The sequence below is a fragment of the Pelagibius litoralis genome (assembly GCF_011683915.1).
Taxonomy (GTDB): domain Bacteria; phylum Pseudomonadota; class Alphaproteobacteria; order Kiloniellales; family Kiloniellaceae; genus Pelagibius; species Pelagibius litoralis.
The window spans coordinates 285,243-340,989 of the sequence record NZ_JAAQPH010000003.1 but is presented as its reverse complement, the minus strand read 5'-3'; the positions used below and the strand labels follow the sequence as shown (position 1 = coordinate 340,989).

Genomic DNA, 55,747 nt, shown 5'->3' with positions numbered 1-55,747 from the left:
GGTGTTTACGACCGACCAGGGAACCGAGATCCGGTTCAACGACGCGCGGCGTTTCGGTGTCATGGATCTTTTTGCCGGTGCCGAGCTGGACAGTCACCCCTTGCTCAAGGACCTGGGGCCGGAGCCGTTGGGCAACGATTTCAACGGGCCGGGCCTGGCCGCCGCCCTGAAGGGCAAGCGCTCGCCGATCAAGGCGGCCCTGCTGGACCAGCGGGTGGTCGCCGGCCTGGGCAATATATATGTCTGCGAGGCGCTTTTCCTGGCCGGCCTCTCGCCGCGGCGCCAGGCCTATACGGTTCAGGGCGGCCGCGCGGAGCGTCTGGCCGCCGCGGTCCGCCAGGTTCTGACCCGCGCCATCGAAGCCGGCGGCTCGTCGCTGCGCGATTATGTGCAGGCCGATGGGGAACTGGGCTATTTCCAGCATGAATGGGCGGTTTATGGCCGCGAGGGTGAGGCCTGTCCGGGTTGCGACTGCGATCCCGGCCGCAGCGGCGGCATTGCCCGCCTCGTGCAGAGTGGCCGCTCGACTTTTTATTGTGCCCGGCGCCAGCGCTAAGGTAGACAACCGCATGACCGGTTTTCCTCCAGCCCGCCTTTTCGCCGTTTTCCTTGTCGCCCTGACGTGGATCGGCACCGCGCTGCCGCTGGCCGCCCAGGATGCATCAGGCTTTGTCGCCGGCGTTGCCGACCTGCCGCTGATGCCGGGCCTTGAAGAGATGCCGGACAGCGGTCTGATCTTCGACAAGCCCGGGGGGCGCATCGTCGAGGCCTATGCCGCCGGCCCGGTGAGCGAAGGCCAGGTCATGTCATTTTATGACAAGACGCTTCCGGAGCTGGGTTGGCAGAGAGGCGCAGACGGCGACTACCTGCGTGAAGGCGAGCGCCTGCAACTGACGTTGACCGGGGCGTCTGGCGGCGTGACCGTGCAGTTTCGCCTGTCCCCCCAATAGCCGATCCGCCGCGGCCGGCCCGCGGCAGGCAATAATTCAAACAGTATGAAAGGACCGCGGTCGATGACCTTTGAGAACATCATCCTGGAAAAGCAAGACGGCGTCGGGGTGATCACCCTTCACAGGCCCAAGGCGTTGAACGCCCTCTGCGCGGCGCTGATCGACGAGATGGGCATCGCCCTTGATGATCTGGAAAGCGACGATGCCATCGGCTGCATCCTGGTGACCGGTTCTGAAAAAACCTTCGCTGCCGGTGCCGACATCAAGGAGATGAAGGACAAGACCTTCCAGCAGGCCTACGGCGAGGACTTCATCACGAAAGGGTGGGAACGTCTGTCGCAGACCCGCAAGCCGGTGATCGCCGCGGTGGCCGGCTATGCCCTGGGCGGCGGTTGCGAGATTGCGATGATGTGCGATTTCATCCTGGCGGCCGACACGGCCAAGTTCGGTCAGCCGGAGATTACCATCGGCACCATTCCCGGTTCCGGCGGCACCCAGCGCCTGACGCGCTTCGTCGGCAAATCCAAGGCGATGGAGCTTTGCCTGACCGGCCGCATGATGGACGCCGAAGAGGCCGAGCGCGCCGGACTGGTCGCCCGGGTGGTTCCGGCGGCGGAGCTGCAGGAGGAGGCGATGAAGACGGCGCGCAAGATCGCCGGGCTGTCGCGACCGGTCGTCCTGATGGCTAAGGAGGCCGTCAACCGGGCCTTTGAGACGACCCTGGCCGAGGGCGTTAAGTTCGAACGCCGCCTGTTCCATGCCACCTTTGCGCTGGAGGATCAGAAAGAGGGTATGGCCGCCTTTGCCGAAAAGCGGGCGCCAGCCTGGAAAAACCGCTGATTCCCAGGTCAAATAGACCTGCTGACTCGGCTTGACGAGGCGGAGGCGGGGGTCTATAACCCCGCCTTCCTCATACAGTGAGAACGTAATACAGAGCTATGGCACATCATAAGTCGGCCAAGAAGCGGATCCGCCGCAACGACCGCCGGGCGGAAATCAACCGCCGGCGGGTCAGTCGTATCCGCACCTTCGTGAAGGCAGTGGAAACGGCGATTTCCAGCGGCAACAAGGAAGCGGCCCAGAACGCCCTGCGCGAAGCGCAGCCGGAAATGCATCGCGGCGTCCGTGGCGGCGTGCTGCATAAGAATACGGTCGCCCGCAGACTTTCGCGCCTCTCCGCGCGCGTCAAAGCGATCGGCTGAACCAGCTTCGCCGCCCGGCGAAAGCCGGGACCGGAAAAAATGCCGCGCCTTCCGAATGGGGGGCGCGGTTTTCGTGTTCTCGTGCTGTCGTACATTCTGACCGCGCATCCCGACCGTTTTGAATTCCGTCGCCTGTTTTAGTTCCAGTCGCCAGCGGTGCTTTGTTGGTTCGGCAAACGGCAGCGCGTGTTTCGATGGCGATTATCGAACGAGCGTGGAACGCATGTCGTCCGGATGCGTGACGACAAGCGAGACCAATGAAACGACGTGTTCGGTTTGATGCAGTTGGCTCGGCTTGGTCGACCGACAAAGCAACAGACCTTCTTTACCGCCCTTCGCATTTGCCGCAAATGATTGGAACCTACGCTGGCATCACGCACGGTTTCCTATTGCGTAATTTTTTTTGCGAAGCGAATTTCGGATTCAAGACACCTGATCGGGATTCGAGACGCCGGGGTGTTTGCCGTTTAAGTGATTTCCGACAGAGCGCAATCGTTCTTGGTCGAAGCGATCCACAATGATCGTCCTCTAACCTGTTGAAGCGGAGCCTGATTCACTTTTCATTTTTGATTCAAATTGAAGCGAGCCCAGGCTACGCGTTGTCGCAGTGTTGCAGATGCGCCTTGGCCGTAAAAAAAGTGTCGTTCTCTATTCGATCCGCTTGTCACCTGAAGTCTATGCGCGTACATTAACTGTATCGCGCTTGGGGGTTCTGAGTAAGAAGAATTAGGAAAAAGCAAAGTAATTAGTCGCGCATAACAAGTAATTCCCACAATTGATTATTAACAAAACCGCACAAGCGGTGTGGGTGCGTGTTTCGCTGGAGCCATATTGTTTTTTTCCAACCCGCCTGGCTCTTGGGGCCCCTTTCAAGCCGATACCTTGAACAACTAAATGCAAACGAGGTTGCTAACCACGTCATGGATGATGTTTGTGCTGTCGCGCCGAATTACCTCTCGGAAGAGCGTGGTACTGATTCAAGGTCGTTGAGCAACACGCTGTTTGGGGGGAAGTTTTAGATGGGTTCTGGTGACGGCGAGGCGACTGTCATTGAACAATGGGCGCGCGTTCGCGGACGGCTGCGTTCAGAAGTCGGTGAAGCGGCGTACCGATCCTGGTTGACACCTTTGACCTTGGCCGGTGCGCGTAACGGCAAACTTCGTCTGGCCGTGCCGACGCGTTTCATGCGCGATTGGGTTGCCAGCAATTATGCGGCGCGACTCGACGTGCTCTGGTCCGAAGAGGACCCTTCAATTGCTGGAATTGAAATTGTCGTGCAGCCGCCGGCGCGTCCTTCGCCGAAACCCAGCGCCGGCGATGCCATGCTGGGCGGCTCCGGCGATGAGGCCTGTGCCACGGGCAAGACGGCCGCTTCTTTCGCGGGCAATGCGGCGCGGGCAATCAACACGGCACCCTCTGTTTCGTCGTACTCTGTTTCGCAGGATAGCGAATCCGCAGCGGCGGCGCGCGAAAGGATCTCCGCTTCATTGGATCCACGCCTGACCTTTGAGAACTTCGTCGTCGGCAAGCCGAACGAGCTTGCCTACGCGGCTGCGCGACGGATTGCCGAGGCGCCGACGGCGCCGTTCAATCCGCTGTTTCTGTATGGCGGCGTCGGGCTGGGCAAGACCCACCTGATGCATGCGATCGGTCTGCACATCAAGAAGCAGACGCCTGAGCGCAGGATCATCTATCTCTCGGCGGAGAAGTTCATGTATCAGTTCGTCCGCGCGCTGCGGACGAAAGACACCATGGCCTTCAAAGAGCAGTTCCGTTCGGTCGACGTTCTCATGATCGATGACGTTCAGTTCATCGGCGGCCGGGAAGCGACCCAGGAAGAGTTCTTCCATACCTTCAATGCCCTGGTCGATCAGAACCGCCAGGTCGTCATCTCGGCCGACAAGAGCCCCAGCGATCTTGAAGGGGTTGAGGAGCGTATGCGCTCGCGCCTCGGCTGGGGCCTGGTGGCCGACATTCACCCGACGACCTATGAGCTGCGCCTCGGCATCCTGCAGGCGCGGGCCGAACAGTCTTCGCTGGACATACCGGTCAAGGTGCTGGAGTTCCTGGCGCACAAGATTACCTCCAATGTGCGCGAGTTGGAGGGTGCCCTGAACCGTATTGTGGCGCACGGCACCCTGGTGGGGCGGCCGATCACCCTGGAGAACACCCAGGAAGTGCTGCACGACCTGTTGCGGGCAAACGACCGGCGGGTCACCATCGAAGAGATCCAAAAACGGGTTTCGGCTCATTTCAACGTCAGGGTCGCGGACATGCACTCGGCGCGGCGTGCCCGGGCCGTGGCCCGGCCGCGTCAGGTCGCCATGTATCTCTCCAAGCAGCTGACCTCCCGCTCTTTGCCGGAGATCGGGCGCAAGTTCGGGGGGCGCGACCACACCACCGTCATGCACGCGGTGCGCAAGGTTGAAGAGCTGAAAGCAACCGATTCCGGCTTTGCCGAGGACGTCGAGCTGCTGCGCCGTATGCTGGAGGCCTGACCGGCCGGGCTGGCGGCGTGTTTTCACGGTAGAAAAGCCAGCCAAATGAGTCGCTTAGCGGCTGTCTTTACGGTTCCCGGGGCTGTCGCCGGCCGGGCCCGGCCAACCGTGCTTAAAGCTTACGTTTTCTGCCTTCCATGCTATACTCCGCGACCGCACTGCGGGGACGCTTTTCGGTGTGCCTGCGGGCGGTGCTGATGGGTCCGGACTGTTCCTGCCATGATCTGGCGCGAGGCAGGGCGGAAGGGCCGCGCGAGCGTCGATCCAAGAGCTCCACATCGAAGGCTGAAAAGCACCAAGAAGCTGCACCGAGATTATGATCACCACCAACGCCTGAAGGCTTAGCATCGCACCATGAAGCTGACCATAGAACGCGCCGCGCTCCTCAAATCGCTGACCCACGTGCAAAGCGTTGTCGAGCGCCGCAACACCATTCCCATCCTCTCCAACGTCCTGATCGAAGCGGAGGGGGCTGCGCTCTCGCTGACCGCCACCGATATGGACCTGACGGTGGTCGATAAGCTGGCGGCGGAAGTCGGCCAGCCGGGCGCCACCACGGCGCCGGCCCATACGCTCTATGACATCGTCCGCAAACTGCCTGAAGGTGCGCAGGTCTCGATCGAGACGGCGGGCGACGACTCGCGTCTGACGCTACAGGCCGGGCGCTCGGTCTTCACCCTGGCGACCCTGCCGCGCGAAGACTTCCCCGCCACCTCCGGCGACGACCTGCCGCAGGGCTTTACCCTGCAGGCGAGCGAGTTGAAGACCCTCATCGACCGGACGCGCTTTGCCATCTCGACCGAGGAGACGCGCTACTACCTGAACGGGATCTACCTGCATGCCGCCGCCAGCAACGAGCTGTCGGTGCTGCGCGCCGTTGCGACCGACGGCCATCGCCTGGCGCGGGTCGAGATGCCTCTGCCGGATGCCGCCAAGGACATGCCGGGGGTTATCGTGCCGCGCAAGACCGTGGGCGAGCTGAGGCGCCTGGTCGAGGGTATGGACGATCCGGTGGAAATTGCGCTTTCGGACACCAAGATCCGTTTCGCTTTCGCCTCGACGGTGTTGACCTCCAAGTTGATCGACGGGACCTTCCCGGACTACGAGCGGGTGATTCCCGCGGGCAACGACAAGGTTCTGGAAGTCGACTGCAAGAGCTTTGCCGAGGCGGTGGACCGGGTTTCGACCATCTCGACGGAAAAGAGCCGGGCGGTAAAGATGGCCGTCGACAAGGGGGCCCTGACCCTCTCGGCCAACAGTCCCGAAAACGGTACGGCGGTGGAAGAGCTGGAAATCGACTACGACGGCTCAGGCATCGAGATCGGTTTCAATTCCCGCTACCTCCTGGATATCGCACAGCAGATCGAGGGCGATGCGGCGCAGTTCACCATGGCCGATGCGGCCTCGCCGACCATCGTGCGCGAGGTTGCCGACCCCAGCGCGCTCTATGTGCTGATGCCGATGAGGGTGTGATGGCGCGTCGCTTGAACGGACTTGCCCGGCGTCGCCCCTGCTTCGTGCGCCCTTGTTGAGCTCTGCCGCCTTTGGCGATGCGGAGCCCGCAGCCGTGTTGCCGGACCGATCTGAGGCGGGCGTGTGGATTCATCGGCTTCTGGTGCATGAATTCCGCAGCTACCAGTCTGCCGAGCTGGAGATTGCCGCGGCGCCTGTCGTGCTGACCGGGGCCAACGGTGCCGGCAAGACCAATCTTCTGGAAGCAATCTCGTTCCTGTCGCCGGGTCGCGGCCTGCGCGGCGCCAAGCTGAGCGAAGTCGACCGCATCGCGCCGGCAGATGAAGCCGGCGGTGCGGCGACGGCCTGGGCAGTTGCCGCCGGCGTGACGACCCCGGAGGGACCGCGCGACCTCGGCAGCGGCCGCGACCCGGGCAACGGCGAGGGCGCTTCCGGGCGCGAACGCCGGCTGGTGAAGATCGACGGCGCGGTGGCGCGGGGCCAGCAGGCCCTGGCCGAGGTTCTTTCGATGGTCTGGCTGACGCCGCAGATGGATGGCCTGTTCCGCGACAGCGCCGGCGGCCGGCGGCGTTTTCTGGACCGCCTGGTCTACGGCTTCGACCCGGAGCACTCGGCGCGCAGCAACGCCTATGAGCACGCCCTGCGGGAACGGGCGCGTCTGTTGAAGAGCGGACGTGGCGACAAAGTCTGGTTCGATGCGCTGGAGGACAGCATGGCCCGCCACGGGGTCGCCATTGCGGACGCCCGCCTGACCATGGTGGAGCGGCTGCAGCACGCCTGCGATGCGGCTGACGGCCCTTTCCCCAAAGCCCGGCTGGCGCTGGAAGGCACGGTCGAGCAGTGGCTCGGCGAAGGCCACCCGGCCCTGACGGTCGAAGACCTGATGCGTGAGCGTCTGGCGGAGAGCCGTAGGCAGGATGCGGAGGCCGGCGGCGCCGCGGTCGGGCCGCACCGCAGCGATCTTGCGGCGCAACATGCCGCCAAGGGTGTCGCCGCCGCCCTTTGCTCGACCGGCGAACAGAAGGCCCTGCTGATCGCCATTCTGCTGGCCCATGCGCGCCTTCAGGCCCTGGAGCGCGGCTCGCCGCCCCTGCTGCTGCTCGACGAGGTGGCGGCGCATCTGGATGCCGAGCGCCGCGCGGCGCTGTATCGGGAGATCCTGGATATGCGGGCCCAGGCCTGGCTGACCGGCACCGATGCCGCGGATTTCAAAAGCCTTGAGGGCGAAGCGCAGTTTTTCACCATTCAGGACGGCGGCATCCGGCCGCGCCAGGCAGGGTCACAATGATCTTTAGCGCGCAAGCCGGCCGACCCGCCGTTCGACACATTGAGAATTAGAGTCCCATGAGCACAAGCGACGAAACCTCGACAGTCCATAATCCGCAGCAGGACGATGCCGACTACGGTGCGGAATCGATCAAGGTGTTGCGCGGCCTGGAGGCCGTACGCAAACGGCCGGGCATGTACATCGGCGACACCGACGACGGCTCGGGCCTGCACCACATGGTCTACGAGGTGGTCGACAACGCGATCGACGAAGCCCTGGCGGGATATTGCGATACCGTGGCGGTCACCCTGAACGGCGACGGTTCGGTTACCGTCTCCGACAACGGGCGCGGCATTCCCGTCGACATCCACACGGAAGAAGGCGTTTCCGCCGCCGAGGTCATCATGACCCAGCTGCATGCCGGTGGAAAATTCGACCAGAACTCCTACAAGGTTTCCGGCGGTCTGCACGGCGTCGGCGTTTCGGTGGTGAACGCGCTCAGCCAGTGGCTGCAGCTCACCATCCGGCGCAGCGGGCGCGAACATACCATGCGCTTTGTCCACGGCGAGGCGGAAGCGCCGCTGGCCGATGTCGGCGATGCCGGCGACCGTACGGGTACGGAGATCACCTTCCTGCCGTCGACCGGCACCTTCACGATGACGGAGTACGACGCGGCGACGCTGGAACACCGCCTGCGGGAGCTGGCTTTCCTGAACTCCGGTGTACGTCTCACGCTGACCGATGCGCGCAGCGCCGAGGCCAAGGAGATCGAGCTGCATTACGAAGGTGGCCTGCTTGCCTTTGTCGACTATCTCGACCGCACGAAAACCGCGCTCTTCGAGCCGCCGGTCAGTGTGTCGGCGGAGCGTGACGGCGTATCCGTCGAAGTCGCGATGCAGTGGACCGACAGCTATCACGAGACCGTGCTCTGCTTCACCAACAACATTCCCCAGCGCGACGGCGGCACCCATCTGGCCGGTTTCCGGGCCGCCCTGACCCGCCAGATCAACGCCTATGCCACCTCTTCAGGCCTGATGAAGAAGGAAAAAGTCTCGCTGACCGGCGACGATGCGCGCGAGGGGCTGACCTGTGTGCTTTCGGTGAAGGTGCCGGATCCGAAATTCTCCAGTCAGACCAAGGACAAGCTGGTCTCCTCTGAGGTGCGGCCCATTGTCGAATCGGTGGTGAACGAGCGGCTCGGCCAGTTCTTCGAGGAGCATCCGCAGGAGGCGCGGCGCATCGTCGGTAAGGTTGTCGAGGCCGCCGCCGCCCGCGAAGCGGCGCGCAAGGCGCGCGAGCTGACGCGGCGCAAGGGCGCGCTGGACATCAGCTCCCTGCCCGGCAAGCTGGCCGACTGCCAGGAGCGCGATCCCGCGCTTTCCGAACTTTTCATCGTCGAGGGCGATTCGGCCGGCGGCTCCGCCAAGCAGGGGCGCGAACGGCGCAACCAGGCCATTCTTCCCCTGCGCGGCAAGATCCTGAACGTGGAACGGGCGCGTTTCGACAAGATGCTGTCCTCCCAGGAAATCGGCACCCTGATCACGGCGCTCGGCACCGGGATCGGGCGTGACGAGTTCAACATCGAAAAGCTGCGTTACCACAAGATCATCATCATGACCGACGCCGATGTCGACGGCAGTCACATCCGCACCCTGCTGCTCACGTTCTTTTTTCGGCAGATGCCGGAGCTTGTGGCGCGCGGCCATCTCTATATCGCCCAGCCGCCGCTCTATCGCGCCAAGCGCGGCGATTCCATGCGCTATCTGAAAGACGACCGCGAGATGGAGGCCTACCTGATCGGCAACGGGGTGAAGGATTCAGTGCTTGGTCTGCCCAACGAGGGACAGATGGCTGGCGCCGACCTTTCCAGGCTGGTGGAAGTGGCGGTCCGCGCCAAGCACCTGATGGATCCCCTGATCCGCAGGGTCGGCAACGCGAACCTGATCGAACAGGTCGCCATTGCCGGCGTGCTGAACCCGGACATTCTGACGGATGCTGTTCAGGCGGAGCAGGCTGCGGGATACATCGCAACCCGGCTGGACGCCCTGGCGCCGGACCATGAAAAGGGCTGGCGGGGCCAGGCGAGCGAGGAAGCCCTCACCTTTACCCGTGTCCTGCGCGGCGTTACCGAGCAGCGGGTGATCGACGGGCCGCTGCTGCGTTCCAGCGAGGCCCGGCGGCTCGATGAGATGGCGGCAGAGCTGCAGGACGCCTTTGCCCTCCACTCTACGCTGACGGCAAAAGACAAATCTTTCCGGATCACCGGGCCGATCAGCCTGGTCAACGCCATCTTCGAACTGGGCCGCAAGGGCGTCAGCCTTGCCCGCTATAAGGGCCTGGGCGAGATGAACCCGGAACAGCTTTGGGAAACCACGCTCGACCCCAATGTGCGGGCCCTTCTGCAGGTGCGGGTCGCCCATACCGACCAGGCGGAAGACGTCTTCTCGACGCTGATGGGAGATGTGGTGGAACCGCGCCGCGAGTTCATACAACAGCATGCGCTGGAAGTGGCGAACCTTGACGTTTGAGTGAGGATTTCCGCGGCTATCCCCGGGAAAAGCCGGCCTTTGCGGCGGAATGGAGGCGGCTTGGCCGCAAGATTGCCCCTAATGAACTGCGCCGTGGCGGTGGTGGAACGCCCGCTCTTTCTCTATTTATAGGGCCATGGCCGAAGGGAATCGTAAGGGCGCAGGGCGCCCGGCGGGGAAAGCCGGCAGCGCCAAGGGCCGCAGCCGCAAGACCACCGTTTCCAGCCGTTCCACCCGGAAGAATGGAACGCGCGGCAAGCGCGCGCTTCGTGCCGCCGGCATTCTGCGCCGCGTGGCGACCTGGTCGCTGGTGGCGACCATCTGGGTTGCGGTTCTGGGGACCGGCGTTCTGGCCTGGTATGCCTACGACCTGCCCGAAGTGGGCGAGATCGAGCAGCTTACCCGGCGCCCGAACATCACCTTGCTGGCCGCGGACGGCAGCCGGCTTGCCTCTTTCGGCGACCGCTTTGGGGCGACCCGCGCCCTGCATGAACTGCCCCCCCATCTGCCCCGGGCCGTCATCGCTGTAGAGGACCGGCGCTTCTACGATCACGGCGGGATCGACTTTCGCGGCCTGCTGCGGGCGGTGTTCGTCAATATCCGTGACCTCCGCCTCTCCCAGGGCGGCTCAACCCTGACCCAGCAGCTTGCCAAGAACCTCTTCCTGACCTCGGAGCGCACCTTCAAGCGCAAAATCCAGGAAGTGATGCTGGCGTTCTGGCTGGAGCGCCGCTTCACCAAGGACCAGATCCTCACCATTTATCTGAACCGCGTCTATCTGGGCGCCGGCACCTACGGCGTCGATGCGGCCGCGCGTCACTATTTCGGCAAGCCGGCGACCGAGGCGACGCTTTACGAATCCGCCCTGCTGGCGGGGCTTCTGAAGGCGCCTTCGCGGCTGAACCCGACCCGCGACCCGGCCGGCGCCGACCAACGCGCCGGTCTGGTGTTGCAGACCATGATCGAGAGCGGCTTCATCAACCGGGCCGCCGCCGAAGCGGCGCTGGCGGAGAAAACCCCGACCCGCGTGGCCAACGACAATATGGCCCCGCATTTCGCCGACTGGATACTGGCCCAGGCGCGGGCCTATCTCGGCGGCATCGACAGCGACATCCGGATAGTGACCACCATCGATCCCAAGCTGCAGCGGATCGCGCGGGACGAACTGACGGGGCTGCTGAACGAACAGGCCGCGGCGCGCCAGGCCGGGCAAGCGGCGCTGGTCAGCCTGTCGCCGGACGGCGCGGTGCGCGCCATGGTCGGCGGGCGCGACTATGGCGTCAGCCAGTTCAATCGCGCGACCCAGGCACTGCGCCAGCCCGGCTCGGCCTTCAAGACCTTCGTCTACCTGGCGGGCCTGGAAGCGGGTCTGAACCCGGACAGCGAGGTCCAGGACGCCCCGGTGCGGTTTGGCAAGTGGACTCCCAAGAACTACGGCGGGCGCTACTACGGCAAGGTCACCCTGCGCGAATCCTTCGCCCGCTCGATGAACTCCGTTGCGGTCCGCATCACCCAGAAGGTCGGCCCGAAGAAGGTTGTCGAGGCGGCGCGGCGCCTGGGCATCACCAGCGAGCTGCGCCCCAACGGCGGTATCTCGCTGGGCGCTTCGGAAGTGACCTTGCTGGAATTGACCGGGGCCTATGCGGTCTTTGCCAACCAGGGCCGCATCGCCGGCCCCCACGGCATCACGGAAATCCGCGATGCCCGCGGCAAGCTGCTGTTCCGCCGCGAAGCCTCGGCCGGCGAAACCGTCGTCTCGGCCGGCAACATCGCCAAGATGTCCAATATGATGTCGGCGACGGTGGTCTGGGGCACCGGCAAGGCGGCCCAGCCGGGCCGGGCGGCTGCGGGCAAGACCGGCACCAGCCAGGACTTCCGCGATGCCTGGTTCATCGGCTACACCGCGGAACTGGTGACCGGCGTCTGGTTCGGCAACGATGACGGCGCGCCGATGGACAAGGTCACCGGCGGCAATCTGCCGGCCCAGCTCTGGGGCCGCACCATGACCCGGGCCCTGGACGGCCAGCCGCAACGGTCCCTGCCCGGTGGCGGCGACCTCATCGCCCAGAACGCGGACGACAGCATCGGCGGTTTCATCGGCCGTATCCTCAAAGGCCTGACCGGTGACGAGCCGGCTGCGGCGCCGCGGCCGGCGAGCCAGAAACGCGCGCCGAGCCAGCAGGACGACAAGCCGTTCTGGAAGCGCGAAAGCCAGCGCGACTGAACGCTATAGCGTTTTCGACTTACGTCGGATCGGTTCCAGCCCGCAACCCCTCCCGGCCACCCCCAAAATATCCCATAGGCGATTATCCTGGTGGGTGGCCGGGAGGGGGTGCGGGCCGGTGCCGTCAGTCTATCCTGCCGTCGCGTCAATCGGCTTGCGCGGCCAGTGGCGGCGCCAGGCGCACCACCAGCCAATAAGCCAGGATGGCGCCCAGGGAAACCAGGGCGATGGCGGCCATCATCGGCAGGGCGGAGGTGCCGCTGCCATGGCCCACGGCGATCCCGACCAGCGCCGCGAAGCCCATCTGGAAGAACCCCATCAGCGCCGAGGCGGAACCGGCGATCCGCGGGAAGGGGCCGAGGGCGCCGGCCTGGGCGTTGGGCAGCACAAGGCCACAGCCGATCATGAAGACGGCCACCGGGCCGACGACGGAGACGACGGTCACCATGCCGCCGAGGACAAGCAGCAGGCCCAGAAGGCCGCCGAAGCCCTGCACCAGGCTGCCGAGCTGGATCATGCGCTCCAGGCCCAGGCGCTTTGTCAGGCGGCCGGAAAGGAAAGTGCCGATCATGTAGCCGACCACGATGGCGGCGAAGCAAAAGCCGTAGAGATCTGGGCTCAGGCCGAGCAGGCCGATCAGCACGAAGGCAGACCCGGAGATGAAGGAAAAAATGCCGGCGTAGGAAAACGCGATGATCATCGCATAGCCCAGATAGCTGCGGTGGCGCAGCAGCGTCAGGTAGTTGGCGGCCAGGCGCGCCGGTTGGGTCGCCGCCGGGTCCATCCATTTATTGGTCTCCGGCAGGATCGCCAGGATGGCGATGAGGGCGAGGGAGGCGAAGGCCGTCAGCAGCAGGAAGTTGGCCTGCCAGCCGAACCAGACCTCCAGGTAGCCGCCGACGATCGGCCCGATGGCGGGGGCCAGCGCCATGGCCATGGCCATGTAGGACAGAACCTGCGCGGCGCCTTCGCGGCCATAGACGTCGCGCACCACGGCGCGGCCGAGGACCGGCCCGACGCAGGCTCCCAGAGCCTGAAGGAAACGCGCCAGGATCAGCACCTCGATATCCGGGGCGACGACGCAGAGCAGGCTCGCCAGAAGATAGAGCGCAAGACCGCCCAGGATGATCGGGCGGCGTCCGAAGCGGTCGGACAGCGGGCCGCAGATCAACTGGCCGCAGGCAAAACCGGCGAGAAAGACCGAGAGGGTGAGCTGCACGGCGGCGGCATCCACCGCGAAAGCCGTCCCGATGGCCGGCAGCGACGGCAGATAGAGGTCGGTGGAAATCGGGCCGAGCGCCACCAGCACGGTCAGAAGAACGGTGACGCTCAGGCTGTTGGCACGGGCCATCTGGACTCCTTAGATCGGATCATGTTTTGACGGAACCACTTCGTGGTTTCGACAAAACATGTGAATCCGATCGATATCAAACAGTTAGAGCAGATTCACCGGGTTGGATGGATCGCCTTCAGCGATTCCATCCAACCCGGTTCTGCTCTAGGAATTGGACAAGTGGACTTACCGCCGGCGGCCGGGCCGCCCTATAGTCATCGCAGGGCTTTAGAACACAAGAGGGTTTCGCGATGGCGGCAGATGACGGGGCAGCGGATCAGGGCGGCGGTTTCATGTCGGCGGACGCCTATGGGCGCTCTCTGACGGGTTTCGGCGTCAACATGCTGGTGCGCGATATGGCACGCAGCCTGGCCTTTCTCTCAGAGGTGCTGCAGATCGAAACGGTTTACAGCGACCGCGATTTCGCGGTCTGCCGCTACCGGGGTCAGGAATGGATGTTGCATTCCGACGCCAGCTATCACAGCAACCCGCTGCTTTCCCTCACCGGCGACGGGGCGATCCGCGGCGCCGGTCTGGAACTGCGGCTTTACGGGATCGATCCGGATGCCGCCGCGGCGCGGGCCGAAGCGGGCGGGCACCATCTGCTGCAGGCCCCTGCCGACAAGCCCCATGGCCTGCGCGAGGCCTTCATCGTCGATCCCGACGGCTATGTCTGGGTGCCCTCGGCGGCGAAGGCGGGTTAGTTTTCGGTTTGCGCCGAGGCGGTTCTCCCCTTTTCTGTCATCCCGGACTTGATCCGATCTAGCCGTAGCGATGAACCCGGGCGCCCTCGTGGCTGAGCCAGGTTTTGGCCCGTTCCATCTCGGCGGTCAGGCTGCCCGCGACTTTCCAGAAGCGCTGGGAATGGTTCAGCTCCGCCAGGTGCGCGACCTCGTGGGCCACCACATAGTCGAGCACGAAGTCCGGGGTGAGTATCAGCCGCCAGGAAAAATTCATGTTGCCCTTGCTGGAACAACTGCCCCAGCGGCTGCGCGTATCGCGCAGGCTGATGCGGCCGATGCGGCGGTCGATCTGCGCGGCCTTTTCGCGGGCGCGGCGGGTGATCTCGGCGCGGGCTTCGCGCTTCAGGAAGTCGCCCAACCGGCGCGGCAGATGCTCGGCCTGGCCGGAAACGACGATGCGCTCCTCGCCGCGCCAGACGCCCCGCCGCGCGGCAGCGTCGTGCACCACCAGATGGTCGACACCCAGCAGCGGGATCACCACACCGGGCACAAAGGGTATGCGCGGGGGCAGGGCTTCCAGGTGTTTGAGAATCCAGCCGCTGTTGCGTTCGGCAAAATCCATCGCTTCGCGGATCGGCGTGCGGCGCGGCAGGACCATGACGATGCCGTCGCCGGTCTTGCTGATCCGAAGGCTGATGCGCCGGGCCCGTGGATGGCGCTGCAGTTCCACCGGTACGTCCCGCTCGGCCAGATCCAGGCTGCCCGGTTGCAGGGCCTGAAGCTGGATGCTGCGGGGGGCGTCGCTTCGCGTCGGCATGACTCTCTATAGCCCCCGGCGCCGGATTCCGGCAAGGCCGGCTTGCCGGGGCGCAGAGGATCATGGGGAGTATTGTGTAGAGCGCTATTGCGAATAATTGATTTTTGTCAGTAAGTTATCTGAATGGACAGCCTGCTGCGCCCCCATAGCCTGCGCCTGGAAGAGGTCGGCATCGGCCACAATGCCGGACCGCCGCTGGTGCAGTCCGGGTGGCACCTCTATGCCTGGAAGCGAGCCAGGAAAGAAGCCTGGAAAAGCCCGCCGATCGAGGTGGTGCGGCAGCGCGCCAGGCGCGCCCGCGAACTGGGCATGACCTACCAGCAGTACACGCTTGAGATCCTGGAGCGCGGGCGCTTTCTCTGACTCTGGCGAGCGAGTGGGCGCGACCCTTCGAGACGCGGCCCTGCGGGCCGCTCCTCAGGGTGGGGTCATTTGTTGAACCTCATGCTGAGGAGGGCCGCAGGCCCGTCTCGAAGCATGGCGGCCAGACTCTTTGACGGTTTTACGGCACCGGCCCGGAACCGCTTCGACGTAAGTCGAAAACGCTCTACTCCGCGCGTTCGGCTTCGCTGGTCAGCAGGACCGCCTTGCGGTCCAGGCCCCAGCGATAGCCGCCCAGCTCGCCGTTTTCGCGCAGTGCCCGGTGACAGGGGATAACCAGGGAAACCGGGTTGGTGGCGCAGGCGCGGCCGACGGCGCGCTGGCCTTTCGACACCCCCAGGCTTTCGGCGATCTCCGAGTAGCTGCGGGTCTCGCCACAGGGAATGGCGATCAGCTCCTGCCAGACCCGGCGCTGAAAGGCGGTGGCCTGGACGTCCAGCGGCAGATCCGCGTTGGGGGTCTCCCCCTCCAGAAAGGCGATCACCACGGCCACCGACTGGGCGATGGAGTGCCGGTCGCGGGTGATGCGCTCGGCCTTCGGAAATTCCTGCTCCAATTGCGCGACCAGCGCCGCGTCGTCGCTGCCGAGACTGAGGAAGCAGAGCCCCTTGGCGGTGGCGGCCACCAGCAGGCGGCCGAGCGGCGAGTCCACCACGTCGTAGGCGATGTCCGCGCCCTTGCCGCCCTTGGCATAGGATGCCGGGGTCATGCCCAGCAGGCGCTCGGCCCGCTCGTAGATGCGGCTGGAAGAGCCGTAACCGGCCCCATAGGTCGCCTGGGCGATGGATTCGCCCTGTTTCAGCTGTTCGCGGAAGGCGGCGCCGCGGCGGGCATCGCCGTAATCCCGGGGGCTGACCCCCATGATCCGTTTGAAAAGCCGCTGCAGGTGCCAGGGGCTGACCGCCAGGGCCTCGGCAATCTCCGCCAGGGTCAGGCGCTCGCCCTCATTCCGGTCGATCATGGCACAGGCATCGCGCACCAGCGCGATCTGGCGCGTGCCGGCGCCTCCTTTTGCGTTCACCGCCTGTTTCGCCCTCTCAATGTCCATCTGCCGGTCTCCCGTCTGAAAATAGCGTGCTATGAGGGTTTTTAGCCAGAATCACGGCGCCCCTCTATCCGAAGCTTGTGCGCAAAAAGAGGGATCGATGCCTAATCATCTTGCTCAGGCGCCGTCATGGGCACACAATCGGGCTGTCATAAAACAGTAATAAAGATGTCAAAAGAGCATCGCGGCTCATGGCTAGCTTCAGCGCCCAGTTGGAACTATCCGAGCCGAAATCAGCTTAGTCGCCTTAACAGGGAGGGAATCCTCATGCGTCTGAACCGCAAAGCCATAACCCTGGCTGCCGCCGCCGCCTTTGCCGGCAGCCTGCCGAGCGCTGCCTTGGCAGCCACCGAGATCAACTGGTGGCACGCCATGGGCGGCAAGCTGGGTGAGAAAGTCAACGAGATCGCCGAGGGCTTCAACGCCTCCCAGAGCGACTACAAACTGATCCCGATCTACAAGGGCAACTATACCGAGACCATGACGTCGGCCGTCGCGGCCTTCCGCGCCAAGCAGCAGCCGCATATCGTTCAGGTCTTCGAGGTTGGCACCGCCTCCATGATGGGCGCCAAGGGCGCCATCAAGCCGGTCTACCAGTTGATGACCGAAGCCGGCGAGCCTTTCGACCCCAGCGCCTATCTGGCCTCGGTCACCGGCTACTATACCGACACCGACGGCAACATGCTGTCCATGCCGTTCAACAGCTCCACCCCGGTGCTCTATTACAATAAGGACGCCTTCGCCAAAGCCGGCCTCGATCCCGATGCGGCCCCGGCGACCTGGCCCGAGGTCGAGGCCGCGGCGCGCAAGCTGCAGGCCGCCGGCTATGCCTGCGGTTTCACCACCGGCTGGCAGTCCTGGGTGCAGCTGGAAAACTTCAGCGCCTGGCACAACGTGCCTTTCGCCACCAAGGCCAACGGCTTTGCCGGTGTCGATACCGAGCTCTCCTTCAACTCGCCGCTGCACGTGAAGCATGTCGGCACCATGGCCAACTGGCAGAAGGAAAAGATCTTCGACTACGGCGGCCGGCGTTCCGATTCAGCGCCGAAGTTCTATAACCAGGAATGCGGCATGTACATGAACTCCTCGGCGGCCTATGCCGGGGTCAAGGCCAATGCCAAAGACTTCGAATTCGGCGTCGGTGCCCTGCCCTATTGGCCGGATGCCGGCGAGCCGCAGAACTCCATCATTGGTGGTGCCACCCTCTGGGTGCTGACCGGTCATGAGGACGCGGAGTACAAGGGCGTCGCCAAGTTCTTCTCCTACCTCGCCTCGGCTGAGGTGCAGGCCGACTGGCATCAGTTCACCGGCTACCTGCCAATCACCCATGCCGCGGCCAAGCTGACCAAGGAACAGGGTTTCTATGCCGAGAACCCCGGCACCGACGTGGCGATCATGCAGATGACCGGCAACGCGCCGACCGAGAACTCCAAGGGCCTGCGTCTCGGCAACTTCGTGCAGATCCGCGACGTGATCAACGAAGAGCTGGAAGCCATCTGGAACGGCGACAAGACCGCCCAGCAAGGCCTCGACGATGCCGTCAACCGCGGCAACACCTTGCTGCGTAAGTTCGAAAAGACCGTCAACTAGGCACCTGCCCTCTATGGGCGGCGGCGGTCCGGTATGCCCGCTGCGCCGCCGCCCCGGGGGCCTGGTTGATTTCTTATGCAGCACAAACGGGTCATCTTCCAGGGGCGCGCCCTGCCCTATTTCCTGGTCCTGCCCCAGCTCGCCATCACGCTTGTTTTTTTCATCTGGCCGGCGACCCAGGCGCTCTATCAATCGGTTCTGATCGAGGATCCCTTCGGTCTCGGCTCCAGCTTTGTCTGGTTTGAGAATTTTGAGGATCTCTTCGCCGATCCGGCCTATCTCGGCTCCTTCCGCACGACGATTATCTTCAGCCTTGGGGTCACGACGCTGTCGATGGTCACCGCCCTGGTGCTGGCCGCCATGGCCGACCGGGTGGTGCGTGGCGCCACTACTTACAAGACGCTGTTGATCTGGCCCTATGCCGTGGCGCCGGCCGTCGCCGGCATCCTCTGGTGGTTCATGTTCAATCCCTCCATCGGGGTTCTGGCCTACGTCCTGCAACAGCTCGGCTACGATTGGAACCACTATCTCAGCGGTGGGGATGCCATGACCCTGGTGGTCATCGCCGCTTCCTGGAAACAAGTCAGCTACAATTTCCTGTTCTTCCTGGCCGGCCTGCAGGCGATTCCCAAGTCGCTGATCGAGGCGGCGGCCATCGACGGCGCCGGCCCGGTCAAGCGCTTCTGGACCATCATCTTTCCGCTGCTTTCGCCCACCACCTTTTTCCTGCTGGTGGTGAATGTGGTCTATGCCTTTTTCGATACCTTCGGGATCATCCATGCCACCACCTCCGGCGGCCCGGCCCAGGCGACGACGATCCTGGTCTTCAAGGTCTACAACGACGGTTTCGTGGGTCTCGATCTCGGCGGCTCGGCGGCGCAGTCGGTCATCCTCATGGCCATCGTGGTCGCGCTGACCGTGGTGCAGTTCCGCTACATCGAGCGCAAGGTCGAGTACTGAGCGAGATGATCGAGAACCGCCCCATCTTCACCGCCGTGACCCACATCGTGCTGATTCTGGGCGCGCTGATGGTCGCCTTTCCGATCTGGCTCGCCTTCGTCGCTTCGACCTATCCGGCGGAGGATCTGGTCTCCGGCGTGCTGCCGCTCTGGCCGGGTGACCGTTTCCTCGAAAACTACAGCTCTGCGCTCACCGGCGGGGTTGAGGCCGCGGGCAGCCCGCCGGTGCTGCTGATGATGGTGAACAGTCTGGTCATGGCCTTCGCCATCGCCTTGGGCAAGATCGCCATCTCGATCATCTCCGCCTTTGCCATCGTCTACTTCAGCTTCCCGTTCCGCACCACGGCCTTCTGGGTCATCTTCATGACCCTCATGCTGCCGGTCGAGGTGCGCATCCTGCCGACCTACGAGGTGGTGGCGCAGCTCGGCATGTTGGACAGCTATGCCGGCCTGTCGGTGCCCTTGATCGCCTCGGCGACGGCGACCTTTCTGTTCCGCCAGTTCTTCCTGACCATCCCCGATGAAATGCTCGAAGCAGCGCGCATCGACGGCGCGGGCCCCTTGCGCTTCTTCTGGGACATTCTGCTGCCCTTGTCGCGCACCAATATCGCCGCGCTTTTCGTCATCCTCTTCATCTTCGGCTGGAATCAGTATCTCTGGCCGCTGCTGGTTACGACCGACGAATCCTACTACACCATCGTGATGGGCATTCAGCGCATGGTGGCGGTGCCTGATTCCGAACCGCTCTGGCATCTCATCATGGCGACGGCGATCCTGGCGATGATCCCGCCGGTTTTCGTGGTGGTCGCCATGCAGCGGCTCTTCGTCAAAGGCCTGGTGGAGACCGAAAAATGAAGTACGGGAAATAGGAAACGCCATGGCAGACATCTCCATCCGCTCCGTGAAAAAGAGCTACGGCGACACCAAGGTGATCCATGGTGTTTCCGTCGATATCCGCGACGGCGAGTTTGCCGTCATCGTCGGACCCTCGGGCTGCGGCAAGTCGACCCTGCTGCGCATGATCGCCGGGCTGGAGCGCATCACCGAAGGGGAGATTTCGATCGGCGGGCGGGTGGTCAACAACCTGGAGCCCAAGGACCGCGACATCGCCATGGTGTTCCAGAACTATGCGCTCTATCCGCATATGACGGTCTACGACAACATGGCCTACGGCCTGAAGATCGCCGGTACCCCGCGCGCGGAGATCGATGAGCGGGTCGCCGAAGCAGCCGGCATTCTAGAGCTGAAGGAACTGCTGACCCGCAAGCCGCGACAGCTTTCCGGCGGCCAGCGCCAGCGTGTCGCCATGGGCCGTGCCATCGTGCGCAAGCCCGCCGCCTTTCTGTTCGATGAGCCGCTGTCGAACCTGGATGCCAAGCTGCGTGTGCAGATGCGCCTGGAGATCAAGCGCCTGCAGCGCCGTCTCGGCACCACGTCGGTCTATGTCACCCACGACCAGGTGGAGGCCATGACCATGGCCGACAAGCTGATCGTGATGAACGGCGGCCATGCCGAACAGATCGACAGCCCGTTGGAGATCTACGAGCGGCCAGCCAGTCTTTTCGTGGCCGGCTTCATCGGCTCCCCGGCGATGAACTTTCTGCCCGCCGAAGTGGCCGGCGACGGCGGCAGCCTGACGGTCAGCCAGGGCACGGCAATCCGGCTTTCCAACGGCATGGGCGCGCAGGCCGGGCGGCGTCTGACCCTGGGGGTTCGCCCGGAGCATCTGCACGCGGCCAGCGCCGGCGATGCCGCTTTCACCCTGCAGGTTCAGATGGTGGAAACCCTGGGCGCCGACACCCTGGCGCACGGCGTTCTTGCTGGACAGAGCGACAGCCTGACCCTCAGGGTGCCGGGCACCATGAAGATGACAGAGGGCGACAGCCTGCCTCTGGTCGCCGATCCCGGCGCCCTGCACCTCTTCGATCCGGAAAGCGGCCAGCGTATCGCCGATATCTGACTGGCTGTACGCCGCCTGAGGTTCTTCAGCTGCCGGCGGTCTGTGCCGGGTCGACCTGCTGGGCCAGGCCCTCGGCAATTTCCTCTGCCGTCGTGGCGTGGGTGAAGTGGCTCAGATAGCTGCCGTCCGGCGCCATCAGGTAGATGATCGAGGAGTGATCCATCAGATAATCGCTGGCGTCGGCCTGTTCGACTTTTTTGTAAAAGACGCGATAGGCCTTGGCGGTCTGGGCGACTTCTGCCTCGCTGCCGGTCATGCCGAGCATGGAGGGGTGAAAGTGGCTTACGTAGTCCGCCAGGGCCTCGATCGTATCGCGGGCCGGGTCCACGGAAACGAAAATAGGCGTTACCGCGGCCGCTTTGGCTTCACTGCTCTCGGCCAGGATGTCCAGGCCCTGGGTGATGGTGGAGAGGCTCGTCGGGCAGATATCCGGGCAGTAGGTGTAGCCGAAGAAAATCAGCGAATAGCGGCCCTGAAGGTCGGCTTCGCTGCGCCGGGCGCCGGTATGGTCGGTCAGGCTGAAGGGGCCGCCGATCAGCGCGGTGCCGCTGCTGCGCGTTTCGCTGGAAACGATCCCTGTCGGTTTTGGCGGCTGGAGCGAGAGCCAGGTGCCGAAGCCGACGGCCAGCAGCAGCAGACCCAGGGCCGATATCAGCAGAATTCTCAGATTTTTCGACATCGGTGTGGATCTCCTGTTTTGGGGCCCCGGCCCCGGCGGTTTCGCTCAGGGCGGCAGCCTCTCAGATAGAGGTAACGGCGGCGCCCTGCAATGCGGCGCGCTGTCGCGTCTGTGCCTCTGTTTTTGGTCTAAGGCAAGGCTTCGCGCAGCTTGTCGGAATGGCCGTTGCTGAATTTGCGGTCGATCACGATGCTCCGCCCCGTCGCCCCGTTTCCGTAATAGGAGGTGTTCAGGGAAACGCGCTCGAAGATTTTCGCGCCCTCCAGGGCGCCGCCGCCGAAGAGCCCGACGGATTTTGAGAAGGCATAGATGTCCGAGGTAAAGTCCGTGGACCGGGAAGCCTCCACCCCGCGGCCGATGGGGCCGACGGAGATACTGGCATCGGCGCCCAGCTTGAACTCGCTGGACAGCATGGCATCGACGGCCTTGTCGCTCATCAGCACAAAGACCACTTCCTTCACCTCGCCGCCGATCTGCAGGCCGATGGAGCCCGCGGCCAGGGTATAGAAAGCCGGGGAAGACCAGCTGCCGTCGGTGCCGCGGGACATGAACACGCCCGATCCGCCTTCGGCGCCGATGATAAAGCCGCCCTTCACCAACTGCGGGACGATGTAGATGCCCTTGGCGTTCTTGACGAAATTCGTCAGCTGGAAGAAATCCTTGTCGGCTAACAGACGCTCGACGCTCAAGCGGGATTCGGTGACCAGGGCTTCCGATTCGGTTTCCGCTGCGGCGATGGTGCTGCCGAAAGACAGCATGAAGAGCGCGGCGGCGGCCCCTCGCAGGCCGCGCTGGATCGCTGAACCAATCATGAAACAACCTTCCTGAAATTTGATGCCTGCGGACAATACCATGACCCTCGCCCTCTTCGGGAGGGGCATTGCTACGTCCAGAAGGGGTGTGCCTGTGACCATTTCGGCCGGATTCTCGCCTTTTTTGGATGACGCAGCGGCCCGGCTCCCTATGCCGGGGCCTCTACATCTGGGGCATATGGGGCCGGCCGTTGACCAGCGCAACGCGCCAGCTGCCGCTGCCGCCGTCGTTCCCGGCGAAGTGATCGAGCCGGGTCAGGGCGCAGTTGTCGACCGCAAAGGCCAGCGCCGCTTCCGGTGTCAGGCCCAGGGCGTGGCCCAGCGCGGCGCGGATCGGCCCGCCGTGGCTGACACAGATGATATCGCCGCCGGAAAAGCGCTCGTTCAGGCGGCCGACCGCTGCGGCCACCCGCGCATAGACGGCCGCGAAACTCTCCCCACCCGGCGGTGTTTCCTCGGCGGGCGCAAGCCAGAAGCGATGCCAGCTGCCCTCGCGCTGGGCGTCCAGCTCCGCATAGGTCATGCCCTGCCAGGCGCCGAAGTCCTGCTCGGCCAGATGCGGTTCCACCTCAAAGGCCGGCGCCGCACGATAGTGGTCGGCGATTGCCGCTGCCGTCTGCCGGGTCCGCGACAGCGGCGTGACAACCCAGGCGGCGTCTTCCGGCAGTTGGTGGGCGAGGCCGCGAAACACCGCCGTGTCGCTGCAGTCGCAGGCAACGTCGCGGTTGCCGTAGATACGCCCGTCCTGGCCGATCACCGGGGCGTGGCGTACCCACCACCAACGGGTCATGGTCATATTCTTTCCTTTAGCATCTTCAGGGGCCTTCTTACGGGGCGGCGGCAGCCAGGACCAGAAGGATCGCGGTGGCACCGATCTGCTGGGCGGCGCCGAGAACGTCGCCGGTATAGCCGCCGATCTGGCGACGGGCCAGCAGCGCCACCAAGCCCTGTGCGGCGACCAGCGCCAGCAGGCTCAGAACGGCGGCCTGCCAATCCAGCAGCACGAAGGCCAGCGCTGCGGCAATCAGGATGGCCGCCAGGGCCGCGCTGCCGCCCGGGCGCCCGACGTGGGCGGCAAGGCCGTCCGGCCGTGCCGGCGGCAGGCCCGCCATGATGGCCGCCAAGCCGCCGCGCGAAAGGCTCTCGGCGGCGATCAGCGCGGCGGCGACGGCCCCGGGCTCGGCGATTGCCGCCAGGCTGCCGGCGCGCAGCGCAAGCGCCAGGATCAGCGCGATGACCCCGTAGCTGCCGATCCGGCTGTCGCGCATGATCGCCAGCTTGCGCGCGCGGTCGCCCCCGCCGCCGAAGCCGTCGGCCAGATCGGCCAGGCCGTCTTCATGCAACGCCCCGGTGACCAGGACCGTGGCCACGATGGCCGACAGCGCCGCCAGGCCTGGCGGCAGGCCCAGGCGGTCGGCGGCAAGGAAGATCAGGGCGGCGATGACCCCGACCAGCGCCCCGACCAGGGGGTAGCAACGGCTGGCCCGGGCCAGGGGTGTTGCGTCTTCCAGGGGGGCCGGCGCGGCCCGCTGCGGCATTCGACCGCTGGGCAGGCGCGTCAGAAGGGCGAGCGCGATCTGCAGGTCCTGCAGCCAGGCGCGCGGTGAAACAAGCGACGACAAATGTGTGGACGGCGGGGGCAAGGGCGTGATCTGTCGTTGTTTTGATGGTGGTTTTCGGTGTTTCTCTTCCGGGCCGTTTATATGACAGTTCGGCGCGTTGGCCTAACCCCGTTGCACATCTGCGTCGCCCCTGTGTTTTGAGTGTTTGGAGGTTCCTATCATGACCGCTGCGGAGACGATCGTCAGGTTCGATGAGATCCGCGACCTGATGAAATCCCTTTTGCCGCCGGATGAAGAGGCCGCCGTTATCGCGCGGAACCGGCAGGCCCAGCTCACCAAACCAGCCGGATCTCTGGGCCGGCTTGAGGACATGGCGGTCTGGCTGGCGACTTGGCAGGGACGCAATCCGCCGTCGGTGGAGCGGCCCTACACGGCGGTTTTTGCCGGCAATCACGGCATCGCCGGCAAAGGGGTATCGGCTTACCCGGCCGAGGTAACGGCGCAGATGGTGCGGAATTTCATCGACGGGGGCGCGGCGGTGAACCAGCTCTGCAGCCTGGCGAACGCCGACCTCAGGGTTTACGAAATGGCCCTGGATGAGCCGACCGGCGATATGTCCGAGGGCCCGGCCATGGACGAGGAAGACTGCGCCAGAGCCATGGCCTACGGCATGATGGCGGTGGAAGGCGGAATCGACGTTCTGGCTCTGGGCGAGATGGGGATCGGTAACACGACGGCGGCGGCGGCGCTGTGCTGCGGCCTTTATGGCGGTCCGGCGGCGGACTGGGTGGGGCCGGGCACCGGCATCGATGCCGCCCGGATGGCCGAGAAGGCGCGCCTCATCGATCAGGCCGTCGCCCTTCACCGTGACGGGCTGGACGATCCCCTGGAGGTGCTGCGCCGTCTCGGCGGCCGTGAACTGGCGGCCATCGCCGGGGCGATCCTTGCCGCGCGCATGGCCCGTACGCCGGTCCTGCTGGACGGTTATGCCTGCACGGCGGCAGCGGCGGTGCTTCATGCCCTGGATCCGCGCGCGATCGATCACTGCCTTGTCTCGCATGTCTCGGCAGAGCCGGGCCATAAGCATTTGCTACAGCGCATCGGCAAAGAGGCCCTGGTGGATCTTGGGCTGCGCCTGGGCGAGGCCTCCGGCGCCATGGTGGCGGTGCTGCTGCTGAAGGCCGCGGTTGCCTGCCACAACGGCATGGCGACCTTTGCGGAGGCAGCCGTCTCGGGGCCCGGCGAAACCTCATAGGCCGGGTCTTGCCTTTCCGCGGCGGGCGGCCAGACTGGACCGCATGAACGAGACCGATGCCCAGATCGAGGCCCAGGCTGGCGCCCAGACTGCGGCGCCTGCGGCGGCCCCGGCGCCCGGCGGACGCCTGCGCCTGCGCACCCTGGTGGCGATCCGCTGGATCGCCCTGCTGGGGCAGGCCATTACCCTGGCGGTGGTCTATTTCGGCCTCGGTTACGAAATCCTCTTTGTGCCGGCCATGGCGGTGATCGCCTTTTCCGGGGTGCTGAACGTGGTCTTGTCGGTCACCCGGCCCAGTGCCACCTGGGCCAGCGACCGCGAGGCGATCTGGAACCTCTGCTTCGACGTGGTGCAGCTTGCGGTCCTGCTCGGCCTCACCGGCGGCCTGCAGAACCCCTTTGCGATTCTGGTTCTGGCGCCGGTGGTGGTTTCCGCCTGGGCCCTGTCGCGCCGCAGCACGCTGATCATCTCGGCGCTGGCGCTGGCGCTGGTCTCGGTGCTGGCGGTTTGGCACCTGCCCCTGCCCTGGCCGAACAGTGGCATTCAGCTCTCGCCGGTCTATATCGCGGGTGTGTGGACCGCTCTGGTGATCGCGGTGATCTTCATTGCGTCCTATGTATCCTCGGTGGCGCAGGAAAATCGCCAGATGTCACAGGCCCTGGAGGCAACACGGCTGGCGCTGGCGCGCGAACAGCAGCTCTCCGCCCTCGGCGGTCTGGCGGCGGCGGCGGCGCATGAACTGGGCACGCCGCTGGCGACCATCGCGGTGGTTGCGCGCGAACTTCAGCGCGAGCTGGCTGACGATTCGCCGTGGCGCGACGATGTCGAACTGCTGCATGCCGAATCCCTGCGCTGCCGTTCAATTCTGGCCGGCCTGGCGGAGCGGCCGGCCTGGGATGACGGTTCGCCCTATCACCGGCTGCCCATGGTGGCGCTGGTCGAAGCCGCCGCCGCGGCCCATCAACGCGACGGCGTGGTTCTGGAAATCAAGGCCGGGCCGGCGATCGACAGTGACGCAACCCAACCGATCGTGACCCGCAATGCCGAGGTGCTGCACGGCCTGGGCACGTTGATGCAGAACGCCATGCAGTTTGCCCGGCACAAGGTGGTCGTCGATCTGACCTGGGACGAGGAGTCGGTGATGTTGCGCATCGGCGATGACGGCCCGGGCTTCGACGTGACCGTGCTGAGCCGTCTGGGTGAGCCCTATTATTCAACCGGGCCGCGAGACCGGCGCCGTGGCGAAAGCCAGCACATGGGCCTGGGCATCTTCATCGCCCGCACCCTGTTGGCGCATTTCGGCGCCGGCATCGAATTTTCCAACGAGATCTCCGGCGGGGCGGTTGTGGAAATCCGCTGGCCACGCCAGCAGCTGGAGGTCAGGGCGGAACCGGTAGCGGGGATTGAGCGGCCCAGGGATTAAGTGGCCGTGGGATTGAATGGCCGGGTCACAAGAGGTAAGAGAGCGTCATGACCAACGAAGCTGAGACCCTGGAGGCACCGCGCGAGCTGGTTATCGTCGATGACGATCAGCGGTTCTGCGATCGCCTGGCCCGCGCCATGGAGCGCCGTGGCTTTGCCGTTCAGACGGCCTATTCGGTGGCTGACGGCTTGGCCCTGGCACAGCGCTCGGCCCCCGGTTATGCGGTTGTCGACCTGCGTCTCGACGACGGATCCGGTTTGGAGGTCGTGCAGGCGCTGCGCGAAGCGCGGGAAGATGCAAGGATCATCGTGCTCACCGGCTACGGCAACATCGCGACCGCGGTTGCGGCGGTCAAGGTCGGGGCAACCGACTATCTGCCCAAGCCCGCCGATGCCGATCAGGTAGAAGCCGCGCTTCTGGAGCAGGAAGAAGTACTGCCGCCGCCGCCGTGCAATCCCATGAGTGCCGACCGCGTCCGTTGGGAGCATATCCAGCGGGTCTACGAACAGTGCGATCGAAATGTGTCGGAAACGGCAAGGCGCCTGCGCATGCACCGGCGGACCCTGCAGAGAATCCTGGCCAAGTACGCGCCTAGGAACTGACCGCCGCGGTGGCCGGCGTTGCTGAGCGGCGGTGCCTGGTCATCGCCGCGGCGAGGCGTTCACCCGCTTCTTCGCGCGTGATCTTCTCGCTCAGCAGATGATCCAGGAAGTAACCCTGGAAAAGCTTGATGCCGAGTTCGCTGCCGAGTTCGAGCGCATCGTCGCTCTCGCAACGGGTGAGAACGACCCGTTTCGGATCGATCCTTTCCAGCGCCTCGCGCAGCCGGTCGCGGTTTTTTCCTTCCACCTGGCTGCGCAGGCTGCTCGACCATTGCAGCTTCACCAGTTCGGCGCCCAGATCCGCCCGGTTCACATAGGGAAGCGAAAGCTCGGTGATGCCGTCGAGGCAGATGCGGTAGCCGCGATCCAACAGGAATTCCCGCGCGAAGAGATAGCGGGCGACATCGACGTAGATGTCCTGCATCTGTAATTCGATGATGATCGAATTGCGTCTTGGCTGATCGAGCTGTTCATCGAGTTCGAGAAAGCGCGGCGACAGCAGCGAGGCGATGTTGATGTTCAGGCTGAAGGAATGCTTGAGGGTCGCATCGTCGTTCTTGCCGAGCCAAGCCAGCATACGCTGGTCGAGCTTTGTGGTGAGATACTGGAACAGCCAGCGGTCGGAAAAGATATCCTGGCCCGGCAGCAGCGTGTCGCGCAGCGAGCTCATCGAGGTGAAGAGTTCATGGAACAGCGGTTGCGGTTGTCCGCTGTCGTCCAGCTCGCAGACCGCCTGGCGGCTTGTCATCGCCGAGAGGTCGGCCTGGGCGATGGCTTTCTCGACCGCGGCCAGGTCGGTAAGGCTGATCGGCGCTTGTTTTGACTTCTTGGTGCCTGCGGTCCGGGTCGCGTCTCTTTCGGCGCGTTCGGTGACCAGCGACTCCGCGCGGCTCAGCAGTTCCTGATAGCCGTCCTCCAGGTCGAAGTAGCTGCAGAAGGCCTGTTCCGCCGCCGGCTCGCTGGCGAAGAAGGGGTCCTCGCGAAGAACGCGGCAGAGCCGACTCAAGGCCTCGTCGATCTGGGTCACGCTGGCGCGGTTGTAGACCAGGAAAAGGTCTTTGTTGAACAAGTCAAAAAGGCTGGCATCGTGGGTCTTGGCGACCCGCGCCATCATGGTTCGGGCGATGTCCAGGCATTCGGGCAGGCGCTCGAAGTCGATCAATCGTGACAGGTGGGCCTGAACCGCGAAGTAATCGCCGCCACTGCGTTCCAGGCGCTTGATGTGGTTCAGCAAGGCCTGTTCCTGCATTTTCGACTGCTCGGCAGGGCGTGACATGATTGACGCTAGCTCCCACGATATACGTCAAATTCAGTAGCTGCGTAAGCTAAGTACCCTGTTCGATGTTTCATTTCGGTTAACGTTTTCGGATAAACCCATGCCATGTTGTGTTGGCCCGGCCTTCCAAGGCTTTGCTATCGGGCGCTTTCCCGAGGTTGAAGGGCGACCGAGGGACGAGGTGGCGGTGCCGGGCGAAGGCGGAGATCTGGTGCCGGGCCTTGGTTTCCGGCGGGCAATGAGACATAACGTCGGACGTGACAAAGCGGGGGCCGGGATCGCCGGTTGTGGTTCATGAAAGAAGAAACCGATCTGACAGCCTTGATTGGCCGCCTCAAGGCGGTTCCGGTCCTGGTTCTGGGCGATATCATGCTTGACCGCTTCGTCTATGGCAGCGTCGAGCGTATCTCGCCCGAGGCGCCGATCCCGGTGATGCGTATCGAGCGTGAGGCGGCCATGCTCGGCGGGGCCGGCAATGTGCTGCGCAACCTGGCCGCGCTGGGCGCCCGCCCGCTGGGTGTTGGCGTGATCGGCAAGGATGCCGCCGGCGAGGAGGTCGCCGCTCTCGCCGGGCGTTGCCTGGCGCCTGTCGACGGTACGATTGAGTTGCTGCCCCTGGCCGGACGTCCGACCACCATCAAGGAGCGCTTCGCTGCCGGCGGACAGCAGCTCCTGAGGGCCGACCGGGAGGCTTCGGGTGTGCTGGACGGGGATGGCGAGGCCGCGGTCATCGCCGCCGCGCTCTCGGCGCTGGACGAGGCTGCGGCGGTGGTTCTCTCCGACTACGGCAAAGGCCTGTTGACCCCCGCCGTCGTCAAAGCCGTTATCGATGCCGCCCGGCGGCGGGGCTGCGCGCTGGTGGTCGATCCCAAAGGGCGCGATTTCTCCCGCTATCGCGGCGCCAGCTGGGTGACGCCCAACCGCCGCGAACTGCAGGATGCCAGCGGCCTCGCCGGCCGGGAAGACGATGACGTGGTCGCTGCCTGCCGCAAGATCATGAACGACTGCGGTATTGATGCCGTTCTGGCGACCCGCAGCGAACAGGGCATGACCCTGGTAGGTTCCGGGGTAGGTTCCGGTCAGCCGGCGGCGGCCACGCCGGTCCATCACCTGAAGGCCCGGGCGCGGGAGGTCTATGATGTTTCCGGCGCCGGGGATACGGTGGTGGCGGTCTTCGCGGCGGCTCTGGCTGCCGGTCTGCAGCCGGTCCAGGCCGCCGGTCTTGCCAACACCTCGGCGGCCATCGTCGTCGGCAAGCTCGGCACGGCGGTGGCCCAGCCTCATGAGATTACCCAGGCCCTTCATGCGTCGGATCTGATGGCGGCGGAATCGAAGATCGTCGATCTCGATACACTCTTGGAGCGGGCGGCGCGGTGGCGCCAGGCCGGGCTGCGCATCGGCTTCACGAACGGCTGTTTCGATCTGCTTCATCCGGGTCACGTCTCTCTGCTGCATCAGGCAGAGGCCGCCTGCGACCGCCTTGTGGTGGGTCTGAACAGCGATGCCTCGGTTCGCCGCCTGAAAGGCGAGAGCCGCCCGATCCAGAGCGAGGCCGCCCGGGCGGCGGTTCTGGCCTCGCTTGCCAGCGTCAGCCGGGTGGTGGTGTTCTCCGAGGATACGCCGATGGCGGTCATCGAGGCGCTGCGGCCGGACGTCCTGGTCAAGGGCGCCGACTACAGCGTCGACCAGGTGGTCGGTGCCGATGTGGTGCAGGGCTACGGCGGTCGGGTGGTCCTGGCCGACCTGTCCCCCGGGCATTCGACCACGGCGACGATCGAGCGCCTGGAGCGCAGTCGTTCCTGATCAGGCTATGGCTAGAACGTTTTCGACTTACGTCGAATCGGTTCTGGCCCACCCAGCAGGATAATCGCACTGGGTGGCCGGGAGGGGGTGCGGGCCGGCGTTGCTTTCAGAGCGGCGCGGAGAAGCCTTCCGGGTCGAGCAAGGTCGTCAGACGGCGTGCGGCAAGCTGCGCAAAACGCCGGGTGACCGACTTTCTGCGCGCGGCATTGAGGGGGCGGGCCTCGGCCTCCCGGATCAGGGTCGCACCATAGGCATCGGCGACCAACAGCCCCTGGTCGGCGGGGATCAGCTGCTGGGGAAAGCTCTCCGGGACGGCAAAGTAAAAGCGGTCGCAGTAGTCCAGGTAGTCCGGCCACTTCTGATCGTTGCGGAAGTCCTCGACGCTCGACTTGATCTCGACGACCGTCAGGCCGCCTTTGGGGTCAAGGCACATGAGGTCGGCGCGCCGTCCGGAACGCAGGGTGAATTCCGAAAGGCAGACAAGGCCGAGATCGGACTGGAACCGCATCAGGCCGCGCGTCAGCAGGGCCGCGGTGTTGCGGCGCCCGGAAGCAGCGCCGTTGTCAGCCGCGTTACTTGGGGCGTCGTCCGGGTTTGTTGATGGGGCAGAAGACATGCCCGAGAATAGCGCCGTCGGCGCCGGCTTTCCAATACTCCGCCGGCTTTCCAATACTTCCGGGAGAGGCCGCCCGGCCGGGCACCGTCAGGGTTGGCCGGCGAACCGGTCAGGCTGGGCTTACAGCAGTGCCTGCAGCGCAAGGGCCACGGCGACCGCCGGGATCATCCAAAGCGTGGCGGTAATGGCGTAGCCCAGCAGCAGGAAAGGCCGGGTGGTTGCGCCCTCGCTGAAGAGACGGTCGAAGGTCCGCCTTTCGCGGCCCATCAGCAGCACAAGGTAGTAGCGCCGCCAGCCGATCGGAACGGAGCGACGCAGCTCAACCGCGTGCTTGGCGACGCCACGGGCCCCGAACATTTCCTTGATGGCCGCGCATTGTTCCTCGCTGAAGCTTGCCGCCAGCTGCGGATCGATACGTTTGAAGTAGTGTTCTATGAAGGGATCGCGCTGGGCCACCTGTTGATCCAGCAGCTCTGAAGGCTTTCGCGGCGAAGCCCCGTCGAAGTCCTCGGAAGAGGCGTACTGTTGGAACATTTTCAGCAGCTCCCTGGTTGTAATCCGGGTTGGTTCCCCGAAACTGTCACAGCAGCTTTAAGAAGCTGTTAAGGACTGGGCGTCTTTGGCGCGAATTCGCATCAAAGGCTGGTCTTCGCAGGCTGGTGCGGCTGGGAGGGTGCAACCGGCCCGCAGCGCGCCTATATTGGGGGAGTTCGTCCCTGGATCTGTACTCCCGCTCTCTGTGGGGCGTAATGAGAGGTATCAGAATGAAGGCACCAGCACCCGCGTGGTTGCGGCCGGCTGTCGACTACGGGCCCTTGGCGGCGTTTTTTGCGGTCTACTGGCTGAACGGCCTGATGGCGGCGACGCTTGCCATTATGATCGCAACCGCTGCCGCGCTGGCACTGTCGTTCGTGATCGAGCGGCGGATCCCGCCGATGCCCCTGCTCACGGCTATGGTGGTCGGGGTGTTCGGCGGCCTGACGCTTTGGCTGGAAGACGAGACCTTCTTCAAGATGAAGCCGACCATCGTCCAGGTGCTGTTTGCCGCTGTTCTGTTTGGCGGCCTTTTCTTCAAGCGCCCGCTTTTAAAGCCGCTGCTTGCGTCGGCCTGGCCTCTGGACGACGCGGGATGGATCAAGCTTTCCAGCCGTTTTGCCTGGTTTTTTGTTGCCATGGCAGTATTGAACGAAGTGGTCTGGCGGACTCAATCCACCGATTTCTGGGTGACTTTCAAGGTCTTCGGCATTCTTGGCCTGACTTTTATTTTCGTGGCGAGCCAAGTTTACTTCATGCGCGCGCACATGGCGCCTGTGGAAGAAGACCTGGGCGGCTAGAGTACTCCCGGGATCTGAGTTCAAGGTCCGGCGCCTGATCTGGGTTGCCCCGCAATCACAGCGACCCTTGGGCCGGCCCCAGCAGCTTTACGCCGTCTCGCGCCGGCTTTTGCAGTACGGCAATTGCTGGTTGAAGATTTCAGCGAATATTCAATGCGGTTGAATTAACGCAGTAGGTTTCAAGTTTTATTAACTTCGATCTTCTTTACTTGGCCCCAAGTATACGAATCCTATTGTTATGACGGGGTAACCACGATGAACCTCTCAGTTCCTCGCAGAAGTGTCATGCGTTCGATTGCCGGCGCATTGATCCTTGCTGCGTTCTCGGGCCTTGGGTCGAGTCCGACCGAGGCGAAGGTGGTACTTACCTTTGGCACCTACGCCCCGGACAAGCCCTCCGCCATGGTCGCACAGCTGCGGCCCACGCTGGACGCCATCGCCCGTGAAGCCACAGCGGTTCTGGGTGAGGAAGTCGAGATCAGGATGCAGCTGGTGAAAGGTTATGAAGCCGGTGTCGCCCTGATCGTCAATGGCGAAGCCGACTTCACACGCCTTGGCCCGGCTTCCTACATCTTCGCCAAGGACGAAAACGACGGCCTCACCGTGCTGGCCATGGAAAACAAGAACGGGGCGAAGTCTTTCGACGGCGTGATTGCGGTGCACAGAGACAGCACCCTGACCGAAGTGTCTCAGTTGCGCGGCAGGAGTTTTGCTTTCGGGTCCAAGCGTTCGACGCTCGGCCGCTACTTTTCGCAGTTGACGCTGATGCAGGCAGGGCTCCTTGCGCGCGATCTGAAGCGCTATGAGTATCTTGGCCGGCATGACAAGGTCGGACGGGCCGTCGGCTCCGGTCTGTTCGATGCCGGCGCCCTGGAAGAGACCACGTTCCAGAAGCTTGTTGACAAGGGCGTGCCGATCCGGGCCCTCACCAAGTTCAGCAACTCGACCCGGCCCTGGGTGGCGCGCGCCGGCCTTGATCAGCGCGTGCGTGACGCCCTGCGCCAGGCACTGCTCAACGTAGACGATCGCGGTGCACTGCGCGCCCTGCGCTTCGACGGTTTCTTCGAAGGCAACGACAGCGACTACGAACCGACCCGCGATGCCATTCGCCGGAACCCGCAGTTCTTCGCACAGCTTCAGTGAATTTTTTGGTTCAGTGAACTTTTGGCGCCAGAGGCGCTTGAAACTTGGCGCCGCAGGCGCTTGCAGGCAGTAGATGGATCAGCATGATTCCATGCCCAGTATCATCGGGCCCGACGACGACGATGTGCACCGAAGACGGTTCCGTCTCGGCACGCAGCTGTTGCTGGGCCTGGCGACGCTGGCCATATTGCTCGGCAGCTTGGCGGGCTATGTCATCCGCCACACTGAACAGGCCTATCTGACGGAGCGTTCCATCGAGGAGGCGGAACGAAAGTTCGACCTGGTCCGCCTATCGTCCCTCGAAGACATTCTCAGCGAAGATCTTCCGCGCCTTGAGACGACCATGAGCCAGATGATCGTTCGCGATCCGGATCTTTTCTCCGCTGAGATCGTGAATGAGGATGGCACCGTTCTTTATGCCTGGCAGCGCGACGTCGACCAGTCCGATGAGCTCATCGAAATTGCCAAGTCAGTCACCTTTGCCGGTGAGAACTTTGGCCGAATGACCTTCGTCTGGGACAACGCGCGCCTGCAGGAAGAGATAGCCAAACACACCCTGGTGATTGCCGTTTCGGTCGGCGGCGCCTGCCTGCTGCTCTCTCTTCTCATATTCCTGCTGGTGAATGCCTTTGCGATCCGGCCGGTGAACAATCTTTCGGCGCGGCTGATGAACTTCAGTCACGGGGTTTTCGTTTCGCCGGAGGCTTTACCGTCCTTCACCTCGGTGGAGTTGCTGCAGCTGGATGAGGCGGTCAACTCGGTCGGCGCGCTGCTGACTCAGAAGGTTCAGCGCGAAGCGGAGCTGGAAGAAGCCCGCGATCAGGCGGAACTGGCCAACCGGGCGATGACGTCGTTCCTTGCGAACATGAGCCATGAGCTGCGCACGCCCCTCAACGCCATCAACGGGTTCTCCGAGATGATGGTGATGGAGCTCTTCGGCCCCCTTGGTGATCCGCGCTATGTCGACTATGCGAAACAGGTGCACGGCTCCGGGCATCACCTGCTTGCGCTGATCAACGACATACTCGACATCTCCAAGATCGAGGCCGGTAAAGCCGACCTCAGTATTGATGACGTCGATCTGCAGAACGAGGCGGAAACCTGCCTGGAGCTGGTTCAAGACAAGGCTATTCAGGGTAAGCTGCGCCTTGTCATGGATTTCGCGCCGGGCCTTCCAATTCTACGCGCCGACGGCCGGCGCCTGCGTCAGGTGCTGCTCAACCTGCTGAGCAATGCCATCAAGTTCACAGAGCCCGGCGGCGAGATCACGGTATCGGCCGAATGGTCAGCGACAGCAGGCCTGCGCGTTGTCGTGAGAGACAACGGCATCGGTATTCCCGCGGGCAAGCTCGATACCGTTATGCAGCCCTTCGGCCAAGTCGAGAACCCCTACACCCGCCAGCATGAGGGCACCGGACTGGGCTTGCCCATGGCAGCGGCCCTGGTCAAGCTGCACGATGGCGAATTCGCGATCGAAAGCGAACTTGGCAGGGGTACCGTGGTGACCTTTGTACTGCCGGCCGGTTTGGCCAAGGTGCAGCACAGCGCGCCGCTAACGCTGGGGTCGCCGCGCGCGGTGGCTGCCGCGGCCCGCTTTCACCGGGCGTGAGCGGCGCCTTGCGCGGACCCCGGTCAGCCGCCGCATTCCTGTCGCCAGTTGCGCGGTATCGCATCGCTGACGGATGATGCGAAGGTCTTCAGGCTGCACATCCCCGAACTGCAGCCGGGGACCTGGATCGTCTGCTCGCCGTCGTCCGTAACGAACTTCAGGCGCACGGCATAATCACCCTTTGAAACCTCATGCAGCTCGAAAGCGTAGTGGGAAGCCAGAGGTGGAACGCGCCCTTTGAACAGGGGTCCGCTGGTTCTGGCCGTTTCGATGCCCAGGGCGGCGTCGACACCGAGCATGGTGCGCTGGTGGCCCGAGTAGAGGTAGAGGCGCCTGGCGTCGGGATGACCGTTTCTTACCCGGGTAAAATTCTTCAATACCTCGGCGACGAACGATCCCCCGGTCAGCCGGCCGACGGATCGGCCGAGAAACTGGTGGTGATAGTTCCAGTCCGCCAGAGCGCTCATCTGCTCCATGTCTTCGGCGGAGATGCCGTCCGGCAGCGGAAGGCTGTGCTGCTGGTTTGCGGAGAGGGGCTCGTAGACCTCGTTTATCAGATAGAGAACGGTGCCGGCTTTCTTCCCTTCGTTCACACCCATGACGGCAGAGACGCGGCGCAGGAAATCTTCATGCTTCCTGCCCTGCGTTTCATAGAGATCGGTATTCGCGAGCCGTTTGACGAAGTCGCGATAGCGGGTGCAGCTGGCCGTTCCGGTCCAGGGCCGCATGACCGCATCGTTCTCCAGGCCGACGGCGTGGATCGGCACGGGCGTGAAGGCCAGATCGGCGCCGGGCGCGGCCTCCAGACCGGGGTCGTAGGTGGAGGGGTCTGGACCCATGCCCAGGGGATACATCCCCAGCATCATCATCTGCGCCGACTGCAGGGCGCGGTCGGTATTGCTGGCCCGCACGTAGACCTCGTCACGGTGGTAGCGTTCGCTCAGCAACCCCAGGTCTTCTATATAGCGCTTGCGCAGCCGGGCGCCCTGGTCGTACATCCCGCGCATGCCCACTGCCGTCAACTGACTGAAGCCCATGGGCCACTCGGTCGCGTTCTTCGGCGGGGCATATTTGGGTGAGATTACGCCGTGGCGGTACAGCAGCGATACCGCCCGCAGTGTCTCTTTGTCGGTCTGCGCGGGGTCGGTCTGCGCCTGAGCGGCGCCCATCTGGCCCGCCAGCACCAAGGCGGCGGCGCCCGCGACGAGCAGGAGCCTTCGTGAAATCTCATTCAGTGATCTACGCCAGTTACTCATCTTCGTCCTCTTTGCCTCTCCTGTCTGAATGCAGGTGTTTAATTTCCCCGGAGCGATGAAACCCCGGGCGATGGAAACAATCTCATCCGGTTACATCACGCGGCTCGCACGGAAGCGGCGGCTGCGAAACTGATCGAAGCAGCGTTCCAGCGACACGGCGAACTTTGAGAAGGTCCGCTGCTGAAGACCCAGCGCGTTCAGGCGGCTCAGCAGAATCTTCGGGATCTGGTCGTTGTATTTTACTTCCAGCACAGTCTCGCCGCCGGGCAGGCCGTGAATGTAACTCTCGGAAAGAATCTCCGAGTGGGTCGCAAGACTGCATAGCAACCCGCTGTCGTAGGTGACGCGAAGGCTCTTGTAGAGATCGCTGAAGAAAGCCTCGCGGTGATAAAGGACGGTCACACAGGGCTGAAGGTTGAAGCGATCGGACAGATAGCAGAACTCCTTGGCCACGGCATCGTTGCTGCCGGACAGGCACTGGGCCGGGTTTGCCGCGGTCAGAATTTCCTGCGCGATATCGGGGTCGAGTTCGACGCGCCGCTTGGCCACGATCCTGTCGTAGCGGCCCTTTAGCTCAAGGAATGTCGCCAAAGGCGCGGCATTGATCGCGGGCCGATAGTAACGCAGGCGCGGTTTGACGCGGGCCAACTGACCCTCGTGTTTTTCGGTGTAGTAGCGATAGTGCGGCGAATCGAAATAGATCGAGTGATTGTAGTAGCCGCCGGTGCCGCCACCTGCGCCGTTGTGGGCATCCGGTTCCAGAAGATCAGCCAGGGCGGCGCGGACCTTCGCCAGGTCGCGCGGTGCCACCAGGTACTTTATCTCATAGCGGTTGGTATAGGCCTGGGGCAGGCGGGGGCCGGCTTTTTTTCGCAGTTCCGCAGCCGCAGCGGCACCGCCAAGGGATAAATGCTCCGTCTCAGCGTCGCGCTTCGGCCTGCGGCGTTCAGACATTCACCGAGCCTTCGCCGACCAGGAGGTTGATCGACTGCGGATTGGCTTTTTCGCGGATCTTCTCGATGAAATCGCCATAGCTTATGCGCGATTTCAGATCGATCTCGTAGACGACATCCTCCACGGCCGCGTCGTCACTGCTTCGGCTGATCGAAACAACGGCGAAGTGCCGGCAGTGTTCGCGGCATAGGGCCGATATCGTGTCTTTGTCGGCGGGCGCGAGGCGGAGCTTCAAGACGTAGGAGCGATGATCCAGGTCACCGAACTTGAACACATGAAAGGCGAGCAGGATGGCGCCGAGGAAGCCTGTGAAGATCGCCGCGTAGATGTAGAACCCGGTTCCGGCCGCCATGCCGATGGCGATTGCGGCGAAGATGAAGATCAGGTCGCGGCTGTCCTTCAGGGGGGTGCGGAAACGAACGATGGACATGGCGCCGACCAGGGCGAAAGCCCGGGCGATTTCGGAGCCGATGACGATCATGATCAGGGAAACGATCAGTCCGACCAGGACGATGGATTGCACGAAGGATTTCGAATAGGAGTATCCGCCGTGCGTGCGTATGTAGAGCCAGGCCAGGGCGAAGTTCAGGATCGCACTGGTTACCAGGGCAAGAGCCAGATCGATCAGGCTGACGCTGGGGGTAATCTCCAAGGTGGCCAGCAGGTCTGGCGACAGGTCTTCCATATGAGAATATACTTTCTACTTGAACGTAATAGACATGCGGAAGACCGTTCCCGGAGAGCCCCCACTGGTTCTTGACCCTACCTTGGCTGCCTTTGTGTTGAGGGGTCTGCGGCTCAACTACCGGCTTAATTTACTTCGCCAATTCCCAAAAAACCAAGACGAATTGTGACAGATTTGTTTCGTTCGATGATAATTTCACCTTTTTTCTTGGTTAACGTGTAATGCGGAGGAAACATTACCCATTTCATTCAAGGTTTTTCTTATTAACCTAAGCATTTTAGGGAATTCATTTTAGCATCTAAAATTCTATAGGCGCATTGATCATTAGATTTACAACTATTGGGATGAGTTGACGGTGCCCGGCCCGTCGTTGGCCGTCCCCAGGGCTGCGCATCCCTGTCGCGCCGATCAACGTGAGAAAATCTGCATTCTCCACCAGGGAGCCGCACTACCGCGGCGGCGTTGAACCTCCTGCGCGACGGCAGGCGAAACCGCATGGCGGGAGAGCAGGGTTTGCTGAAGCACCGGCGTGGTGCGCTCCAGCAAAGCTTCGCTGACCGAGAGCGGCAGCCGGTCGCGACCGATAAGCTTTTGATGCAGCCCGTCGTCGTCGGGGAAGCGCGCGAGACAGCTCTGCAGTGAGGCTTCGGAAATGTCGGCGGACCCGTTGGCGAGCAAGGTCAGGATAACCCGGGGGCCCGCCACTTCGGCCAGTGCAGAGGTGACCGATGATCCCAGGCCGGCTCGCGCCGCGATGGTGACCTGTTTGACCGCGTCGCCGCTCCAGACCAGTTTCACCAGGTCAGCGTCGCGCAGCATCGGCGTCTCGGCGATAAACGGCAGCGACACGGAGGGCTGGTCGTTGGCCAGCGACAGGACGATATCCTGCGGCAGAACGGCAAGGTGCCTGACCGCCTCGCAGAGCCTGCGTCGCCCGGCCTCGTCAGCGTCCCGCAGAATCCGGCGAAAGACGGCAAATACGCTTTCCTGCTCATCCGGGGAGAGCGTGCCGCCTTGTAAGGTTGCGGCCTGGTTGATGGCTTCGGCCAAAGGATCGTTGCCCTGGGAAAGCTTCCGCTTGTCGGCAGGCACCGGATTTCGAGCCATGGGGGGCATCTGCTGGTTCCGCTCTGATGGTTTGCAAGGGCCCGGCCCCCCGGGCTCTCGATGCCCCGGAACGCCGAGCCGAGAGTATCGTCGGAACACTGTAAACGAGATCCTAAGCCGCCCGGGGATCGCGAATTTCAGACCTCTGCGCAATCTCGGGAATAACTTCCTGGTTGATGCCCTCGGGACCGGGAGCCGTCACCATCCCCCAAGGGTTGTAATTCTTTGAAGGCTCTTGTCAGCGATCCGTTTCCTCGGTCAGGATGCGGTTACGTCGGGTAGGGGGCATCGTTGAAACTGATGCAGAGTCATCGGCTGGAGGGTTATCTGGATCGTCTTTTCGGGTTTGCCGTCAGTCTGGCCGGTGACCGCGATGAGGCGCGCGATCTGGTTCAGGACTGCGCCGTCAGGGCGCTGACGGCGAAACGGGTTCCGGCTGACGAGCCCGCCTACCGGGCGTGGCTGTTCCGGGTGCTGCGCAATCGTTTCATCGATCGCCTGCGGCGCGACAGGCGCCGGCCGGAGGTCGGCGGCCTGGATTGCGATGAGGACGGCGAGCCCCGCGCCTTCGGGCAGGGTGTTGCCTGGCGGGGCGATCAGCATTTGATTAACGCTCTTACCGTAAAACTGGCGATGCAGCGGCTGTCGGTCAGGGAGCGCGAGATCATCGCCCTGATCGATGTCGCCGGTTTGACCTATGGCGAGGCGGCGGAGGTTTTGGCTGTGCCCGTCGGCACCGTGATGAGCCGCATCAGCCGCGCGCGTCAGGCATTGTTCGTCATCGTCAATGAGAGCAACATTCGCGCCCTGCCGAAACGGGCAAGCAAAGGATCCGGGCTGTGAAATCCGGTCAACCGACCTGGGAAGATCTCAACGCCTATGTTGATGGCGAGCTGAACGACGAGCGCGCTGCCGAGGTGGCGGTTGCGCTGGGCCGCGATCCGGCCCTGGCGGACCAGGTTGCAGCGCTCCATCGCCTGAAAGGGGCGGCGCAGAGCCTGCTGGAGGAGGCACCGGTCGACCTGCCGGAGACGCCGGCGCCGGCGCCCGTGTGGCTCCGCTCCGCAATGGCCCTGGCGGGGTCGCTGCTCATGGTTCTGCTGGTCGGCTCGCTTTGGATTTTGGTGGCACCCCCGCCGGCCCAGCATCTCGTCTGGGCCGATCAGGCATGGCAGAGCCATGCCGCCTGGCAGGGCGCTGCGGTCTCACCCCTGCCGCGGCAAACAGCGGCGCTGCGTGAGGCGCAACAACAACTTGGGCCGGCGGCTTTTGTGCCGGACCTGCTGTCGGCCGGTCTTACCCTCGCGCATGTCGGCGACGGGCCGACGATTGACGAAAGAGCCTCCTTTCATCTGGGCTACCGCGGATTGCGGGGGTGCCGCCTCAGCCTGTTCCTGTTGCCGGGTGACGTGGGGCTGACGGAGCAGATGCTGGATCTGGGGCCGCACCCTGGCGAACCGCTGCAGCGCCAGGCGGTCGCCTGGCAGGCAGGCGGCTTCAGCAACCTGCTGCTGGCCGAGGGCATGGACCCTCTGCGGTTTGCCGAGATTGCCAGGCGCATTCTGCGCGCCAGTCTGGAACAACGTCCCTTCGACGATGAGACGCGTCAGGCCCTGCAGCGCAATCACGCCGACAGCGAGCGCTGTACCGCCTGAAGCCCCGGCTGCTGCGGCGCGCAGCCAACAATCTTTGGAATAGTTTGCCGCCGGCCGACGTTTCTTCCCTCCATAAGCGGCCGTCAGGCGACCGCATTCAGTCGAATGAGCCCGGCAAATCAAAGCCTTGGCCAACCTGGGGGAATGAAATGTCCGATCCTAAGCGTGAGCGCGGTCTCTGCGAGATCTATCAGGACGATCCGGAGCGCGCCGACCATCTTGTCTTCGGCCGCCGGGCGCATGCCGACCGGCGGGGGTTCCTGCGCGGCGCAGGCCTGGCCGCCATGGGCGCCTTGCTGGGCGCCAGCATCCCCTTTCACCGCAACATGCCGGCCGGCCTCATTCCCGCCGCCCTGGCCGAAGAGACCGAACTGTCGCTCTTTGAAACCAAGGACGGCCTCGTGTTGCTGAACGACCGGCCGGTGAATGCCGAGACACCGGCGCATCTGCTCGATGATTCGGTCACGCCCAACGCGCGCCATTTCGTGCGCAACAACGGGACCGTTCCCGACATGGCTCTGGCCATGGACGCCCGGGACTGGCGCCTCACCGTTGATGGGGCGGTCGACACGCCTTTGTCGCTGTCTCTCGACGATCTGCGCAGCCGCTTTGAAGTGGTGAAACTGAAACTGCAGATCGAATGCGGCGGCAACGGCCGGGCCGGGTTCAACCCGCCGGCCAAGGGCAACCAGTGGACCCTGGGCGCCATCGGCAATGCCGAATGGACCGGTGTGCGTTACGCCGACGTGCTGAAGGCAGCGGGCGTCAAGAGCGAGGCGATCTACACGGCCCACTATGGCATGGACGGGCATCTTTCCGGCAATCCGGACAAGCTGCCGATCTCGCGCGGTGTGCCGCTGGCAAAGGCGATGGAGCCGCATTCCCTGATCGCCTTTGAAATGAACGGCCAGCCGATCCCGGCGCTCAACGGCTTTCCGGTCCGCACCATCTGCCCGGGCTGGCCGGGCTCGACATCGCAGAAGTGGCTGCGGCGGATCGAGTTGCGCGACGTGGTCCATGACGGCCCCAAGATGACCGGAACCTCCTACCGCGTGCCCTACTACAACGTGGCGCCCGGCACCAAGGTCGATAAAGAGGATTTCCGGATCATCGAGTCGATGCCGGTGAAATCATTGATCACGACGCCGCGAAGCAACATGACCGTCAACGCGAGAAACCTGGCCCTGCGTGGCCATGCCTGGGCCGGGGACGCCGCCGTTTCGAAGATGCATGTCTCGATCGACTTCGGCGCCAACTGGATCGAAGCGGAGTTGGATGCACCGCCCAATCCCTATTCCTGGCAGGATTGGCGTGCTGCCGTGACCTTCCCCGAAAAGGGCTACTATGAGGTCTGGGCGCGGGCGACCGACGATCAGGGCCGCATGCAGCCCTTCGCGGTGAACTGGAACCCCAAAGGCTATCTCAACAACACCATGCACCGGATCGCGGTGACCGTGGCGGCATGAGGTTGTTTTTCCAGGGGACTGTTGTGGGCTTTGCCGCCCTGCTCGTCCTCTCCGCTGCACCGGCGTCGGCGGAGGACGATCCCTTCGGCGCCGACTGGCCTGAGGGCCCGGGGCGCGAGGAGGCCGGCTACCTCTGCGGCGCCTGTCATTCGCTGCGCCTTGTCACCCAGCAGGGTCTCTCCCGCCTGGACTGGGACGAGACCCTCGACTGGATGGTCGAAGAACAGGAAATGGAGGAGCCCGAAGCGGTCGAGCGGGCGCTCATCCTTTCCTTCCTCAGTGAGCACTTCGGGGTGGATCACCGGCCGCGCCATGTCCAGGCCGCGCCTGGGTCTCAGGTTCCCGGGTCTCAGTTGCCGGAGATTCAGAGAATGCCCGTTGCGCCGTAATCGCAAAGGCCCTGAGGCCCCGGCGATCCAAGGCATTTTGGCGGCGCGCAAGCCGCGGCACCCCAAAGGGGCTACCCCTACGGCGCGATTGCTCCCGCCCCGGCGGCTTCTCATACTCCGCTATTAAAGTCCTTCGGACCCGGGTAATCGGGGTGCCGCTCTCTCGCGGTTTTGCCTGGCGGGATAGTCGTGCTGCGGGGTACTGGGCATGGGGTCAAAGACCGACGAGATAATCAGGGCCTTCACCGAAGGCTCGCCTAGTGAGCGGCAGGCCATTCTCGCGGCCATGCCGCCGACCATGACGCGCGACGTTGCCATCCAGTTGGCGGCCTCCGACGAACCCAGCATTGCCGTGGTCGGTCTCGATCAGATTACCGCGGATCATGTCGGGGACCGCGACCCGGAACTCTGTCTGGCCCTGGCCACGGCCTGCTACCAGGTCTGCCGATGCCTCTACCAAGACCATGGCGCCGGCCCGGCGCAGGTCTACGTCAACACCGCCGGGCGCTCGGCCCATTTCGCGGTGGCGGCACTGCGCAGCCTGTCGCGTTACGAAGAGGTTCTGCAATTTCTGGACTCCGCTCTGCCCTGGCTGCAGTCGGCCGATCACCGCAGCCATCTGACCGACCTGATGATCGCAAGGATCGAGGCGCATCTTCACCTGAAACACCGGGACGAGGCCGCAGAGCTACTTCTCGCCGTTCCGGAAGAGCTGCGCAGCCAGGACGTCCGCTTTGCGTCGCTGCGCCGCCGCGTGGACCTGGCCGCGGGCCGGTGCCGTTAAACACAGAAAGCCTTTAGACCGTCTCGTCGCGGGCTGTCGCGCTACTGTGTTACGCGTGGCAGAGCAGCGCCCGAAGCATTGAAGATGTGGCACTGGCTGGTGTCCAGGCCGGCCGGCATCTGATCGCCCTCTCGCACCTTGGCATCGCCCTCGCTGCGCACCACCACGGTCTCGCCGTCGGGCAGCTTGAGGTAGGCCAGGTTGGAATCGCCGAGCTGTTCGACGACATCGACCCGGCCGATAAGCTGAGAGTCGCCGCCGCCGGCGCTCAGGTGTTCGGGGCGCACGCCCAAGGTCACCGCATCGCCGCTTTTTGCGCCGTCGACCTTGACGGCGATGCGCACCCTGGTTTCCCCGGGCAGTGCCACCTCCACCGTCGACTGATCCACCGCGGCAATGGAGCCCTTCACGAAGTTCATCTTCGGCGAGCCGATGAAACCGGCCACGAAGAGATTGTTGGGATGATGATAGAGTTCCAGGGGGGAGCCGATCTGTTCCACGTTGCCGGCATTCAACACCACGATTTTGTCGGCCAGGGTCATGGCTTCGATCTGGTCGTGGGTCACGTAGACCATGGTCGCCGCCATGTCCTCGTGCAGCTTGGCCAGTTCGATGCGCGTCTGCACCCTGAGCGCGGCATCCAGGTTCGACAGCGGCTCGTCGAACAAAAAGACCTTGGGTTCGCGCACGATGGCCCGCCCGATGGCGACCCGCTGGCGTTGCCCGCCGGACATCTCCTTGGGTTTGCGTTCCAGAAGATGATCGATCTGCAGGATGCCTGCGGCGCGGCGCACGCGCTCATCGATGGTCTCCTTGCTGGCCTTGGCCAGTTTCAGGCCGAAGGCCATGTTGTCGTAGACCGTCATATGGGGGTAGAGCGCATAGGACTGAAAGACCATGGCGATGCCCCGCTGGGCCGGCGGCAGTTCGTTCACCATCTGGCCGTCGATGGTCATCTCGCCGGCGGTTATCTCCTCCAGCCCGGCGATGAGGCGCAGCAGGGTGGATTTTCCGCATCCCGAAGGGCCGACGAACACCACGAACTCGCGGTCGGAAATGGTCAGGTCGACGCCGTGGATGGTCTCGACCTCTCCAAACGATTTGCGGATACCCGATAGCACGACTTCGGCCATGGTTTTTCCTCCCTAATTCCCTATTCCGGATGTTTTTTGTTGTGGTTCATCCAAGGCACCAAAGAATACACCAAAGCGCGGTAAGCGCAGCCTGCCGTTTTCCAGCGTCGCCGTGAAGCCGTGACCGTCGAGCGGTGCAAGCCCATGGTGGTCGTCCAGCTTGAGGGACTGCGCTTCGGCACCGCAGTTGAATACGGCCAGCAGGCTTTGCTCGGGCCCGCGGCGCTCAAAGGCCAGCAAGGGGCCTTGCGTCTCTATGAAGTGTAGCGCGCCGTTGCGCAGCGCAGGCTGCTGCCGGCGCCATTGCAGGAAGCCGCGATAGGCATTCAGCAGCGATCCCGGCATATGGTCCTGGTGGTCGACTGCCCGTTCCAGATGGCCGGCGTCGACCGGCAACCAGGGTTCGGCGCTGGAGAAACCGGCATGGCCGGCGGCGCCCTGCCAGGGCATCGGCGTGCGGCAGCCGTCGCGTCCCTTGAATTCCGGCCAGAAGGTTTTGCCGTAAGGGTCCTGCAGGCGCTCGAAGGGCACCTCGGCTTCCGGCAGGCCGAGCTCCTCGCCCTGATAGATGCAGGCCGTGCCGCGCAGGCTGAGCAGCAGGGCCATCAGCAGGCGGGCGAATTCGTCGTCGGCGCCGTCCGCCCCTGCGCCCCAGCGCGACACCGCGCGGATCACATCGTGATTGCTGAAAGCCCAGCAGGGCCAGCCGTCGCCCACGACCGCTTCCATTTCTTCGACCACCCGGCGCAGGTGGTCGGCGGAGAATTCCGGCGTCAGCAGGTTGAAGGTGTAGGCCATGTTCAGGCGGTTGCCGCCGCGGGTGTAGTCGGCGGCGATGGTCAGGGAATCGTCGCCGCTGACCTCGCCCATGGTGGCGCGTTCGCCATAGCGGTCGGTCAGCGCGCGCAGACGCTTCAGGAAGACCAGGGTTTCCGGCTGGGTCTTGTCGTAGAGATGGCGCTGGTAGGCATAGGGGTTGTCCAGCGGCACCCCGTCGGTCGGCCGTTCCCCCGGCTTCAGGGGCGGGTTGTCGCGCAGCTGCTGGTCGTGGCTGCAGAAGTTGACGGCATCCAGGCGGAAACCGTCGACCCCCATGTCGAGCCAGAAGGCTGCCTCCGACAGCATCTGGTCCTGCACCTCTTCGTTGTGCAGGTTGAGGTCCGGCTGGCAGGTCAGGAAGTTGTGCAGATAGTATTGCCGCCGCCGTGGCTCCCAGGCCCAGGCGACGCCGCCGAAGATGGACAGCCAGTTGTTGGGCGGCGTGCCGTCGGCCTTCGGGTCGGCCCAGACATACCAGTCGGCTTTCGGGTTGTCGCGGTCCTGGCGGCTCTCGACGAACCAGGGGTGTTCGTCGGAGGTATGGCTGAGCACCAGGTCGATCAGGACCTTCAGGTTCAGATCGTGGGCGCGCTGCAGCAGGTGTTGGAAGTCGTCCAGCGTCCCGAAGATCGGATCCACAGTCCGGTAGTCGGCGACGTCATAGCCGAAGTCGCGCATCGGCGACTTGTAGAACGGCGAGATCCAGACCGCGTCCACGCCCAGCCCGGCGACATAGTCCAGCTTCTCGGTGATCCCCGCCAGATCCCCCAGGCCGTCGCCGCTGGCATCATAGAAGCTGCGTGGATAGATCTGGTAGACCACCGCACCGCGCCACCAATCCGGCGTGGCTTGTGCCGCTGTTGTCATCCCTTCACCGCCCCCGCTGTCAGGCCGGAGACGATCTTGCGCTGGAAGATCAGCACCAGGGCGATGATCGGCAGGGTCACGATGACCGAAGCCGCCATGATGTTGCCCCAGGGCAGTTCGTGCTCGCTGGCGCCGGTAATGAGGGCAATCGCCACCGGCACGGTGCGCTGGTCGTTGGTCAGGGTAAAGGTGAGTGCGAAGAGAAACTCGTTCCAGGCGGCGATGAAGGCGAGCAGCCCGGTGGTCACCATGGCCGGCCACATCAGCGGCATGAAGACCTGGGTAACGATGACCCAGGGGCTGGCCCCGTCGACCAGGGCGGCCTCCTCCAACTCGACCGGCAGGTCGCGCATGAAGGTGGTCAGCACCCAGACGGTGAAGGGCAGGGTCAGGATCATGTTGGCGAGGATCAGGCCGAGCGGATTGTTGTAGAGGCCGAACAGGCGGATCATTTCGAACATGCCCGACAGCACGGCGACCTGGGGGAACATGGAAACGCCGAGAATGGTCAACAGCAACATGCCGCGGCCGCGGAACTTCACCCGCCCCAGGGCATAGGCCCCGGTCATGCCGAGAAACAGCGAGAAGACGACCACTGCGGCGGCGACCAGCACCGAGTTGAAGATGTTCCGCGCGAAGGGCTGTTCGGCGAAGACGGCGGCGTAGTTGTCCCAGTTCCAGTTGAAGGGGAAGTAGTCGATGCGGAACAGTTCCGACCCGACTTTGAAGGAGGAAACGATGGCGTAGTAGAACGGGAAGACCGCGAAGAGGATGATGGCGGTCAGCAGCAGGGCGAAGGCGCCGCGTAGCAGGATCTTGCGCATCACCGGCCCCCCTCGCCCAGATTGACGCGGCCGGCGACGATGTAGATTACCGTCAGCACGGCGATGACCATGAACAGCAGCGTCGAAGCGGCGGAGCCGTAACCGACCGCCTGAAAGTCGACCAGCTGTTGGCGCGCATAGACCGACATCGACATGGTGTCGGCGCTGTTGGAGGTCAGCACGTAGATCAGGTCGAAGATCCTGAGCGCATCGAGCAGGCGGAAGATCACCGCCACCATGATTGCCGGGCGGATCAGCGGCAGGGTGATGCGGAAGAAGACCTTTACCGGATGGACGCCGTCGACCCTGGCCGCCTCGTAGCAGTCCGAGGGCAGCATCTGCAGTCCGGCCAGGATGAGCAGGGCCATGAAGGGCGTGGTCTTCCAGACGTCGACCATGATGACGGCGGCCATCGCCAGGTCCGGGTCGGCGGTCCAGGCGACCGGCTGGGCGATGATGCCGAGGCCCAGCAGCATGTCGTTCAGGACGCCGAACTGATCGTGCAGCATCCAGCCCCACATCTTGGCGGAGACCACCGTGGGAATGGCCCAGGGAATCAGCACCGCGGCGCGCAGGATGCTGCGGCCGGGAAAGCTGGCGTTCAGCGCCAGGGCGATGATGAGGCCGAGGGTGGTTTCTATGCTTACCGAGATGACGGCAAAATACAGCGTGTTGCGGGCTGCGTTCCACCAGTCCGGGTCGGCCAGCAGCCCGTACCACTCGCCCTCGTCGTACTCCAGATAGTTGGCGAAGCCGATGAACTCGTAAGAGGAAAGATCCGAGAGGTCGGCATCGGTGAAACCGAAATAGATCGTGCGGGCCAGGGGCCAGCCCGCCACCAGCAGCAGAACCAGCAGCATGGGCGCCAGGAACAGCCAGGCGGCACGGACCCGGCTGCGGCCCAACGACAGGTGCCTGGTCGTCACCACTGCGGCGGCTTCCGTCCGGATCGTCGATTGCCGAGCCATGGCACGAAACCTCCCTCAGGTGCGTGCCGCTACCATTTGCCGTTGCGGCTGACCCGTTTCAGTTTGCGCTCCAACTGCGCCAGGCTGGTGGTGCCGTCCATCTTGCCGGACAGCACCGCGTGGGTGGCGTTCCAGAACTCGTTGGAGACGCGGTTGTATTTCGCCCCGGCGATCTTCGATGGCCTGGCGACCGCGTTGGTGAAGGTGCTGTAGAGGCTGCCGAAGAAGGGATTGGCCAGCAGTACCTCTTCGTCTTCGTAGAGGCTGGCGATGGTCGGGTTGTAGGCGCCGGTGATGGCACGGCGCTTCTGCTCGGCGGCGCCGGTCAGGTACATCACCAGGTTGGCGGCAGCCTCGGAATGGGCGGAGTACTTGGAGACCGCGAGCTGCCAGCCGCCCAGGGTTCCGCTGTGCTTGCCGTCGGCGCCGCCCTTGGGCAGGGCGGTGACGCCGACCTTGTCGCGCACCGGGCTGTCTTCGCCGTTCGCCGGTGCCCAGGCATAGGGCCAGTTGCGCATGAAGACGGCGTTGCCGGACTGGAACACGCCGCGTGCCTCCTCCTCTGAATAGTTCAGCACGCCGGGCGGCGAGATGGTGCCGACCCAGCCAGCGGCCATGTCCAGGGCCTTGGCCGCCTGGGGATTGTTGATGGTGATCTTGCCCTTGGCATCGACGATGGCGCCGCCACCGAAGGAATCGATCCATTCCAGGGCGTCGCAGGTCAGCCCCTCGTAAGCCTTGCCCTGCCAGACAAAGCCCCAGAGCTTGTCGTTGCCGGCGCTGCGTTCGGCTTCCTGCACCGCCGCGGCGGTCTCGGTCAGTTCCTGCCAAGTCACGGGCACGGCTTTGCCGTGCTGTTCCAGCAGGTCCTTGCGGTAGTAGAGGATACCGGCATCGGTGAACCAGGGCATGGCCACCAGCCTGCCGTCGACGGTGTTGTTGTCGACGATCGCCTGGAAATGCTCGGCCTCCGCGCCGCCGCTGTGGGGCTTCAGATCGATGAAGTGGTTGGCCAGCATGCCCGGCCAGATCACGTCGATCTGGAAGACGTCGATGTCATCGGCACCGGCGGCCAGGAGTTGCTGGTAGAGGGCCAGGCGCTCGGTCGTGGAGTTGGGTGTGTTGACCAGCCGCACCGTGTGGCCGCTCTCCGCCGCCCAGGCCTCGGCGCCTTCCTTGCAGAGCTGGAACTCAACCCCCAGGGCGCCGCAGGCGATGGAGATCTCGGCTGCTTTGGCTGCCGGCTGGCCTGCCACCGCCGCCAGCGCAAAAGCGCCTGCGGCCATAACGCTGCGGAATCCGAATGCCCCGGTTTTCCAGTCCATCTTGTCCTCCCTGGTGTTTTTGCCCGCTCTTTTTGGTTGGCGGGTTCGTGACCTTCGGCTCGTTTCTACGCGCAAGGCGCGTGCAAACAGGCTTCCAAGTCGCCTTTCACAACCTTAGGAGGCTAATGAAGAGATGGCCAGTGGTTAATAGGAGGCGCAGTGGATCCGCATGGTGTCGATCCGGATAGTCTGGTGGCCTGTGGTCAGGCCGCTTCTGCGGCGGCCGCGGGGAACACTGGGTAGAGGCCCTGGCTGCGGCCGAGCTGCTGGACCAGCGCCAGGACAGCGTCGATGCTGGGCGTTTCAGCTTCGACCAGCCGGCCCATTTCCTGCACCGCGGTCAGCAGCGCATCGATTTCCAGCGCCCGTCCGCGCTCCAGGTCCTGCAGCATGGAGGTCCGGTGGGGGCCGACCCCGGCGGCCCCGTTGATGCGCCGTTCGATGTGGACGCGGAACGATGCCCCCAGGGTGGTGGCGATGCCCTCGGCCTCCTGCATCATGCTTTTTGCCAGGGCGCGGGTGCCGGGATCGGTCGCCACCACGTCCAGGGTGGCGCGGGTCAGGGCGGAGATCGGATTGAAGCAGAGATTGCCCCAGAGCTTCAGCCAGATCTCGTTGCGGATGTTCTCCAGGACCGGGGCCTTCAGGCCGCCGTCGGTCAGCGCCCGGCTGAGCGCCGCGCAGCGTCCGGAAAGGCTGCCGTCGGGCTCGCCCAGGGCGAACTTGTCGCCGTAGGTGTGCTTGATGACCCCCGGCGCGACGATTTCCGTGGCCGGATAGACGACGGCGCCGATGGCGCGTTGCGGGCCGAGCAGGCGCCACTGTCGGTCGTCGGGATCGACGCTCGCCAGGCCGCGCTCGGCAAAGGCGCCGGGCAGCTTGTGGAAGTACCACCAGGGCACGCCGTTCTGACAGGTCACCACCGCCGTGTCGGGGCCCAGCAATGGCAGCATCTGTTCCGCCGCCTCCCAGGCCTGGTGGGCCTTCAGGGCCACGATCACATAGTCCTGGGGGCCGAGGTCCGCCGGACAGTCGGTGGCGGTTACCCGGGTCAGCTTCTCGGTTCCGCCGATCAGCAGCTTCAGACCGTTCTCGCGCATCGCCGCCAGATGGGCGCTGCGGGCGATGAGGGAAACCTCGATGCCCGGGACCGTTGCCAACTGTGCCCCCAGGTAGCCGCCGATGGCGCCGGCGCCGTAGATCGCGATCTTCATGGTTCTGCCCTCTTTCTGCCGGCTGCTGCCGGCGTCGCCCTCAAGAACCTCTTCAGGTTCCTCTAACACAACTTCAGTTTATGAAACATCAGCGAAAATCCTTTGTAAATTGCAGGAATTTTCATCATGTGATAATTTTTTGTAATGGTAACGCTGCGCAAAAGGCTGCCGCCGGCCAACAGTCTCATTACATTCGAGGCGTCGGCCCGGCATCTGAACTTCACCCATGCGGCGGCTGAACTGCTGGTCACCCAGGCGGCGGTCAGCCGGCAGATCCAGTTGCTGGAGGACAATCTGGGCTGTCCGCTGTTCGAACGGCGGCCGCGCGGCCTTGAACTGACACTGCCGGGGCGGCGCCTGCGCGAGGCGGTGACCATGGGTCTGGGGCACATCGCGACCACCGCGGCGGATCTGCGCCGGGTGCGCCGGCCGGGCGAGCTGACCGTTTCGACCTCCGTCACCTTCGCCAACTACTGGCTGATGTCGCGGGTCGCGAAGTTCCGCGCCGCCAATCCGGATGTCCAGCTGCGGCTGGTGGCCTCGGCGCCGGTCGGGGATCTCACCGCTTCGGGGATCGATCTGGCGGTGCGCTACGGCAGCGGCGTCTGGGACGGCGCGGCGGCGACGCGGCTGATGGACAACGAGGTCTTTCCGGTCTGCGCGCCCAGCTACATTGACCGGCGGCGACCGCTCGGTGCCCTGACCGATCTCCTTGAGGAGACGCTGCTGCACCTCATCGAATACGACAGCAACTGGGTGACCTGGGAGGCCTGGCTGGCGGCGCTCGGTATCCGCGCGCCGGCCAAGGGCCCAAGCCTGGAATTCGACAACTACCTGGTCCTGACCCAGGCGGTGCTGGATGGACAGGGCATCGCCCTGGGCGGGGGCCGCCTGGCGGAGGACTTTCTCGCCCGGGGTCTCCTGATCCGCCCGATCGAGGCGCGGCTGCGGTCCGAGCGTTCGTTTTACCTGCTGGTTCCCAAGGATCAGCCGCTTTCCCTCCAGGCCGAAGCTTTTCGCCGGTGGATTCTGGAAGAAGCCAGGGAAAACACGGCCTAGGCCGGAAGTACCTTCCTAGGGGGCGACCGAGGAGGGATTGCGATCCTATGGGCCCGGCGTCTCCGGCACGCAACAAGCCTGTTCTCTTTATGGCTGTATGCCGGCCCGGGACTGTTGTTGTGAAAAAAATCCCTTAAAGAGAGAGCATCGCCGGTCAACGGCAATTATCCAGTGTATTCAACGGGCCCTGCGCCGAAGGCGGCTCTGACAGTCGCTTAATAGGTGAATAGAGCATCTAGCAAAATAATCTATGCGAAACATCAGTGTATCTTGATTTATTGTTTATTATGATTTGCCCGGGAAAATAGCAATGTCGCGGCAGAGGTCTGCGTCAACGAGCATTCTTGATGGTAAAGGTTGTTCTGACTGCTCGTTTGGCAATGTTCGATTGCTTTTAGGGAAGTTGGTTTTTCATGGTCGGAAGCGCACTACCAGGACGCGGCAGTTCGGTGGGTCAATCTCATTTGAGATCCTACTCCAAGCCGCCGGTTCGATCCGACATACCACTGGATGTGGAGCCGCCGGACAAGGACACGCTGCACAAGCTGCCTTTGGAGGGCCTGCCTCTGGTAACCTCTGGGTTGCGCAAGGCGCGCCTGATCAAGAACGCCCGCTTCGAGGGTGTCGTCGAACTGTTTTCCGACGAGAAATCCGGCAGCGGACAGATTTCGCCGGACCGGCTCTCCGAGGTCTACCACTTCGATTCGCACAATCAGAACGATCTCGACCTGATCAAGCACCTCAGCCGGTTGAACAGCTACGATGTCTACACCGTGCGCGTCGCCCTGCGGCGCCTGGGCATGGAGGTGGAAGACGTCGATGCGCTGCAGATTTCACCGGAGCTGCGCACCCAGTTGGTGCCCCATATGCGCACCTTCACCCGCCCGCTGCTGCATGCCGTGTATGGCGGCACCACTGAAGAACCCGGCGACCTGAAGGATCTGATCAACCTTTTCGTTTCGCCGGACAAGGATGTGGCGAAGGAGAACCTGGCGCGTCTTTCGCACCGCATGCGCATCGACGTGACCGCCATTCCGAAGTTCATCGAGGACTACGGCGACGTCTATCTCGCGCTGGCCTATTACCAGTACTGCCTGGATCAGAACAAACCGCAGATCATGAGCTTCCTCGCCGCCATGGAGGAAATGCAACGCACCCCCAGCCTGAAGCAGGCGGCGAACCTGATGGCCACCTGCAAGATGCTGGAGACCAAGATCAACGGCATCGTCCATGAGCTCGGCAACATCCTGGAGATGTTCCGCATCCGCACCATCGACATGTGGGAAAAGATGTCGGAGGAGACCTTCCGCCGCATGGAGTCGATGATCATCGGCTATCAGACCGCCATCGGTGCGGCGCTCTGCATCATTACGGTCAAGATGAACGCCTGGAACCAGCAGTTCCCGCAACGCGAAAGCGGCGGCCCCTGGAGCCGGGCCGACTTTCTGATGACCAACATGCGCCCGGGCCTGGAGATGGTGCAGGACATCAGATACGAGGATGCGGAATAGCCTGCTGACCGCGCCGTCGGCTTTCAAGCCGCCGCCGGGCTCACCTTTCCATTTGTACACAGCCTATACGCGTGGAGCTTTTTGCGACTCCATGGAAGCGGCCGGATCCTGGAATCAACCGGTGATCGGGAAGGCTTGATAACGCTACAAAAACAAGGGGCTTTGTTTTAGAGAAAATTCACAGTAGCGCGCATAAATAGAGTATCTAGATTTTATGCCGAGTCTATCAGACTTTACGTTTATGCAGTTTGCGGTCGACTGACGCGCGCCAGACTGAGGAGCCGCCATCTTGTCAGGGAGTTTGGACCAAGCCCAGGCGCTGGCCTTCGAAAAAGAAGAAGAGGCTATCGCCAAGGACTCGCTGCATATCCTGCCGCTGTCCGGCCTGCCTCTGATAACCCCGGGCCTGAAGCGTGCGCGCCTGATCAAGAACTCGCACCTTGACGGTGTTGTCGAGCTTTTCACAGACAGCCAGTCCGGCAGCGGGCAGGTTGCGCCGGAGGACCTGACCAAGGTCTTTCACTTCGATGAAGAGAATAAGGGCGACCTGCCGCTCATCAAGAACCTCAGCATGCTGTCCAGCTATGACGTCTACAGCCTGCGGGTCGAACTGCGCCGCCTCGGCATCGACGTCGATAACGTCGATGACCTGCGTCTCTCCGATAACAAGGTGCAAGAGGTCGCACCGCATATGACGAGCTTCACCCGCCCCCTGGTGCGGGCGGTCTTCGGCAAGGACGACAACAAGGAAAGGTCCTTGAAGGAACTGGTCCAGCTTTTCGCTTCGCCTGATGTCGATACGGCACAGCGCAACCTGACCAAGCTGGCGGAGCAGATGAATCTGGAAGTGGCCGGCATTCCCAAGTTCCTGGAGAACTACGGCGATGTCTATCTGTCGCTGGCCTACTATCAATCCTGCCTCGACGAGTCGCAGGCGAAGCTGCAGACCTTCCTGAAGGCTTTGGCGGAGCTGAAGGCCGACAAGAACCTCGGCAAGGAGCGCAGCGTGATCTCCGCCTGCAAGGATGTCGAAAAAAAGATCACCACCGTTGTCGGCGAAGTCGGCGATACCCTCGACATGTTCCGCGCCCGTACCGAGGATATGTGGGACAACATGTCCGACGGCTCCTTCCAGCGCATGGAGCAGATGATTACCGACTATCAAAGCAAGGTTGGCGGCGCGCTCTGCGTTACCTCGGTGAAACTGGATGCCTGGGACGATCGTTTTCCACGCGCCGGCATCGGCGGACCGATCAAGCGCGCCGACTTCATCCTGAACACCATGCGTCGTGGCCTCGACCGCGTGGAAAGCATCGACTACCACGACAAGCCCTGACGGGCGGCCTGGCCGGCAGAGCGCAGCCGTCACCCCTCACCGGCTTCGGGGCTAGCGGTCGCGCCAGTCTTCCAGCCCGATATCGCGCTGCAGGTATTTGCTCAGCTCTCTGACGTGAATGATGTCGAGGCGCTTTCTGTTCGGGCCGAACCATCCCAGGATCCGCCCCAGCAGCATCCATCTGCTGCGAATGCCAAATACCATTGTCATCTTCACCTCTGCCTTTCGTTCGTGGGCGCCTTTCACGCCTGGGCGCTTTTCACTCGGGGCAGGGTAAAATTGGGCATTCAAAAACAAATAGTCATTAGGTGAATGCGTAATATAGTATCCGAAAATGAATAGATCGCAGCCGAATTGGGACGATCTCCGGGTTTTTCTGGCCCTGGTGGAGACCGGCAGCCTTTCCGCCGCCGCGCGTCAGCTCGGTCTCAGCCAGCCGACTGTCGGCCGGCGTGTCCAGGCCCTGGAAGCAGCCCTCGACAAGCGCCTGTTCGATCGCCTGCCGAAAGGGTATCTGCCGACCGCGGCCGGCGAGGCCCTGCTGCCCATGGCGGCATCGATGGGTGCCGCCGCCGAGGCCATCGACCGCAGCCGCGCCGTCGGCGATGCGCTTGCCGGCACGGTGCGGATCAGCGCCGGGTCGTCGATGTGCCGTTTTATCTGTAACCGGCTGGCCAGCCTGCTCGATGGCTTACCGGGGCTGGACCTGGAGATCGCCGCTTCGTTCCAGTTCACCAACCTTTCGCGCCGCGAAGCCGACATCGCGATCCGCAACCGCATGCCAGAGCAGGGCGATCTCGTGACCCAGCGGGTGGCGCAGCCCGCTGTCGCGGTCTATGGCAGCCGGCGCTATGTCGCCCGGCATCAGGTCGATCTGCAGCCGGACCGTTACGGCGATTGGGACTGGGTCGGCTATGACGCGGCGCACGAGCATCTGGCGACGGCGCGCTGGCTTGCGGAAAAACTGAAAGGGGGCCGGCAAAGGTTCCGCGTTGCCACGCCGCCGGAGAAGCTCTATGCGATCAAGGGCGGCGGCGGTCTCGGTCTGCTTTCCTGTTACGCCGCCGACTGCGAGCCGGAACTGGTGCGCATCGGCGATCCGATCCCCGAACTGCGCGGTGAGACCTGGATGGTGGTGCACCAGGATCTTCGCCAGATGCCGCGCATCCGGACTATGGTCGACCGGCTGACGGCGATGTTTCGCGAGCTCGCCCCGCTGTTCGACGGCCAGCGGCCCATCGCGTGAAAACCGCCTGACCGGGAAGAGTTAGCGCGGGTTCGGGCCGCCTGAATCCCCTGCATCCATGGCCTGGCGGTATTTCTCCGCGTCCCAGTTCAGCAGCTCCGCTTCCTGCTCCGGCGTCAGGCGGT

At 63.8% G+C, this 55,747-nt stretch carries 53 protein-coding genes (2 of these 53 only partly in view); 31 read left to right on the top strand and 22 right to left on the bottom strand.

All coding sequences use genetic code 11. The annotated features are described in order from the left end of the window. The 9 genes from mutM to HBA54_RS05860 form a co-directional block, all read left to right on the top strand. A protein-coding gene (gene mutM / locus HBA54_RS05900; protein ID WP_167222337.1) for a bifunctional DNA-formamidopyrimidine glycosylase/DNA-(apurinic or apyrimidinic site) lyase crosses the window boundary here: on the top strand, nt 1-556 show its 3' portion. Its footprint begins 299 nt before the window's first position; 556 of the gene's 855 nt are visible here — the last part of the coding sequence; its start codon lies beyond the left edge, outside the window; the stop codon is at nt 554-556. Nucleotides 557-569: 13 nt separating this feature from the next. Further along, nucleotides 570-950: a hypothetical protein gene (locus tag HBA54_RS05895; protein ID WP_167222335.1), complete on the top strand. Its 381-nt coding sequence runs from the start codon at nt 570-572 to the stop codon at nt 948-950. 63 nt (nt 951-1,013) lie between these two features. Next, nucleotides 1,014-1,790, top strand: a complete 777-nt coding sequence (locus HBA54_RS05890; RefSeq protein ID WP_167222333.1) for an enoyl-CoA hydratase — start codon at nt 1,014-1,016, stop codon at nt 1,788-1,790. A 98-nt stretch (nt 1,791-1,888) separates the two neighbouring features. Next, nucleotides 1,889-2,152: a 30S ribosomal protein S20 gene (gene rpsT, locus HBA54_RS05885; protein WP_167222331.1), complete on the top strand. Its 264-nt coding sequence runs from the start codon at nt 1,889-1,891 to the stop codon at nt 2,150-2,152. Nucleotides 2,153-3,171: 1,019 nt separating this feature from the next. Next, nucleotides 3,172-4,650 (top strand): chromosomal replication initiator protein DnaA, encoded by a 1,479-nt coding sequence (gene dnaA, locus HBA54_RS05880; RefSeq protein WP_167222329.1) that lies wholly within the window; start codon nt 3,172-3,174, stop codon nt 4,648-4,650. Between the two features lie 354 nt (nt 4,651-5,004). After that, nucleotides 5,005-6,123, top strand: a complete 1,119-nt coding sequence (dnaN, locus tag HBA54_RS05875; RefSeq protein ID WP_167222327.1) for a DNA polymerase III subunit beta — start codon at nt 5,005-5,007, stop codon at nt 6,121-6,123. 121 nt (nt 6,124-6,244) lie between these two features. Next, a complete protein-coding gene (gene recF, locus HBA54_RS05870; protein ID WP_322095980.1) occupies nt 6,245-7,411 on the top strand; it encodes a DNA replication/repair protein RecF in 1,167 nt (388 codons plus the stop codon). Nucleotides 7,412-7,467: 56 nt separating this feature from the next. Then, the gene (gene gyrB, locus HBA54_RS05865) at nt 7,468-9,918 is read left to right on the top strand and encodes a DNA topoisomerase (ATP-hydrolyzing) subunit B (RefSeq protein ID WP_167222325.1); all 2,451 of its coding nucleotides are present in this window, start codon (nt 7,468-7,470) and stop codon (nt 9,916-9,918) included. Between the two features lie 136 nt (nt 9,919-10,054). Continuing rightward, nucleotides 10,055-12,142, top strand: coding sequence for a transglycosylase domain-containing protein (locus HBA54_RS05860; RefSeq protein ID WP_167222323.1), 2,088 nt, complete (start codon nt 10,055-10,057; stop codon nt 12,140-12,142). Between the two features lie 145 nt (nt 12,143-12,287). Here the strand turns inward: HBA54_RS05860 and HBA54_RS05855 are convergent, their stop codons facing one another. Beyond that, nucleotides 12,288-13,493, bottom strand: coding sequence for a multidrug effflux MFS transporter (locus HBA54_RS05855; protein WP_167222321.1), 1,206 nt, complete (start codon nt 13,491-13,493; stop codon nt 12,288-12,290). Nucleotides 13,494-13,726: 233 nt separating this feature from the next. Between HBA54_RS05855 and HBA54_RS05850 the strand changes: the two genes are divergently transcribed. Next, nucleotides 13,727-14,179 carry a VOC family protein gene (locus HBA54_RS05850; RefSeq protein ID WP_205944436.1) on the top strand — a complete coding sequence of 151 codons (453 nt, stop codon included), beginning with the start codon at nt 13,727-13,729 and terminating at the stop codon, nt 14,177-14,179. 58 nt (nt 14,180-14,237) lie between these two features. On the opposite strand, the gene HBA54_RS05845 is transcribed toward HBA54_RS05850, so the two are convergent. Further along, nucleotides 14,238-14,975 (bottom strand): M48 family metallopeptidase, encoded by a 738-nt coding sequence (locus HBA54_RS05845; protein WP_205944435.1) that lies wholly within the window; start codon nt 14,973-14,975, stop codon nt 14,238-14,240. Between the two features lie 123 nt (nt 14,976-15,098). Between HBA54_RS05845 and HBA54_RS05840 the strand changes: the two genes are divergently transcribed. Next, entirely contained in the window at nt 15,099-15,338 is a 240-nt protein-coding gene (locus tag HBA54_RS05840; RefSeq protein WP_167222318.1) for a hypothetical protein, read from the top strand. A gap of 184 nt (nt 15,339-15,522) precedes the next feature. On the opposite strand, the gene HBA54_RS05835 is transcribed toward HBA54_RS05840, so the two are convergent. Continuing rightward, the gene (locus HBA54_RS05835; protein ID WP_167222316.1) at nt 15,523-16,404 is read right to left on the bottom strand and encodes a methylated-DNA--[protein]-cysteine S-methyltransferase; all 882 of its coding nucleotides are present in this window, start codon (nt 16,402-16,404) and stop codon (nt 15,523-15,525) included. 264 nt (nt 16,405-16,668) lie between these two features. On the opposite strand from HBA54_RS05835, the gene ugpB reads away from it, so the two are divergent. From ugpB to HBA54_RS05815, 4 genes are all read left to right on the top strand, one after another. Beyond that, nucleotides 16,669-17,991, top strand: a complete 1,323-nt coding sequence (gene ugpB, locus HBA54_RS05830; protein WP_167222314.1) for a sn-glycerol-3-phosphate ABC transporter substrate-binding protein UgpB — start codon at nt 16,669-16,671, stop codon at nt 17,989-17,991. A 75-nt stretch (nt 17,992-18,066) separates the two neighbouring features. Next, entirely contained in the window at nt 18,067-18,951 is an 885-nt protein-coding gene (ugpA, locus tag HBA54_RS05825; RefSeq protein WP_167222312.1) for a sn-glycerol-3-phosphate ABC transporter permease UgpA, read from the top strand. A 5-nt stretch (nt 18,952-18,956) separates the two neighbouring features. After that, on the top strand, nt 18,957-19,805 hold the full coding sequence (gene ugpE, locus HBA54_RS05820) for a sn-glycerol-3-phosphate ABC transporter permease UgpE (RefSeq protein WP_167222310.1): 849 nt from the start codon (nt 18,957-18,959) through the stop codon (nt 19,803-19,805). Between the two features lie 22 nt (nt 19,806-19,827). Continuing rightward, nucleotides 19,828-20,910 (top strand): sn-glycerol-3-phosphate import ATP-binding protein UgpC, encoded by a 1,083-nt coding sequence (locus tag HBA54_RS05815; protein ID WP_167222308.1) that lies wholly within the window; start codon nt 19,828-19,830, stop codon nt 20,908-20,910. A gap of 25 nt (nt 20,911-20,935) precedes the next feature. Here HBA54_RS05815 and HBA54_RS05810 read toward each other — a convergent pair whose 3' ends face one another. From HBA54_RS05810 to cobS, 4 genes are all read right to left on the bottom strand, one after another. After that, nucleotides 20,936-21,589, bottom strand: coding sequence for an SCO family protein (locus HBA54_RS05810; RefSeq protein WP_167222306.1), 654 nt, complete (start codon nt 21,587-21,589; stop codon nt 20,936-20,938). Between the two features lie 128 nt (nt 21,590-21,717). Beyond that, entirely contained in the window at nt 21,718-22,401 is a 684-nt protein-coding gene (locus tag HBA54_RS05805; protein WP_167222304.1) for a lipid-binding SYLF domain-containing protein, read from the bottom strand. A 163-nt stretch (nt 22,402-22,564) separates the two neighbouring features. Further along, nucleotides 22,565-23,197, bottom strand: coding sequence for a histidine phosphatase family protein (locus HBA54_RS05800; RefSeq protein WP_167222302.1), 633 nt, complete (start codon nt 23,195-23,197; stop codon nt 22,565-22,567). Between the two features lie 31 nt (nt 23,198-23,228). Then, a complete protein-coding gene (cobS, locus tag HBA54_RS05795; RefSeq protein WP_240932521.1) occupies nt 23,229-24,023 on the bottom strand; it encodes an adenosylcobinamide-GDP ribazoletransferase in 795 nt (264 codons plus the stop codon). Between the two features lie 160 nt (nt 24,024-24,183). Between cobS and cobT the strand changes: the two genes are divergently transcribed. The 3 genes from cobT to HBA54_RS05780 are packed head-to-tail and all read left to right on the top strand — an operon-like array spanning nt 24,184 to nt 27,243. Further along, the gene (gene cobT / locus HBA54_RS05790; protein WP_167222300.1) at nt 24,184-25,218 is read left to right on the top strand and encodes a nicotinate-nucleotide--dimethylbenzimidazole phosphoribosyltransferase; all 1,035 of its coding nucleotides are present in this window, start codon (nt 24,184-24,186) and stop codon (nt 25,216-25,218) included. Between the two features lie 43 nt (nt 25,219-25,261). Then, nucleotides 25,262-26,641 carry an ActS/PrrB/RegB family redox-sensitive histidine kinase gene (locus HBA54_RS05785; protein ID WP_167222298.1) on the top strand — a complete coding sequence of 460 codons (1,380 nt, stop codon included), beginning with the start codon at nt 25,262-25,264 and terminating at the stop codon, nt 26,639-26,641. Between the two features lie 47 nt (nt 26,642-26,688). After that, on the top strand, nt 26,689-27,243 hold the full coding sequence (locus tag HBA54_RS05780) for an ActR/PrrA/RegA family redox response regulator transcription factor (protein ID WP_167222296.1): 555 nt from the start codon (nt 26,689-26,691) through the stop codon (nt 27,241-27,243). Here the strand turns inward: HBA54_RS05780 and HBA54_RS05775 are convergent. Next, nucleotides 27,233-28,519: an EAL domain-containing protein gene (locus HBA54_RS05775; protein ID WP_167222294.1), complete on the bottom strand. Its 1,287-nt coding sequence runs from the start codon at nt 28,517-28,519 to the stop codon at nt 27,233-27,235. The two genes, HBA54_RS05780 and HBA54_RS05775, sit on opposite strands and share 11 nt — an antisense overlap. 294 nt (nt 28,520-28,813) lie before the next feature. On the opposite strand from HBA54_RS05775, the gene rfaE1 reads away from it, so the two are divergent. Continuing rightward, nucleotides 28,814-30,322, top strand: a complete 1,509-nt coding sequence (gene rfaE1 / locus HBA54_RS05770) for a D-glycero-beta-D-manno-heptose-7-phosphate kinase (RefSeq protein ID WP_167222292.1) — start codon at nt 28,814-28,816, stop codon at nt 30,320-30,322. Nucleotides 30,323-30,428: 106 nt separating this feature from the next. Here the strand turns inward: rfaE1 and HBA54_RS05765 are convergent, their stop codons facing one another. Both HBA54_RS05765 and HBA54_RS05760 read right to left on the bottom strand, forming a co-directional pair. Then, on the bottom strand, nt 30,429-30,938 hold the full coding sequence (locus HBA54_RS05765; RefSeq protein ID WP_167222290.1) for an MmcB family DNA repair protein: 510 nt from the start codon (nt 30,936-30,938) through the stop codon (nt 30,429-30,431). Between the two features lie 120 nt (nt 30,939-31,058). Next, nucleotides 31,059-31,472, bottom strand: a complete 414-nt coding sequence (locus tag HBA54_RS05760; RefSeq protein ID WP_167222288.1) for a 3-phosphoshikimate 1-carboxyvinyltransferase — start codon at nt 31,470-31,472, stop codon at nt 31,059-31,061. A gap of 230 nt (nt 31,473-31,702) precedes the next feature. Here HBA54_RS05760 and HBA54_RS05755 point away from each other — a divergent pair, with 230 nt between their 5' ends. The 3 genes from HBA54_RS05755 to HBA54_RS05745 all read left to right on the top strand — a co-directional run bounded on the left by HBA54_RS05755 (nt 31,703) and on the right by HBA54_RS05745 (nt 35,024). After that, the gene (locus tag HBA54_RS05755) at nt 31,703-32,272 is read left to right on the top strand and encodes a septation protein A (protein ID WP_167222286.1); all 570 of its coding nucleotides are present in this window, start codon (nt 31,703-31,705) and stop codon (nt 32,270-32,272) included. Between the two features lie 285 nt (nt 32,273-32,557). Next, complete coding sequence (locus HBA54_RS05750; RefSeq protein WP_167222285.1) at nt 32,558-33,415, top strand: PhnD/SsuA/transferrin family substrate-binding protein; 858 nt, start codon at nt 32,558-32,560, stop codon at nt 33,413-33,415. 73 nt (nt 33,416-33,488) lie between these two features. Beyond that, nucleotides 33,489-35,024 (top strand): sensor histidine kinase, encoded by a 1,536-nt coding sequence (locus HBA54_RS05745; RefSeq protein ID WP_167222283.1) that lies wholly within the window; start codon nt 33,489-33,491, stop codon nt 35,022-35,024. Between the two features lie 23 nt (nt 35,025-35,047). Here HBA54_RS05745 and HBA54_RS05740 read toward each other — a convergent pair whose 3' ends face one another. The 4 genes from HBA54_RS05740 to HBA54_RS05725 all read right to left on the bottom strand — a co-directional run bounded on the left by HBA54_RS05740 (nt 35,048) and on the right by HBA54_RS05725 (nt 39,026). Continuing rightward, on the bottom strand, nt 35,048-36,280 hold the full coding sequence (locus HBA54_RS05740) for a histidine phosphatase family protein (RefSeq protein ID WP_167222281.1): 1,233 nt from the start codon (nt 36,278-36,280) through the stop codon (nt 35,048-35,050). Between the two features lie 90 nt (nt 36,281-36,370). Continuing rightward, nucleotides 36,371-37,234, bottom strand: coding sequence for a polyphosphate polymerase domain-containing protein (locus HBA54_RS05735; protein ID WP_167222279.1), 864 nt, complete (start codon nt 37,232-37,234; stop codon nt 36,371-36,373). Further along, the gene (locus HBA54_RS05730; protein ID WP_167222277.1) at nt 37,227-37,919 is read right to left on the bottom strand and encodes a DUF4956 domain-containing protein; all 693 of its coding nucleotides are present in this window, start codon (nt 37,917-37,919) and stop codon (nt 37,227-37,229) included. The genes HBA54_RS05735 and HBA54_RS05730 overlap by 8 nt, the downstream gene beginning before the upstream one ends. Before the next feature lie 408 nt (nt 37,920-38,327). Continuing rightward, the gene (locus tag HBA54_RS05725; protein WP_167222275.1) at nt 38,328-39,026 is read right to left on the bottom strand and encodes a DUF2336 domain-containing protein; all 699 of its coding nucleotides are present in this window, start codon (nt 39,024-39,026) and stop codon (nt 38,328-38,330) included. A 300-nt stretch (nt 39,027-39,326) separates the two neighbouring features. On the opposite strand from HBA54_RS05725, the gene HBA54_RS05720 reads away from it, so the two are divergent. The 5 genes from HBA54_RS05720 to HBA54_RS05700 all read left to right on the top strand — a co-directional run bounded on the left by HBA54_RS05720 (nt 39,327) and on the right by HBA54_RS05700 (nt 43,320). Then, nucleotides 39,327-39,869, top strand: coding sequence for an RNA polymerase sigma factor (locus HBA54_RS05720; RefSeq protein ID WP_167222410.1), 543 nt, complete (start codon nt 39,327-39,329; stop codon nt 39,867-39,869). Then, nucleotides 39,866-40,681 (top strand): anti-sigma factor family protein, encoded by an 816-nt coding sequence (locus HBA54_RS05715; RefSeq protein ID WP_167222273.1) that lies wholly within the window; start codon nt 39,866-39,868, stop codon nt 40,679-40,681. The genes HBA54_RS05720 and HBA54_RS05715 overlap by 4 nt, the downstream gene beginning before the upstream one ends. 149 nt (nt 40,682-40,830) lie before the next feature. Continuing rightward, nucleotides 40,831-42,147 (top strand): sulfite oxidase, encoded by a 1,317-nt coding sequence (locus HBA54_RS05710; RefSeq protein WP_167222271.1) that lies wholly within the window; start codon nt 40,831-40,833, stop codon nt 42,145-42,147. Next, nucleotides 42,144-42,536, top strand: a complete 393-nt coding sequence (locus HBA54_RS05705; RefSeq protein ID WP_205944434.1) for a hypothetical protein — start codon at nt 42,144-42,146, stop codon at nt 42,534-42,536. Before HBA54_RS05710 ends, HBA54_RS05705 begins: the two co-directional genes overlap by 4 nt. A gap of 208 nt (nt 42,537-42,744) precedes the next feature. Next, the gene (locus tag HBA54_RS05700) at nt 42,745-43,320 is read left to right on the top strand and encodes a hypothetical protein (RefSeq protein WP_167222269.1); all 576 of its coding nucleotides are present in this window, start codon (nt 42,745-42,747) and stop codon (nt 43,318-43,320) included. Nucleotides 43,321-43,361: 41 nt separating this feature from the next. On the opposite strand, the gene HBA54_RS05695 is transcribed toward HBA54_RS05700, so the two are convergent. The 6 genes from HBA54_RS05695 to HBA54_RS05670 form a co-directional block, all read right to left on the bottom strand. Next, nucleotides 43,362-44,453: an ABC transporter ATP-binding protein gene (locus tag HBA54_RS05695; protein ID WP_167222267.1), complete on the bottom strand. Its 1,092-nt coding sequence runs from the start codon at nt 44,451-44,453 to the stop codon at nt 43,362-43,364. Between the two features lie 12 nt (nt 44,454-44,465). After that, nucleotides 44,466-46,139, bottom strand: a complete 1,674-nt coding sequence (locus tag HBA54_RS05690; protein ID WP_167222265.1) for an alpha-glucosidase — start codon at nt 46,137-46,139, stop codon at nt 44,466-44,468. Then, on the bottom strand, nt 46,136-46,963 hold the full coding sequence (locus HBA54_RS05685; protein ID WP_167222263.1) for a carbohydrate ABC transporter permease: 828 nt from the start codon (nt 46,961-46,963) through the stop codon (nt 46,136-46,138). The genes HBA54_RS05690 and HBA54_RS05685 overlap by 4 nt, the downstream gene beginning before the upstream one ends. Further along, a complete protein-coding gene (locus HBA54_RS05680; protein WP_167222261.1) occupies nt 46,963-47,931 on the bottom strand; it encodes a carbohydrate ABC transporter permease in 969 nt (322 codons plus the stop codon). The genes HBA54_RS05685 and HBA54_RS05680 overlap by 1 nt, the downstream gene beginning before the upstream one ends. A gap of 29 nt (nt 47,932-47,960) precedes the next feature. Then, the gene (locus tag HBA54_RS05675) at nt 47,961-49,256 is read right to left on the bottom strand and encodes an ABC transporter substrate-binding protein (RefSeq protein WP_167222259.1); all 1,296 of its coding nucleotides are present in this window, start codon (nt 49,254-49,256) and stop codon (nt 47,961-47,963) included. A 203-nt stretch (nt 49,257-49,459) separates the two neighbouring features. Then, nucleotides 49,460-50,470 (bottom strand): 2-dehydropantoate 2-reductase, encoded by a 1,011-nt coding sequence (locus HBA54_RS05670; protein WP_167222257.1) that lies wholly within the window; start codon nt 50,468-50,470, stop codon nt 49,460-49,462. Nucleotides 50,471-50,614: 144 nt separating this feature from the next. Here HBA54_RS05670 and HBA54_RS05665 point away from each other — a divergent pair, with 144 nt between their 5' ends. The 3 genes from HBA54_RS05665 to HBA54_RS05655 all read left to right on the top strand — a co-directional run bounded on the left by HBA54_RS05665 (nt 50,615) and on the right by HBA54_RS05655 (nt 54,376). Then, nucleotides 50,615-51,529 carry a LysR substrate-binding domain-containing protein gene (locus tag HBA54_RS05665; RefSeq protein ID WP_167222255.1) on the top strand — a complete coding sequence of 305 codons (915 nt, stop codon included), beginning with the start codon at nt 50,615-50,617 and terminating at the stop codon, nt 51,527-51,529. Nucleotides 51,530-51,993: 464 nt separating this feature from the next. After that, nucleotides 51,994-53,040 (top strand): hypothetical protein, encoded by a 1,047-nt coding sequence (locus HBA54_RS05660; protein ID WP_167222253.1) that lies wholly within the window; start codon nt 51,994-51,996, stop codon nt 53,038-53,040. Between the two features lie 289 nt (nt 53,041-53,329). Next, nucleotides 53,330-54,376, top strand: coding sequence for a hypothetical protein (locus tag HBA54_RS05655; RefSeq protein ID WP_167222251.1), 1,047 nt, complete (start codon nt 53,330-53,332; stop codon nt 54,374-54,376). 51 nt (nt 54,377-54,427) lie between these two features. Here HBA54_RS05655 and HBA54_RS05650 read toward each other — a convergent pair whose 3' ends face one another. Further along, entirely contained in the window at nt 54,428-54,586 is a 159-nt protein-coding gene (locus HBA54_RS05650; RefSeq protein WP_167222249.1) for a hypothetical protein, read from the bottom strand. A 124-nt stretch (nt 54,587-54,710) separates the two neighbouring features. On the opposite strand from HBA54_RS05650, the gene HBA54_RS05645 reads away from it, so the two are divergent. Continuing rightward, on the top strand, nt 54,711-55,622 hold the full coding sequence (locus tag HBA54_RS05645) for a LysR family transcriptional regulator (protein WP_167222247.1): 912 nt from the start codon (nt 54,711-54,713) through the stop codon (nt 55,620-55,622). 21 nt (nt 55,623-55,643) lie between these two features. Here the strand turns inward: HBA54_RS05645 and HBA54_RS05640 are convergent, their stop codons facing one another. Beyond that, nucleotides 55,644-55,747: the 3' end of a class II aldolase/adducin family protein gene (locus tag HBA54_RS05640; protein ID WP_167222245.1), read on the bottom strand. Its footprint extends 970 nt past the window's final position; only the last 104 of its 1,074 coding nucleotides appear in the window; the start codon falls outside the window, past its right edge; it ends in the stop codon at nt 55,644-55,646.

Coding starts and splice junctions, on each gene's coding strand:
- HBA54_RS05895 (WP_167222335.1), top strand. CDS start 570: ATGACCGGTTTTCCTCCAGCCCGCCTTTTCGCCGTTTTCCTTGTCGCC.
- HBA54_RS05890 (WP_167222333.1), top strand. CDS start 1,014: ATGACCTTTGAGAACATCATCCTGGAAAAGCAAGACGGCGTCGGGGTG.
- rpsT (WP_167222331.1), top strand. CDS start 1,889: ATGGCACATCATAAGTCGGCCAAGAAGCGGATCCGCCGCAACGACCGC.
- dnaA (WP_167222329.1), top strand. CDS start 3,172: ATGGGTTCTGGTGACGGCGAGGCGACTGTCATTGAACAATGGGCGCGC.
- dnaN (WP_167222327.1), top strand. CDS start 5,005: ATGAAGCTGACCATAGAACGCGCCGCGCTCCTCAAATCGCTGACCCAC.
- gyrB (WP_167222325.1), top strand. CDS start 7,468: ATGAGCACAAGCGACGAAACCTCGACAGTCCATAATCCGCAGCAGGAC.
- HBA54_RS05860 (WP_167222323.1), top strand. CDS start 10,055: ATGGCCGAAGGGAATCGTAAGGGCGCAGGGCGCCCGGCGGGGAAAGCC.
- HBA54_RS05855 (WP_167222321.1), bottom strand. CDS start 13,493: ATGGCCCGTGCCAACAGCCTGAGCGTCACCGTTCTTCTGACCGTGCTG.
- HBA54_RS05850 (WP_205944436.1), top strand. CDS start 13,727: ATGGCGGCAGATGACGGGGCAGCGGATCAGGGCGGCGGTTTCATGTCG.
- HBA54_RS05845 (WP_205944435.1), bottom strand. CDS start 14,975: ATGCCGACGCGAAGCGACGCCCCCCGCAGCATCCAGCTTCAGGCCCTG.
- HBA54_RS05840 (WP_167222318.1), top strand. CDS start 15,099: ATGGACAGCCTGCTGCGCCCCCATAGCCTGCGCCTGGAAGAGGTCGGC.
- HBA54_RS05835 (WP_167222316.1), bottom strand. CDS start 16,404: ATGGACATTGAGAGGGCGAAACAGGCGGTGAACGCAAAAGGAGGCGCC.
- ugpB (WP_167222314.1), top strand. CDS start 16,669: ATGCGTCTGAACCGCAAAGCCATAACCCTGGCTGCCGCCGCCGCCTTT.
- ugpA (WP_167222312.1), top strand. CDS start 18,067: ATGCAGCACAAACGGGTCATCTTCCAGGGGCGCGCCCTGCCCTATTTC.
- ugpE (WP_167222310.1), top strand. CDS start 18,957: ATGATCGAGAACCGCCCCATCTTCACCGCCGTGACCCACATCGTGCTG.
- HBA54_RS05815 (WP_167222308.1), top strand. CDS start 19,828: ATGGCAGACATCTCCATCCGCTCCGTGAAAAAGAGCTACGGCGACACC.
- HBA54_RS05810 (WP_167222306.1), bottom strand. CDS start 21,589: ATGTCGAAAAATCTGAGAATTCTGCTGATATCGGCCCTGGGTCTGCTG.
- HBA54_RS05805 (WP_167222304.1), bottom strand. CDS start 22,401: ATGATTGGTTCAGCGATCCAGCGCGGCCTGCGAGGGGCCGCCGCCGCG.
- HBA54_RS05800 (WP_167222302.1), bottom strand. CDS start 23,197: ATGACCATGACCCGTTGGTGGTGGGTACGCCACGCCCCGGTGATCGGC.
- cobT (WP_167222300.1), top strand. CDS start 24,184: ATGACCGCTGCGGAGACGATCGTCAGGTTCGATGAGATCCGCGACCTG.
- HBA54_RS05785 (WP_167222298.1), top strand. CDS start 25,262: ATGAACGAGACCGATGCCCAGATCGAGGCCCAGGCTGGCGCCCAGACT.
- HBA54_RS05780 (WP_167222296.1), top strand. CDS start 26,689: ATGACCAACGAAGCTGAGACCCTGGAGGCACCGCGCGAGCTGGTTATC.
- HBA54_RS05775 (WP_167222294.1), bottom strand. CDS start 28,519: ATGTCACGCCCTGCCGAGCAGTCGAAAATGCAGGAACAGGCCTTGCTG.
- rfaE1 (WP_167222292.1), top strand. CDS start 28,814: ATGAAAGAAGAAACCGATCTGACAGCCTTGATTGGCCGCCTCAAGGCG.
- HBA54_RS05765 (WP_167222290.1), bottom strand. CDS start 30,938: ATGTCTTCTGCCCCATCAACAAACCCGGACGACGCCCCAAGTAACGCG.
- HBA54_RS05760 (WP_167222288.1), bottom strand. CDS start 31,472: ATGTTCCAACAGTACGCCTCTTCCGAGGACTTCGACGGGGCTTCGCCG.
- HBA54_RS05755 (WP_167222286.1), top strand. CDS start 31,703: ATGAAGGCACCAGCACCCGCGTGGTTGCGGCCGGCTGTCGACTACGGG.
- HBA54_RS05750 (WP_167222285.1), top strand. CDS start 32,558: ATGCGTTCGATTGCCGGCGCATTGATCCTTGCTGCGTTCTCGGGCCTT.
- HBA54_RS05745 (WP_167222283.1), top strand. CDS start 33,489: ATGGATCAGCATGATTCCATGCCCAGTATCATCGGGCCCGACGACGAC.
- HBA54_RS05740 (WP_167222281.1), bottom strand. CDS start 36,280: ATGAGTAACTGGCGTAGATCACTGAATGAGATTTCACGAAGGCTCCTG.
- HBA54_RS05735 (WP_167222279.1), bottom strand. CDS start 37,234: ATGTCTGAACGCCGCAGGCCGAAGCGCGACGCTGAGACGGAGCATTTA.
- HBA54_RS05730 (WP_167222277.1), bottom strand. CDS start 37,919: ATGGAAGACCTGTCGCCAGACCTGCTGGCCACCTTGGAGATTACCCCC.
- HBA54_RS05725 (WP_167222275.1), bottom strand. CDS start 39,026: ATGGCTCGAAATCCGGTGCCTGCCGACAAGCGGAAGCTTTCCCAGGGC.
- HBA54_RS05720 (WP_167222410.1), top strand. CDS start 39,327: ATGCAGAGTCATCGGCTGGAGGGTTATCTGGATCGTCTTTTCGGGTTT.
- HBA54_RS05710 (WP_167222271.1), top strand. CDS start 40,831: ATGTCCGATCCTAAGCGTGAGCGCGGTCTCTGCGAGATCTATCAGGAC.
- HBA54_RS05705 (WP_205944434.1), top strand. CDS start 42,144: ATGAGGTTGTTTTTCCAGGGGACTGTTGTGGGCTTTGCCGCCCTGCTC.
- HBA54_RS05700 (WP_167222269.1), top strand. CDS start 42,745: ATGGGGTCAAAGACCGACGAGATAATCAGGGCCTTCACCGAAGGCTCG.
- HBA54_RS05695 (WP_167222267.1), bottom strand. CDS start 44,453: ATGGCCGAAGTCGTGCTATCGGGTATCCGCAAATCGTTTGGAGAGGTC.
- HBA54_RS05690 (WP_167222265.1), bottom strand. CDS start 46,139: ATGACAACAGCGGCACAAGCCACGCCGGATTGGTGGCGCGGTGCGGTG.
- HBA54_RS05685 (WP_167222263.1), bottom strand. CDS start 46,963: ATGCGCAAGATCCTGCTACGCGGCGCCTTCGCCCTGCTGCTGACCGCC.
- HBA54_RS05680 (WP_167222261.1), bottom strand. CDS start 47,931: ATGGCTCGGCAATCGACGATCCGGACGGAAGCCGCCGCAGTGGTGACG.
- HBA54_RS05675 (WP_167222259.1), bottom strand. CDS start 49,256: ATGGACTGGAAAACCGGGGCATTCGGATTCCGCAGCGTTATGGCCGCA.
- HBA54_RS05670 (WP_167222257.1), bottom strand. CDS start 50,470: ATGAAGATCGCGATCTACGGCGCCGGCGCCATCGGCGGCTACCTGGGG.
- HBA54_RS05665 (WP_167222255.1), top strand. CDS start 50,615: ATGGTAACGCTGCGCAAAAGGCTGCCGCCGGCCAACAGTCTCATTACA.
- HBA54_RS05650 (WP_167222249.1), bottom strand. CDS start 54,586: ATGACAATGGTATTTGGCATTCGCAGCAGATGGATGCTGCTGGGGCGG.
- HBA54_RS05645 (WP_167222247.1), top strand. CDS start 54,711: ATGAATAGATCGCAGCCGAATTGGGACGATCTCCGGGTTTTTCTGGCC.